Here is a 56,397-nt window from a genome sequence, read left to right as displayed (position 1 = left end):
AGGGCGGCGACCAGGACGAGCGCGGTCGCGGCGGCGTAGCCGGCGCGGTCCAGGAGCGTCGCCAGCGCGCCGATGCGCAGGGCGAGCGCCAGGACCAGGGCCGCCCCGCCATAGGCGCCGATCCGGCTGTCACGCATGATCTCCAGGCGCCGTTCTAGCGTGGCGCCGCCCCCGAAGCCGTCGGCGACGTCGGCCAGGCCATCCTCGTGGAGCGCCCCGGTGGCCAGGACCATGACGGCCACCGCGAGGGTCGCGGCCAGGAACGGCCCGAGCCCGATCCACCAGGCGGCCGCCAGCGTCAGGGCGGCGGGCAGGGCCAGGATCACGCCGGCCAGCGGCAGCATCCGGGGCAGCGCGGTGAAATCGGGGACCCGGTGCGGATCGGGCTCGCCGGGCAGTTGCGGGACGGGCAGGCGGGAGTAGAACCGCAGGCACCCGGCGAGGTCGTAGAGGGCGGCGCGCCCGGGCCAGTCGGCCTCCCCGCCGGTCTGCCTGTCCATCGCGGTCACTCCCCCACCGCCCCCGGCGGGGCGAGCCGATCGCGAACGGTCGGGCGGCGCAGGACCACTATAGTCGCCCCGCCACGTCGCCGTCTCCCCGTTCGCGGGCGCCCACAGGAAATCATCGCCGCCATGACCGACGCCGCCAAGACTGATCCGGGTCCGTTCGACGACATCCGCAACCTGCTCAAGGCGATGCCGGGCCCGGACCGGGACGCGCAGGAGGCGGTGGCCGCCCGGGACGCGAGCCTGACCAAGCCGGCGGGCTCGCTCGGACGGATGGAGAGCCTCGTCTCCTGGCTGGCGGCCTGGCAGGGCAAGGCGCCCCCGAGCCTCGACAGGCCGCTGGTCTGCGTCTTCGCCGGCAGTCACGGGGTGACGCGCAAGGGCGTCTCGGCCTTCCCGGACGCGGTCAACCGCCAGATGCTCGACAACTTCGCGGCCGGCGGGGCGGCGATCAACCAGATCTGCGCGGCCTACGGGCTCGGCTTCAAGGTGTTCGACTTGGCCCTCGACATGCCGACCGGCGACATCACCGAAGGCCCGGCGCTCGATGAGCGCGCCACCGTGGCGACCATGGCGTTCGGCATGGAGGCGGTGGCCGCCGGCACCGATTGCCTCGGCATCGGCGAGATGGGCATCGGCAACACCACGGTGGCTGCCGCCCTCTACGCCGCCCTGTTCGGCGGCGAGCCCGCCCACTGGGTCGGACGCGGCACCGGCGTCGACCGGGATGGGCTCGCCCGGAAGGTGGCAGCCGTCGAGGCCGCGCTGGCTTACCATGCCGGCCATCTCGACGACGCGCTCCAGGTGCTCGCCCGGCTCGGCGGCCGCGAGATCGCCGCCATGGCGGGCGCGATCCTGGCGGCCCGGCTGCAGCGCATCCCGGTGGTGATCGACGGCTACGTCGCCACCGCGGCGGCGGCACTGCTGCACGCCGTGGACCCGACCGCGCTCGACCATTGCCTGGCCGGCCACGTCTCGGCGGAGGGCGTCCACGCGGAGGTGCTGGAGCGGCTCGGCCTGGTGCCGCTCCTGGCCCTGGGGATGCGGCTCGGCGAGGGCTCGGGGAGCGCCATGGCGATCGGCCTGCTCAAGGGCGCGCTCGCCTGCCACACCGGCATGGCGACCTTCGCGCAGGCGGGCGTTTCAGGGAAGAGCAGCGGGTAGGCGTAGGACCGGACCTCGACGCGCTCGCCTCATTGAGGTCCGGTCTCAGGCGATGGATTTCTGCTCGATCACGCCACGCCACCCCATGCCCCGATAGGTCTCGTAACCGGGCGTCTCGTGGAACGCGACCAGGTCGCCGCGCTCGTTCAGATAATAGCCCTGCGCTTGATCCTCGGTGCGAAGTGGGTAGGTCTCGCTCAGCATGCCCTGCCCCCACGAGCAGGCGATCACCCGATGGCGCGCGTCCAGAAGCATCACGCGGGTCCGCTCCTTCTCGCCAGCCCCTAGCCGGACGCCGTCGACGATGGCCTTGGCTTGCGGCTGCCAGTCGAAATGGATCGCCAGAACGCCAAGTGGCGCGCCGTCGCTTCGACCGTCGGCGCGAATGCTCGCGCAGTAGGTGGCGACTTGCGCGCCCCGGAGCCGAGTCTCGGTCCGCACGTCGGCCACAGCGAAGGCGTCGCCGCTCCGCAGTGTCACGGCATCCCTGAACCAAGATTCTCGCCCGACCTCCGAGCCGACGACGTCCGGGTATGTGTCGGGGCGGCCGTTCGCGAGGACGCGGCCGTCCAAATCGCACAGCCACAGGTCCAGGTAGACTGTGTACGCAGAGAGGATGACGCCCAGACGTTGTGTAGCGTAGGCGACCGCCTCCGCGCTCGGGTCGGAGCCGCATGCGACGACCGCCGCGTCCGTTGCCCACCAGCGCACGTCGCAGGTCCGCTCGTAGAGATTACGGTCTATCAACTCGACGGCGTTCAGGGCCAGGTCCACGCTGCGGACGGCGGAAGCCTCGTCGGTCAGGCGGCTCACTGCCTGGGTCAGATCGTCGACGCCGGTACTCAGGTCCAGACGCAGGATCGAGGTCAGTCGATCGACCTGCGTCGACACGGCGCGGACTTCCTGAGCGACGACCGAGAAGCCCAGCCCCTTCTCGCCGGCGTGCGCCGCCTCGATCAGCGCGTTCAGAGCCAGCAGCTTCATGCGGCTGGCAATGGTTTGAATGGATGTCAGATGCGAGGTCGCTTGGCTCTTCAATGTCTGAGCCGATATGATCACAAGATCAGCAACAGCAAAATTGCTCATATCTGCCTCACGCACTTGACATAACGGGAATATTATCGAGTAAAACCGGCGTGAATAAGTAAGCATAATCTATGCCATACGATATGATGTCATGCGACCCCATCAAAAATATGACATTTCTAATATATCCATACGTTGATATATTGAATTGACGTCGTGTGTGATGTAAGAATTTTGAAAAAAAACTAATAACAATCTTGTTATTGTAGCGATAAAATTTCAACAAATATAATACTTTGCATAGATATAGGAAAACAGACGCAGAGAGGAAACGCCCATCGGCACGTCACGCTCATTTACGCCCTGGAGAGGCTGGGGCATCACAGCGGACGCTGGCGATCCGAGGGGAAATGGAGACGCGTCAGCCGGTTGCCTCCGTCGAACCATGTTTTGCATGGAGGCTATCGTCGGCGCTATTCCGGCGCTCCGACCGCCCGGCCTTGCGACCGCGACCCATGAACATCACCCAAGCCTTCACCTTCGAGGCGGCCCACCGGCTGCCGAACGTGCCCGCGACGCATCGCTGCCATCGGATGCACGGGCATTCCTACCGCGTCGAGCTGACCGTCTCCGGGCCCGTGGATCCCCATACCGGCTGGGTGATCGACTTCTACGAGATCGAGAGCATCTTCGGGCCGCTGCTGGCGCGGCTCGACCACCATTGCCTCAACGAAATCGAGGGGCTGGAAAACCCGACCGCCGAGAATATCGCGGCCTGGATCTGGCAACGGCTGCGGCCGGATCTGCCGGGGCTCGCCCGGGTACGGGTCGCGGAGACGCCGATGTCCTGGGCGGAGTACGATGGCGACTGACGACACGATCATCGGCGACCGCTCGGCGCTGGTCCTGTTCTCCGGCGGCCAGGATTCGGCCACGTGCCTCGCCTGGGCGCTCGACCGGTACGACCATGTCGAGACGTTGGGGTTCGATTATGGCCAGCGTCACCGGGTCGAGCTGGATCGCCGGGCCGTGCTGCGGGCCGGCATGGGCCGCATCGACCCCACCTGGGCGGGACGCCTCGGAGACGACCACACGGTCGCGCTCGACGCGCTGGGAAAAATCTCCGAGACGGCGCTGACCCGGGACGCCGAGATCGGGTTCGAGGCGTCGGGCCTGCCCAACACCTTCGTGCCTGGCCGCAACCTCGTGTTCCTGACCTTCGCGGCGGCGCTCGCCTACCGGCGCGGCATCCGGCACGTGGTCGGCGGCATGTGCGAGACCGACTATTCCGGCTATCCCGATTGCCGGGACGACACGATCAAGGCGCTGCAGGTCGCGCTGAACCTCGGCATGGAGCGCCGGTTCGTGCTGCACACGCCGCTGATGTGGCTCGACAAGGCGCAGACCTGGGGCCTCGCCGAGGCTCTGGGCGGGCGGGCGCTCGTCGACCTGATCGTGGAGGACAGCCACACCTGTTATCTCGGCGAGCGCGGGGCACGGCATGCCTGGGGCTACGGTTGCGGCACCTGCCCGGCCTGCCGGCTGCGGGCGGACGGCTTCGCAAGGTTCACCGCGGCCTGAGACCGTCCACCAGCACCGCCAGCGTCCCCGAAAACGCCGCCGGGCTCGCGAACAGCCGCTCCATCAGCAGCGCCCCCTCCAGCGTAGCGATGACGTAGCGGGCGAGCGCGGCCGGTTCCTGGCCACGCTGGACGCTGCCGTCGGCCTGGCCCGCGCGCAGGATCGTCTCCAGCCAGGCGAGATGCGTCTCGAAGAACGCCGCGATGTCGGCGCGCAGGCGCTCGGGCAGGGCCTCGCCCTCGATGGCCAAAGCCGCACACAGGCAGCCGAGCCCCTGCTCGACGCCGCCGAGATAGAGCCGGCCATAGGCCGCGATCCGGCCGGGACCGTCCGGCACCGCGGTGCCGATCGCCGTGAGGGCGTCGTCGTAGCGCGCCGCGTAAGCTGCCACCAGGGCGGCGCCGAGATCGACCTTGGTGGGAAAATGATGGTGGATGCTCGCCTTGCGGATCCCCACCGCCCCGGCAAGGTCGGCGTAGCTGAAACCGGCATAGCCGCGCCCCCGGACCAGAATCTCGGCTTGGCTCAGCAGCTCGGCCCGTGTGTCGCGCATCGCTCAGACATCGTTTCTGGGGCTCGCGCGAACGTGTGACGGTCCGGGGCCCGACCTCCAACATGCCACTTGACCACCGAAAGATCTACCTACTTAATGGTAGGCAAGAAGAATAGGGAGGTTCCGGCATGACGGCGTCCGCCGTCCATCAAGGCGAATCCGTCGCCGTAGGCCGCCCCCTGTCGCGGCGTCACGCCCTGTTCGCCGGCCTCTGCCTGTGCTGCCTGCCGGGTCTCGGGCGCGCCGCCGAGGGCTTCGCGATGGAGGAGGTCGGACCCGGCATCTTCATGCGCCAGGGCCTGACCGCGGACGCTTCGCCCGACAACGCCGACGCCATCGCCAATATCGGTTTCCTCATCGGCCGGGACGGCGTGCTCGTGACCGAGACCGGCGGCAGCTTGGTGGACGGCCAGTGGCTGCGGGCCGAGATCGCCAAGCGAACCCCGAAGCCGATCACCCACGTGGTGCTGACCCATGTCCATCCGGACCACGTGTTCGGGGCAGGGGCCTTCGTGCAGGACAAGCCGGTCTTCATCGGCCACGCCAAGCTCGCCGAGGCCCTGCGTGCGCGGGGCGAATTCTACCGTCAGCGCCTGATCGAGATGCTCGGCGCCGATCGCACCGGGCCGGTGGTCTACCCGACGCTGAGCGTGGCCGACACGGCCGAGATCGACCTCGGCGACCGGCGCCTGACCTTCACGGCGCACGGGCCGGCCCATACCAGCTGCGACCTGTCGATGCGCGATTCCGCCAGCGGCCTTCTGTTCCCCGCCGACCTGCTGTTCGTGAACCGGATCCCGTCCCTCGACGGCAGCCTGCGGGGCTGGCTCAAGGAGATCGAGCGGCTGAAGGCCATGGGGGCGACCCGGGCGGTGCCGGGCCATGGGCCGGTCTCTGTCGATCTCGCCCCGGCACTGGACGACTTGAGCGGCTACCTGACCGCCCTGCGCGACGGCACCCGGGCGGCGATCGCCAAGGATGTCTCGATCGAGAAGGCGGTGGCCAGCGTCGCCCGGGACCAGCGGGACAAGTGGGCCCTGTTCGACACCTATAACGGCCGCAACGTCACCGTGGCCTATCAGGAACTCGAGTGGGAATAGTCGCTCGAACCTCCATATTGAGACCAACCGGGAGAAACGCCATGACGCTCAAGACCGCCCACGCGGCAGCGCTCGCCCTGATCCTCGCAACCACCGCCCTGTCGGGACCCGTCCGGGCCGCCGGCGCCTCCGACACCGAGCAGGAGCGGACCGCGCGCTGGCAGGAGATCGCCAAGTCGATCTTCGGCGACCGCGCCATCGAGACCACCGACAACCTGGTGAAGATCGACGCGCCGGCGCGCGCGCTCGACGCCGCCCTGGTCCCCATCACCCTGACCATGCCGCAGGACGGGCAGATCAAGGCCGTGTCGCTGATCATCGACGACAACCCGGCGCCCTACGCGGCCCGGTTCGAGTTCGGGCCGGCCGCCGACCCGACGGAGCTGAAACTCCGGGTGCGGGTCAACAACTACACCGACATGCATGCCGTGGTGGAGACCCAGGACGGCAAGCTCTACGAGGCCAAGCAGTTCGTGAAGGCGTCCGGCGGCTGCTCGGCCCCGATGGGCATGAGCGACGAGGAGGCCATGAAGGGCATGGGCGACATGCGGATGAAGTTCGCCGAGACGAAGGTAGGCAAGCCCGTGGAGGCGACGCTGATGATCCGCCACCCGAACTTCTCCGGCATGCAGATGAACCAGGTCACCCGCGACTACACGCCGGCCCGCTACATCGACAAGCTCACCGTCTCGGCCGGCGACCGCAAGGTCTTCACCATGACGGGCGACATCTCGATCGCCTCGAATCCGGTGATCAACTTCGCGTTCAAGCCGGACGGCAAGCCGCTCCAGGTCGCGGCGAGCGACAATGCCGGCGGCAGCTGGCAGCACAGCTTCACCCCGCCGAGCCCGACGAATTGACCATGCGGCGCGCATCCCTGATCGGTCGGCTGGCGGCGGCGTTGGCTGCCGTCGGCTGCCTCGCCGCCGCACCGGCCGATTCCCCCGTCAACGTGCCCGAGCCGGAGGGGCTCTACGCCGGCCCGCCCAAGGGCTACACCCCGCAAACCCTGCAGGGCGCCACGGTGGTCGATGCCGACGCGCTCGCCGCCCTGATGGCGGGGCCGGACAAACCGGTGCTAATTGACGTCGCCGCCCCCGATCGCAAGCCGTCGAACTTCCCCGAAGGCCGCCTCTGGCTGCCGGTGCATCCCTCGATCCCCGGCTCGATCTGGCTGCCGCTGGCCGGGGCCGAGCCGATCGCCCCGGAGCGGGAGGCCCTGTTCTACGCCCGGGTCGCGGAGCTGACCGGCGGCGAAATGGGAAAACCTGTTGTGGTGTTCTGCCATGTCGAGTGCTGGGGTAGCTGGAACGCGGCTAAGCGTCTGGTCCGCAAGGGCTATACCGGCGTGCGCTGGTTCCCCGAGGGCGTCGAGGGCTGGCAGGAGAGGCACGAGACCATGACCCTGCGGGAGGATCCGGCCTGGAAGGCTGCCGCCGAGCCCCAGGCGGGACGCTGACCCGCGGGGCGGTGCGGTGTATGAAGGGTACCAGAAGCGCTGGGATGGGCCCGTCCTGTACGGGCTCGTTCAGCACGTGGGTCTCCTTCCCCCTCTGCGGGGGATGGTGGCTCGCGAAGCGGGTCGGGAGAGGGGAGCGCCGTTTCCGAAGGGGTCGCGGCGGAGCTGAGATCCTGCTTCGTCGTGCTGCGCATCTCCCGACCTCTGCTGACGCAGGGGCCATCCTCCCCAACGAACGGGGAGGAAAAACCGTGGTGTTTCGGGCGCCCTCCGCCGACCCCGATGAGCCGAAAGAGGTCTGAACCATGTCGCAGGTCGTGCAGTCGCGCCGGCTCCGAGCCATCGACATCGGAAAGCGCAAAGCCGAGGGGCGCAAGATCATCGCGCTCACCGCCTACCATGCCCACACCGCCGGTATCGTCGATCCCTATTGCGACTTCATCCTGGTGGGCGATTCGCTCGGCATGGTGATGCACGGGATGGAATCGACCATTCCGGTGACCCTGGAGATGATGATCCTGCAGGCGCAGGCGGTGATCCGCGGCACCGCCAAGGCGTTGGTGGTGGTCGACATGCCGTTCGGCTCCTACGAGGCGAGCCGGGAGCAGGCCTTCCTCAACGCCGCCCGGGTGCTCAAGGAGAGCGGGGCGGGGGCGATCAAGATGGAGGGCGGGGCGCATTTCGCCGAGACGGTGGCGTTCCTGGTCCAGCGCGGCGTGCCGGTGATGGGCCATATCGGCCTGACCCCGCAGGCGGTGAACACGATGGGCGGGTTCAAGGTCCAGGGCCGGGCGCCGGACGACGAGCGCCGCCTGCTGGAGGATGCCCGCGCGATCTCAGAGGCCGGGGCCTTCGCGATCGTGCTGGAGGGCATCGTCGAGCCGGTGGCGCGCGCCATCGCGACGTCCCCGCAGGTGACCGCCGCCACCATCGGCATCGGCGCCTCGGCGGTCTGCGACGGGCAGATCCTGGTGCTGGAGGATATGCTGGGCCTGTCCGAGCGCACCCCCAAGTTCGTCCGCCAGTTCGGGTCGCTGCGAGCCCATATCGAGGACGCCGTCAAAGCCTACGCCGACGCCGTGCAGGCCGGGCGGTTCCCGGCGGACGACCACACCTACGGGTAGGGGCGACCACGCGCCCTACGCCGCGCCCCCGGTCTCGGCCGCGTCGGGCAGCAGCATCGTGAGCGCGCGCAGGGCCGCGCTGGCCTCCCCCTTCCAGACCAGGCGGGTCCGGTTGACGCGCAGGTGCGGCGGCAGCGGATGGCGCTCGACCGCCGTGCTCATCACCGCATTGTCGAGCACCGCCGCCGGCACGATGGCGATACCGGTGCCGGCGGCCACGCAGGCCACGATGGCGTGGTACGAGCTCATCTCCAGAACCCGGTCGTAGGACGCCCTATCCTCCGCCAGCCACGCGATCAGGCGCTGGCGATAGGAGCAGCCGTGCGGGAACGCCACCAGGGTCCGCCGGCCGGAGCCGTTGCCGATCCCGGACGCGTTCCGGCCGGTGATCAGCACCAGTTCCTCGTCGAAGGCCGGCACCGACGACAGACTCACGTGATCGAACGGTTCGGAGACGAAGGCCGCCTCGATCTCGAAGCGCTCGAGGTGCCGGAGCATGGCGCGGCTCGTCCCGGTCTGCAGCTCGATCGTGACGTCGGGGAACTGTGCGTGGAAGGCCGACAGGATCGGCGGCAGCCGCGCGCCCGCCGCGCTCTCCAGCGAACCCAGCCGCAGGACGCCGCGGACCACACCGCTGCGCAGCTCCTGCTCGGCCAGATCGGCCATCCGCAGCAGCGTCTCGGCATGGCCCAGGAGAATGCGTCCCGCCTCGGTGAGGTTCAGGTTGCGGCCCTCGCGGCGGAACAGGGCCACGCCCAGCCGCGCCTCGAACTGCTTGATCCGGGTCGTCACGTTGGACGGGACCCGGTGCAGCCGCGTCGCCGCCCGCGTCACCCCGCCCTCCCGGACCACGCAGCGGAAAATATCGAGATCGTCCAGATCCATCGTTCTCATCAAGAGAACCGTACGTCACAAAAATTCATTTTCCAAGAACGTCTGATCGGTATTCAAGAGGTGCCGCCATGAGCACGCACCCGCACGCCCCGACCGATCCGAAGCACCCAGCCTGGCCAATCGTCGCCAGCGGCCTCGTCGCCCTCGCGGTCGCGATGGGGATCGGCCGGTTCGCCTTCACGCCCCTGATGCCGCTGATGATGCGCGACGGCACCCTCACCGCCGCCGCGGGCGCCGAATGGGCGGCGGCGAACTATGTCGGGTACCTGGTCGGTGCGCTGACGGCCCCCTGGTTCGCCCGCGCTCCGCTCCGGGGCCTCCTCCTCAGCCTCGCCGGCGTGGCGCTGACGACGGTGGCGATGGCGGCGGCCGATCACGCCGCGCCCGCCGGCCTCGGGGCGGGATTGCGGGCCCTGGCCGGCGTGTTCAGCGCGTGGGCGCTGATCTGCGCGAGCGGCTGGTGCCTGGCCGAGCTTGCCCGGTGCCACGTCGCGCGGCTCGGCGCGTGGATCTACACCGGCGTCGGCCTCGGCATCGCGCTGGCCGGCGCGCTGGCCTGGCTGGGCGGAACCCAACCGGCGACGCGGCTGTGGCTCGAACTGGGCCTCGTCGCAGGGCTGGGTGCGCTGCTCGTCGGGTTCCTGTCCCGGGGACAGGGCATGGCCCCGGCCCGGATCGAGGAGCGCGAGGGCGGGTCCTTCGCACGTCCTTCCCGGAGCGGGCAGGCGGCCCTGGTCCTGTGCTACGGCATCTTCGGGTTCGGCTACATCGTGCCGGCCACGTTCCTGCCGGCGATGGCCCGCGAGCTGGCCTCGGACCCCCGGGTGTTCGGCCTGACCTGGCCGTTGTTCGGCCTCGCCTCGGCCCTGTCGGTGGCGGCGGTGGCCCGGTGGCTGGCGAGCGTGCCGCGGCGGCTTCTCTGGGCGTCGGCCCAGGGCCTCATGGCGCTGGGCACCGGACTGCCCCTGGTCGCCCACACCCTGTGGGCGGTCGCAGCCTCGGCGGTGCTGGTGGGCGGCACCTTCATGGTTGCCACCATGGCGGGCCTGCAACTGGCCCGCGAGGCGCGGCCCGACAACCCGACGCCGCTCCTCGCCCGCATGACCGCCGCCTTCGCGGCCGGGCAGATCCTCGGGCCGGTGCTGGTGCGCCTGCTGGGTCCCGGCCGCCGCGCCGGCTTGGACGCCCTGGACTGCACCGGCGCCATCGCGACCGTGCTGCTGGTGCTGACCGCCCTGTGGCTGTGGCGCGCCGCGCGCGCATCGCCCGAGAGGCTGGTGCCCGTCTGACACGGCGTCAGATCGCACAACCCGATCTCGTAAGCCCCCTGGCCGGCACCGTTGAGCGACGCTGTGCCGATCACCCCACCCGCCGCGAGGGCAGCCGCAACCCCGGCGCCGGCCGTTCCAAGAGCACCTCCCGGCGGAAGCGCACCAGGCGTGCCGGCCGTCCGGCGGTGCCGCTGGTGAGGGCCTCGGTCTCCTCCACCAGACCCTGCTGGGCGACGAGCCGTCGAAAGTTCTGCTTGTGCAGCTGCGTGCCCGACAGGGCCTCGACGGTGCGCTGGAGCTGGAGCAGCGTGAAGGCCGGCTGCATCAGCTCGAACACCACCGGGCGATACTTGATCTTGCCGCGCAGCCGTCCGATCGCGGTGGCCAGCACCCGGCGGTGGTCGAAGGCCATGGGCACGCCGGTCGGGTCGTTCGGCACCGCCGGGCCGGCATTGCCCTTCGCCTCCGGAATCAGGCCAGCCTCGAACAGCAACTCGTAGCGCTCCAGCACGCGCTCCTCGTTCCAGGTGCCGCCGTTCATCCCGAAGGTGAGGCCGAGCCGGTCGAGGCGCCGGGTGCGGATCGCGCAATCCGCGGGCTCGGCGGCCCAGGCGGCGAGCCGCGTCTCGATCGCGTCGAGCTGGGGCGGCCGGCCTTTGCGGAAATCCTCGTACGGGAGGTAGCGGTACCAGTTCTGCCACGCCGCCTCGGCCAAGCCGGCCGGGCGCTCCTCCCGGACCAGGGCGAGGTAGGCCACCGAGAGCGAATGCGCGTCCGGCATGTCGGCGGTGCCGGAGCGGTCGCGGTCGCCGAAGGTGTAGAGCTGCTCGACATAGCCGAGGCGCTGGTGCGTCTGCCGCTCGACCCAGGCGCGCAGGCCCCGCTCCAGGGTGGCGTGCTCGGGCACGAGCGGCCCGGCCGGGAGGCCGTCGCCGCGGCCCGGGGCCTGATCCGGAACCCGAATGGTCAGGGCGCGCGGCTCCCCCTTGGTCGCCGCGACGATCACCGCGACGAGGCCCACGGAGGAGCGCTCCGGCAGGGCCTGTGCCCCGCGCGCACCCGTCTGCGCCTCGCCGACCGCCATCGTCCCTCTATAAAACCTCTCCCGCCGGGTGCGGGATCTCAGATCGATACGTCTCTATAGGGGCACAGGATCGCCGCGCGTCAACGCGGCCGTGTGACCGGACGTCTTGCAAAGCCGGCGGCCTCTGCCCAAACAGGGCCGCCCGAGATGCGCCGGCGCGGGGCCGGCGAGGGGCCAGTTCCGGCGGGGGCCGGCGACCAGAATGGCAGCGCGCGCGAACTCCGCGACAGCCGGAAGCCGGCCCGTCGACCTGCGGCTCTACGGCCTCCTCGATGTCGGCGTCTGCGGCGCCGACGGCGATCACTTGGCGCGGCTCGCCGCCGACGCGGCGACGGGGGGCGCGACCCTGCTCCAATACCGCGAGAAGGACATCCCGGACACCCGCGCCGCGCTGGCGCGGATCCGGGCGATCCAGGCTGCCGTGGGCGGGCGGGTGCCTGTGCTGGTCAACGACCGGGTCGATCTGGCCCTGGCGGCCGGGGCGGACGGCGTCCATCTCGGACAGAGCGACCTGCACCCGGCCGAGGCGCGCCGTCTCCTCGGGGAGGGGGCGATCATCGGGCTGACCGTGAAGACCGCCGCCCAAGCCGACGAGCTGTACCGGCTCCCGGTCGACTACGCCTGCATCGGCGGCGTGTTCGCCACCACCAGCAAGGACAATCCGGACCCGCCGGTCGGCCTCGACGGGTTTTCGCGCATCGCCTTCCGGGCCCGGCTTGCCCGGGGCTCCGGCTTGCCGCTCGGCGCCATCGCGGGCATCGGCCTGCACAACGCCGCCCCGGTGATCGCCGCCGGTGCGGACGGCGTCGCGGTGATCACCGCCCTGTTCGGGACCGAGCCGGTGCGCCAGCGTGCCCGGGAGCTGCGCGCGGCCATCGACGCCGCCCTGGCGGCGCGGGGAGACGCGAAGTGAGCGGCGCCAGCCCGATCGCGGTCACCATCGCGGGCTCGGATTCCGGCGGCGGCGCCGGCATCCAGGCAGACCTCAAGACCTTCTCGGCCTTGGGCGTCTACGGCGCCAGCGTGATCACGGCGCTCACCGCCCAGAACACCCGAGGCGTCCAGGGCATCCACGACGTGCCGGCCGATTTCGTGGCCCGGCAGATCGACAGCGTCTTCTCCGATCTGGCGGTCGATGCCGTGAAGATCGGCATGCTGTCGCAGATTGCGGTGATCGAGGCGGTCGCCGACGGGCTGTCACGGTGGGCCGGGACCGCCCCGGTCGTCCTCGACCCCGTGATGGTCGCCACCAGCGGCGACCGGCTGATCTCGGAGGACGCCGTGGCGGCGCTTCGCGAGCGGCTGATGGGCCGGGCCGACCTGATCACCCCCAACCTGCCGGAGGCGGCGGTGCTGCTCGGCGAGCCGGTCGCCGAGGACGAGGCGACAATCGTGGCCCAGGCCCGCCGCCTGGTCGGGCTGGGCGCTCGCGCCGTGCTGATCAAGGGCGGGCACGGGACGGGGGCGATGAGCATCGACCACCTCGTGATGCGGGAGGGTCACGCACAGACCTTCGCGGCCCAGCGAATCGCCACACGCAACACCCACGGCACCGGCTGCACGCTCTCCTCCGCAATCGCGGCTGGGCTCGCCCGGGGCCTGACGCTGCCTGAGGCTGTGACGGCCGCCAAGGATTACCTCACGGCCGCGCTCACCGCGGCGGACCGGCTCGCGATCGGCGCCGGCCATGGGCCGGTCCACCACTTCCACGCAATCTGGCGCTAGCTCCCGATCGCCCCTGTCTTGCGTCGGGGCAGCGATTGCGTTTGAAGAAGCGCACGATCGTTCGGATAATGGAACGGCCAGGGTGGACCGGTGACGATGCAGGACCAGGCGGAACGGCCCGACCGGACGCGCGGACGCGACCTGCTGACCGGGGCACAGGTGCTCTCCGGCCAGCTCGGCAAGACGATCCAGCGCCTGCGCAAGGCCTACAACCTCTCACTGTCGGAACTCGCCGAGCAATCGGGCGTGGCAAAGTCGATCATCAGCCAGATCGAGCGCAACGAGACGAACCCGACGCTGGCGACGATCTGGCGGCTGTCCCAGGCGCTCGACGTGTCGATCGACCGGGTCCTGGCGTCGAGCGACGAGGAGCCGTTCATCGAGAAGACCTCCCGGGCGGACACCCCGATCCTGGTCTCGGAGGATGGCAAGGTCCGGCTGGCGATCATCGGCTGGATCAAGACGATCGAGTGGCTGCAATGGTACGAGGTCACGGCCGACCTCGGCGGCGTCCTCGATTCGGACCCGCACCAGCGCGGCTCGGTGGAATCGCTCTCGGTCACCGAGGGCGCGTTCGAGGTCGAGATCGGCGGGATCGTGCAGCGCGCCCGGACCGGCGAGACCCTGCGCTACCGCTGCGACCGGCCCCACCTCGTGCGCTGCACCGAGGGCCCGGCCCGGGCCACCATGGTGGTGATCATGAAGGCCGCGGTGATGGAGTAAGGCGACCGAGGCCTCGGCCCGTCACCGCCCGGTATTCACCCAGCGCACCACGTCGGCCAGCACGGTGGTCAGAGCCTGATCGAGGGCGCGGGCGCCGTTGCCGGCATCGATCTTGGACACCGGCACGCGGGCGGTGAAGATCCGGGCGGCAGTGACCTTGCCGGTACCGTCGGCCACGAGCTTCAGGGACAGGTCGACCACCGCCTCGCCGGTCGTCGCCTGGATGTCGAAGGCGCGGATCTCGCTGATCAGCTGGTAATCCGCCACGACCTTGTCGCCGGGCCGGCTGACCGAACGGAGCCGGCCGGAATTTTCCAGGCTCTGCAGGAGGCGGGTCTGGATCAGCCGCGGCAGCCGGTCGGCCCATTGGCCGCCGCCCAGGAAGGCGAGGGCGCCACCGGATTCACGCACGATGATCCGGTCGGCCTCGAACGGCTGGATCCCCACCGGCTCCGACACCGCGATCGAGCGGCCGGCCGCAACCGGGCGCCCGGCCGGAGGGAGTGCCGCGAGATCGAAGGTCAGGGGCGTCGCACCGCCGCAGCCACCCAGCAGGGCGGCGAGCAGGGTGGCGGCGATGAGGTGGGACGAGCAGCGGGCCATACGCACAACCTGAGGAACCCCGCCGGCGAACGGCAGAGCTGTATAAGCTATGCCGCAGAAACTATCCCTCTCTCGTATAAGTGCCGTGCGCCGGGACACATCGGCCCGGCGCACGATGATTTCACCGGCCGCCGTTGTATTCGGGCAACGACGGCTTGCCGCCGAAGATCACCTGGCTCGGGTCGCGCTCCAGGCTGCGCACGGTGCGGTTCAGGGTGTTGAGGGTGCGCTGTCCGTCTCCCGACAGGGCCTCCACCTCCCGGCGGCCGGTCCCGCTCAGGCGGCCGAAATTCGTCGAGATGCTGGCGGTGCGCTTGTCGAGGTTCTCCGACATGACGCGGAAGGCCTTGCCGGCGTCGCGTACCGAGACCGCGGCCGCGCGGATCTCGGTGAACGTGCTGGAGCCCTCCTGGCCAGCGGCGGAGCCGAGGAAGCTCTGGGCGCCGTTGAGCACCGCGTCGATCTTGTCGGCCGAGGCGTTGAGCTTGGCCGCGAGCGAGCGGGCGTCGTGCACGGCGCCCTCGATGTCGGGGCTGGACTTGGACAGGGCCGCCGAGAACCGGTCGGCGTTGTCGATGACGTGGCCGAGCTTCGCCCCGTCCACCGCCTTGACCAGGGTCGCGATGTTCGGGCCCGCATCGGCGAGCGTCTTCGAGAATGCCTCGACATTGGTGAGCGCGCGATTGATCGCGCCCTCGTTGCCGGCCACGATCCGGTCCAGCCGGGCGAGCATGTCGTCGGCCCGCTGGGCGACCTGGCGGGCCAGCGCCATCATGTCCTGCATATCGGAGGAATCGGCGAAGATCGTCGGCGGCTCCCCGTTGGCCATCGGGGCGAGCACGGGCGCGTCGGCGTTGCCGCCCGACAGGGAGATCACCGAGACGCCGGTCAGCATCGCCGAATCGAGCCGGGCCCGGGTGTCCGCCCGGAGCGGCGTCGAGGGGTCGACCTTGATCTGGGCGAGCACCCGGCGTGGGTCCTGCGGGGCGAGGCGGATATCGGTGACCTCGCCGACCTTGATGCCGTTGAAGTTCACGCTCGACCCGCGGGAGAGCCCGCCGACCGAGCCGGAGAACACGATGCGGACGACTTGGCTCACCTGCCGCGAGGAGCCGCCGGAGAGCCACAGCACGGTGCCGAAGCCCGCCAGGATGACGGCGAGGGTGAAGGCCCCGATGAGGGCGTAGTTCGCGCGGGTTTCCATGCGATCAGCCTGCGGTTCCGCTCGGCGAACACGGTCCGGCCGAGCTGCGTATCCACGATCCCGGATGGGACCGGGACAGGATCAGGGGGAAGAAGCGGTCAGGCATGCGCCGGCACCCCGGGGGTGATGGCCCGAGCCCGCTTGCCGTGGAAGTATGAGCGCAACCAAGGGTGGTCGCTCGCCAGCATCTCCTCGATCGTGCCGGCGGCGATGATCTGCCCGTCGCCCAGCGCCGCGATGCGGTCGCAGGCGGTGTAGAGGCTGTCGAGGTCGTGGGTAACCATGAACACGGTCAGGCCCAGCGTCTCCTTCAGGGTCGAGACGAGGTCGTCGAACTCGCCCGCGCCGATCGGGTCGAGGCCCGAGGTCGGCTCGTCGAGGAACAGGATCTCGGGATCGAGCGCCAGGGAGCGGGCGAGCGCCGCGCGCTTGATCATGCCGCCGGACAGCTCGGACGGCAGCTTGTCGGCCGCATCCGGTTGCAAGCCGACCATCTCGATCTTGAGACGGGCGAACTCGTCGAGCAGGCGTTCGGACAGGTCGAGATGCTCGCGCATCGGCACCTGGATGTTCTGCTTGACGGTCAGCGCCGAGAACAGGGCGCCCTGCTGGAACAGCACGCCCCAGCGCTGCTCCATGCGGCGCCGCTCGGCATAGGTCATGCCGTCGACGTCGCGGCCGAACACCTCGATCGTGCCCGCCCGCTTCGGCGTCAGGCCCAGGATCGTCCGGGTCAGCACCGACTTGCCCTGGCCCGACGGCCCGACGAAGCCCATGATCTCGCCCGCGCGGATGTCGAGGTTCAGCCCCTTGAGGATGGTGCGGTCCCGGAAGCCGACCACGAGGTCGCGCACCCGGATGATGGGCGCGGGGCCGGCGGCGGTCTCGGGCATGACGGGGGCGATCATCACAGCGGGCTCAGAAATCGATCGCGGCGAAGAACACCGCGAACAATCCATCGAGGACGATGACCATGAAGATGGACTTCACGACTGAGGCCGTGACGTGGCGGCCCAGCGATTCGGCCGAGCCCTCCACGGCGAAGCCCTCGATCGTAGCGAGGATCCCGATGATCAGCGCCATGAACGGCGCCTTGATCAGGCCGACCATGACGTGGTGCACGCCCACCGCCGCCTGGAGCCGGACCAGGAACTGATCCAGCGTCAGCCCGCCGTACAGCATGGCGGTGAGGCCGCCGCCGGTGAGCGCGGCGATGTCGCCGATCAGCGTCAGCATCGGCAGGCCGACCATCAAGGCCAGCACCCGCGGCACGATCAGGATCTCGACGGGATCGAGGCCCATGACCCGGAGGGCATCGACCTCCTCGCGCATGCGCATCGAGCCGATCTCGGCGGTGATCGCCGAGCCCGAGCGGCCCGCCACCATGATCGAGGTGAGCAGGACGCCCATCTCGCGCAGGATCAGGAGGCCGATCAGGTTCACCACGAAGGTCTGGGCGCCGAAGCGCTGGAGCTGGAAGATGCCCTGCTGGGCGACGATGCCGCCGACCAGGAACGAGATCAGCACGATGATCGGGGCGCCGTTGAAGGCCACCTGCTGGATCTGGTTGACCAGGGCGGTGCCCCGGAACGTGCCCGGCCGCAGGGCCACGCGCCCGCAGGCGGCGATCACCTCGCCCAGGAAGGCGAGGGCGGTGACGAACTCGCGACCCCCGCGCACGGTCTCGCGGCCGACGGTGTCGAGGAACCCGACGATGCGGCCGTGCCGCAGCGGATCCGCCGACTCGACCTCGCGCAGGCGGACCTCGCCCAGCAGGGTCCGGTGCTCGGACCGCACGCCGACATAGGTCAGCGTGCCTCCCGCCTGCTCGATCTCGGCGCGGGTCCGCTCGAGCACCCAGGCGCCCAGCGTGTCGAGCCGCTCGATCCCGGACAGGTCGACCGTCATGGAACCGGCCCGGCCGGCCGCCAGGATGCGCGCCGCATTCGCCTCGACGGTCGGCGCCTGATCGGCGGTCCAGCGCCCGTCGAGCGCCAACCGGCCATCCGCCGGCCGGTCCCGCAGCGATGCGCCGGGAACCATGCCCTCGCTCAGCAAGCCCTAACTCCTCGATTGGAGGCACCACCCTGCCGTGTGGTTATGTCGACATTACGGTTGACGATCCGTATCCGACGTCACGCGGTCGGAGGCGAGCGCCAGACCCAGGCCACAGGCGGCGAGCGGCGCCATCAGCAGGAAGGCGAGGGGGCCGCCGGTCCGGTAGGCGAGCCCGCTCGCCAGGGTGGCGACCACGGAAATTCCGGCGTTGACCGCGCTGAGCGTGCCCTGCGCGCGGCCCCGCGCGCCCTCGGGGGCGAAGGCCGACACCGCCCCCATCGCGCCGAGCTGCGTCGCCCCGAAGGTCAGGCCGTGCAGGCATTGGAGCGGTACCAGGGCGGCCAGGTGGTCGCCGAGAAGATACATGCCGACCGCGCGCAGGATCGCCGCCGCCGCGCCCAGAGCCAGGAGCCGCCCCGGGCTGCGCCAGGCGGCGGGGAGGGCGGTGATGCCGGCAAACAGCGCGATCTCGGCCAGCACGCCGGTCGCCCAGAGCGAGCCGACCCAGGCCGGTGCGATCCCCTGGCTGGTCCAGTAGATGCTGCCGAACCCGTAGATCGCCCCGTGGCTCGCCTGGATCGCCGCCGCGGCGCCGATGCAGAGCCACAGCCTGAGCGGCAGGCGCGGCCGCACGGTCCCGGACGGGACCTGCGGCAGCGCCACCACCGAGCGGCTGCGCCAGGCCACGAACCCCGCCGCCAGGGCGAGGCCGGTGAGCAGCAGCGGCACCGCGAGCTGGCCGCCGAGCGCCGAAAGCATCAGGCCCCCCACGAGGTTGGCCAGCAGGAACGCGATGGAGCCCGCCATCCGGATCCGGGCGTAGACAAGGCGGGCGTCGCGGCGCACGGCCGCCAGCGTCAGGTAGTCGATGCACGGCACCAGCGGCGCGCCGGCCACGGCGTTGAGGACGATGAGCGACGCGAGCGCGGGCCAGCCGATCCCGGCGGCGCCGGGCATCAGCGCGTAGGTCAGGCTGAGGGCGAGGCTGCCGAGCATGATCAGCCGCCGCGGACCCAGCCCGCGGTCGAGCAGGCTCATCAGCGGCGCCGTCGCGACGATCCGCGTGGCGATCGGCAGGGCGAGCAGCACGCCGATCACCCCGGCATCGAGGCCGAGCCCGTCGAGCCAGAGCGGCATGAACGGCATCGCGATGCCGATCTCGGTGAAGACGACGGCGTAGAGCAGCGACAGGCGCGCCGGGCCGGACGGACGATGCAAGGATGGAAGGTCCCGGAGGAAGGGAGGCGGGTTCGGGGCGTCCCGGGTCCCGGGTCCGAACGCCGTAAGCGCCCGTTAAACCCTCCCTGTCAATTTACCGTCTCCCGGTTCGCACCGCGCGCCGGCCTTCGCCGTGCCGTCCTTTCGGGTTCGGAGGGATTCCATGTCCGGTTCAGCCCCCGCAGGCGCCCTCGCCGAGTACGAGGCGATCGAGGCGACGATCTGCCTCAGCGAGCGCGGGCGCTGGTTCCTGGCCGAGTATGCCCGGCGCAACCGGGCCGCCGAGACCGAGATGCTGCTCGGCGCCATGAGCCGGCTCGAGCACGTGGTGACGGCCGAGCGGGACAACCAGGCCTTCGGTCAAATGCACGGCAACCTCGTCGAGATGGCCGCGGCGATCAGCCAGACCAAGGCCGAGATCGCCGCGATCAGTGCGCGCGACAACGAGCAGACCCGCCTGACGCAGGCCTCCCTGGCGCTGGACGCCATCGTACGCGAGACCGAGCAGGCGACCTCCGACATCCTCGGCTCGGCCGAAGCGATCCAGGAGGCGGCCTGGACCCTGCGCGAGCGGGGCGCCGACGCCCCGACCTGCGACGCGCTGGATCGGCACGCGACCGCGATCTACACGGCCTGCTCGTTCCAGGATCTCACCGCCCAGCGCACCGCCCGGATCGTCTACACATTGCGCTACCTCGAGGACCGGCTCGCGTCGATGATCGCGATCTGGGGCAGCGAGGCTGAGCGGATCCCGCCGATGCCGGTCAACCCGGCGGCCGGGGCCCTGCCAAACGCGCCGCCGCTCGACCTCTGCCAGAGCGACATCGACCGCTACATCGCCATGGAGGTCCCCGCCGTGACGGCGGCGGCGCTCGTCGCTCGCCCGGGAAGCCCGCCGCTGCACGAGGACATCGTGTTCCTGCCGGTCTCGGAGGAGGCGGAGAGCGCGACGGTCGAGGACCTCGCGGCGGCCGACGCGTTCGCAGGCCTGGATGCCGTACACGCCGAGCCCAGCCCCGACGCGGATCGGGCCGAGTTCGCGGCCGCACCCGCCTTGGAACCGGACTTGCCGGCCTTGAGCTTCGCGGCGATCGACGCGCTGCCGCCGGAGCAGCGGCTCGCCCTGTTCGCCTGACGGCGCGGACGCGCCCGGAGCCTGCTATCAGGGGGGCCCGCCCGCCGAGGGCCGTCAGACGAAAACGCTTCCGTGGCCCTGAACCTGATCAAGCTCTGCGTCGGACCCGCCTCGATCGCGGACCTCGAAGCCCGTCAGGACCGGTTCCGGACCGAGGCGCTGCGCGAGGGACGTCCGGCCGACCCGTTCCACGTCACCCGCACCCTACCCAAGCGCCATCGCGAGATCGCCGGCAAGGGCTCGATCTATTGGGTGATCCGCGGGACCCTGTCCTGCCGGCAGGCGATCACCGCGATCGAGAAGCTGACCGGAGAGGACGGCATCCCGCGCTGCCGGCTCGTCTTCGATCCGCGCCTCGTTCCCGTGTCGCCCCGCCCCTGCCGCCCATTCCAGGGCTGGCGCTACCTCACGGCCCGGGACGCGCCGGCCGACCTGGGCGCCGGGCAATCGGGTGATCTCGCCGAGATGCCCGAGGCCCTGCGCCGCGAGCTGGTCGGGCTGGGCCTGCTCTGAGGCCGCGTACCGCCGGCGCGGGTACGTGATGCACCCGCGCCGGCCGTCGTCCTACGCCCCGTCGAAGCGCCCGCTGGCATGGGCCAGCATCGTGTAGACCTTGCCGGTCTCCGAGGTGAGGTAGGCGTCGGTCCGCTTGGCGTCGCTGTCGTTCTTGACCACGTCCCCCAGCAGCCGCTCGAACTCACCCACGTACCGGTCGACGCTGCGGCGGAACTCCGCATCGGCGCGGTAGCGGCGCTGGATCTCCGCGAAGGTGGTCCGGCCCTGCGGCGTGTAAATGCGCGGGTCGAACAGGTTCGGCTCGCCCCGGCGATAGCGCTCCCACAGGTCGACCACGGTCCGGTGCTCGATCATCCGGGCGATGTCGGTGGAGATCGTGTCCAGCGCGATCCGGCCGGTCTCGGCGGGGGCCTGAGATTGCGCCTGAGATTGCGCCTGAGACTGCGCCGGGGATTGGCGGCCCGACGGCGCCGGGGACGCGGCGTTGGTGGCCGCCGGCTCGGCATCGTCGTCCTCGTCCAGCGAGGCGCGGGTCAGCAGGTCCGACAGCCAGCCGCGCTTGGCGCCGCCCGCCGTCATGGCGGCGGGCGGGCGGTCGCGGAGGGCCGCGGCGCCTCGATCCGCCCGGACCGATGGCGGACCGCGCCTGAGCCTGGGGCGCCGGCAGAGCCGGAGTCGAGACCGGCTGAGCCTGCGTCGCAGTCGAAGCGCGCTCACCTGCGCCGCCGAGACGGCGCGGGAGCCGCCCTCGGCCACCCGGCGCTGGGCCTGCGGCTGGGCCACGTCCACCGAGCGGGTGGTGCGGGACACCAGGGCCGACAGCTCGTTCAGCGCCTTGATCTGGTCGGCCACCACCCGGCGCATCTCGCCGGTGGCATCCTGCGTCTCGCGCGGAAGGTCGAGGACGCCCCGGGCGAGTTCGGCGCGGGTCGCGTCGAGTTCGCCGCGGATCGAGCCCGCCATCTCCCGCAGGGACGAGACGGAGGCACCGAACTTGGTCTGCGCCTCGTCGAGGCCGCTGCGCATCTCCCGAGCGGCCTCCTCGATGGCCTGCCGCACGCCCTGGGCTGCCTTCTCGCTCTCCGCCCCTGCGCTGTCCTTGAGGCCCTCGAAGGCGCTGGTAACCGAAGCCCCCGCGCCCTCCGCCGAGCGGGTCAGCGCCTCGCCGACGGCGCGGGCGCGCTCTTCGGCAGTCCGCAGCGTGCGCTCGATCGTCTCGGCCAGGGCACCGCCCTGCTGCTCCAGGGTGCTGGCGCGCGCCTCGAAGCCGGCCAGCGCCTCCGCGAGCGCGGCCTCGCGGCCCGCCAGGGTCGCCCCAAGGCGCTCCTCGATCGCGGCGAGCGACGAGGCCGCCCGGTCGAGCGCCGAGACGTGCACCGAGGTCTGCTCGCCGAGTGCACGGCCGCGGTCGTCGAGGGACTCGGCGAGGCCGGTCGCCTCGCGGAGCGCCGTTTTGGCGACCTCGCGCAGGGCCTCGACCTGGGACGCCACGCCCGCGGTGGCGCGGCCGGTCTCCGAGGCGATGCGCTGCAACGCCGACTGGACCTGCTCGACCCGGCCCGCCAGACCCTGCTCGATCGCGCCGAGATTGGTTCCGGCACCGGACACCAGCTCGCCCAGGGCGGCGTTGGCGCCCTCGATCCGCTGGAGGACGGCACCCAGCTCGCGGCCCAGCCGGTCGTTGGTCTCGAACAGCTCGGTGAGGGCACGGCCCGCGCCATCGTCGATGGCGGCGCGGAGCAGCTCGGCCGAGGCCCGCGACTGCGCGGCCAGTTCCTCGGTCTGTAGCCGCAGAGTCTCGGCCAGCGGCACGCCGGTCTCGATCAGAACGCGCTCGATCGCGTCGGCACGGTCGGCCAGGGCCCGCGACAGGTCGAGCATCGGCCCGTCGATGGCGGCGCGCAGGCGATCGACATGCCCCTCCAGGCTGTCGCCCACCGCGCGGCCGCTGCCGTCGACGCTGGCGATGAGCGCCCCGCCCTTCTCCTCGATGGCGCGGACCAGCACCTCGGCGCTCTCCGCAAGGCGACGGGACAGGGCTTCCCCGCGGGCATCGACCAAGGCGCCGAGCGCGGTGGCGCGGCGCTCGAAGCCGGCCCCCAGCGCCTCGGTGCGGGCGTCGATCAGGCCCGCCAGCGCGGCCTCGCGGCGGCTGAGCGTGTCGGCCAGGGCGGCGTTGTGCGCGTCGACCTGCTCGGCATGCGCCCGCGCCCGCTCGTCGAGCGCCGCCACGAGGCTGGCGGTGCGCTCGTCCATGAGGCCCGCGAAGGCGTCGTGGCGGTCGTCGAAGGCGGTGGCCAGCGTCTCGGCGCGCTGGGCGACCAGCGTCGCGAACAGCCGCATGCGGCTGTCGATGCGCTGGGTGAAGGCGTCGGCGCGGGCATCGACCCCGCGGGCCAGCGCCTCGCTCTGCGCCTCGACCGTGTGGACTAGGGCTGCGGTACGCCCCTCGACGACGCCGTCGAGGTCGCGGATCCGTGCGTCGAACGCCTCGACCAGCGAACCGGTGCGCCCCTGAGCGGCGTCGAGCAGCGACTGGCTGCGCTCGCTGAGCAGCGTCTCGATCGCTGAACGTGCCTCGTCGAAGGTCGTGCGCAGGGTCTCGATCCGAGTGTCCAGGAGGGCGGCCACGCCCGTGGGCGCCGCGTCGAGGAGGGTGCGCAGGTCCTGCGTGCGCGCCTGGACCGCCATGGCGATCTCCCGCCCGCGGCTCTCCACAGAAAGCTCGAGGCTGGATTGCGCCCGCTCGAACAGGGTCCGGAGCTGACCGCTGCGGGCCTCGAAGGTCTCGGCGAACTGGGTCTCGCGGGCCTCGAGCAAGCCGGCGATGGCCGGGTTCGCCTGCTCGATCACGGTCTGCAGCGCCTGGGTGCGATGCTCGATCGTCCCCGCGATCTCGCGGCCGCGGCCATCGACCAGGCGGTCGATCTCCGACTGGGCCTGCGCGAACAGGGCCTGCAGGTCGCCGTTCCGGGTCTCGAAGGCCTGGGCCAGCTGGGTCTCACCCGCCTGCAGCAGGCCGGCGATGGCCGGGCTCGCCTGCTCGATCACGGATTGCAGAGCCTGGGTGCGGTGCTCGATCGCCCCGGCGATCTCGCGGCCGCGGCCATCGACCAGGCGGTCGATCTCCGACTGGGCCTGCGCGAACAGGGCCTGCAGGTCGCCGTTTTGAGCCTCGAAGGCCTGGGCCAGCTGGGTCTCACCCGCCTGCAACAGGCCGGCGATGGCCGGGCTCGCCTGTTCGATCACGGATTGCAGGGCCTGGGTGCGGTGCTCGATGGTCCCGGCGATCTCGCGGCTGCGGCCATCGACCAGGCGGTCGATCTCCGACTGAGCGCGCTCGAACAGGGCACGCAGGTCGGCAAAGCGCGCGTCCAGCAGGTCCGCCATGTCGGTGGGAGCCGCGTCGAGGGTCTGGCGCAGGCCCTCGGTCCGGGTGGTGATCGTGTCGGCGAGTTCCTGGCCGCGCACCTCCACGAGATCGCGCAGGCCTGCCTGAGCCTCCTCGAACAGGGTTTGGAGGCGCTGCGTGCGGCTGTCGAGCGTCGCGGCAAGCTGGCGCTCCCGGGTCTCGACCAGCGCGGTGACGGCGGCGGGCGCCGCCTCCAGCATCGTCCGCAGCGCCTGGATCTTGGTGTCGACCGAGGCGGCGAAGCGTCCGCCCCCGCCTTCCACCACCGCGTCGAGGGCGGTGTGGGCTTCCTCGAACAGGGTCCGCAGGCCCTGGGCGCGGGCGTCCAGGGTCTCGGCGAGACGGTTGCCGCGGCCCTCGACCAGGTTCTCCAAGTGCCCGAGGCGTTCGTCGAACAGGCCACCGAGCGCCTGGGTCCGGGAATCCAAGGCTCCGGCGGCGCTGCCGAAGGCGTCCTCGACGGCGGCGATCAGCGCGCGGCCGCGGGTGTCCAGCGCCTCGTTGAGCGGGCCCATGCGGCCGTCGAGGGTGCTGGCCAGGGTTCCGGCATGGCCATCCAGCATCACGCGAATCTGGTTGGTGCGGTCGTCGAGCAGGCCGTGGACCGAGCGCACGCCCTCGTCGAGCAGGCCGCTGATGTCGGCGGTGCGGCTCGACAGGGTGTGGCCGAGGCGGCCTTCGCCGGCTTCCAGCATCCGCTCGGCATCCGCGATGGTCTGCTGCAGCTTGGACAGGACGCTGTCGCCGCGCTGGTCGATCAGCTCGGCCAGCGAGGTGCCACCGCGATCGAACAGGCGCGCCAACTCGGTGATGCGGCCGCCGATCGCGCCGAACACGGTGCGGCCCTTCTCGTCGAGCTCACTCGACATGACGGTGATGCGCTCGTCGATCAGCTTCGCGAGCAGCTCCGAGCGCTCGGCGAAGGCCGCGCGCACGGCCTCTGTCCGAGCAGAGAGGGCCGCGTCGGCGCTCTGGGCCCGCTCGTCCACCAGCTGGACGATCTCCTGCACCCGGCCCGACAGCGAGGCCTCGAGAACCCGGGTGGATTCCGCGACGGCCCCCGTGAGGCTCCCGATGCTCTCGGCCATCGCCTTGTCGATCCCACCGGTCCGGTCGGTGATCGTCGCGACCAGGTCGCGGGTGCGGCCGGCCAGTTCCTCGTCGACCGCGCGGGTCCGCGCCTCGATCAGGCGGATCGCCTCGAAGGCCTGCACGCCGAAGCTCTCATCCACGAGGCGGGCGCGCTCATCGAGGGCGTTGGCGATTTCCTGCAGGCGGCTGATCACGCCGGCGTCGAAATGCTCGGCGCTGCCCGCGATGCGGCGGGCCATCTCTGCGGTGCGCCGGTCGATGTCCTGCCCGAGCCCCTCGGCCCGTCCGTCGAGCACCGCGACCAGGTTGCGGCTGCCCTCTTCCATGATCCGGGCCATCTCCCCGGTCCGGGCGGCCAGCGCCTCGTTCAGGGCCTTGCCGCGGGCGTCGATCCGGCCGTCGACGTGATCGACCAGGTTCGCCACGACGTCGCCGATCTCGGCGGCGCGCTTGGCGGAACGCGCTTCCAGGTCGCCGAGATGGGTCTCGACCAGGCTGCCGGCCTCGCGGGCGCGGGTCGCGATGGTCTCGGCCACCGCCTGGCCCTTGACGGTGATGAGCCGGTCCATCTCCTCCAGCCGGGCCCCGACAGTCTCGCCCATCGTCGCGGTGTCGCGGCCGATGCGGTCGGCCAGGATGTCGCCGCGGGCGATGGTCTCCTGCAGGGCGGCGAGACGGCTGCCCAGCGTCTCGTCGATGGCGCGAACGCGGCCGTCGGCGGTCTCGGCGAAGCTCGCGCCGGTCTGGCTGAGCGTGTCGGCGATCCGCGCACCCTGGCTCGCCACCGCGAGCACGATGTCGCGGCCGGTGCCGCTGATCCGGGTCTGGGTCTCCTCGGCATGGCTGGCCAGGAGTTCGGCCACGCCCTTGCCGTGCTCGCCGAAGGCGGACTCCATCTCGCCGATGCGGGCGGCGAGGTCGTCCGAGATGGCGCGGGCGGCCTGCGCCAGGCTGCCGGTGGCATCGTCGGTGCGGGCGGACAGCTCGCGGTTGAGGTCGTCGAGGGCGCCGCGCAGGGCGGTCACCGCGGCGGAGCCGCGCTCGCCGAGTTCGATGCCGGCCCGGTCGGCGGCATCGCGGAAATGGGTCAGCAGGTTCGCGGTCTCGGCCTCGACCGCGCTGGTCACCTCGGCCGAGCCGTGGCGCAGGGCCTGCAGGGTGTCGGCCAGGCCGGCGGAGGCCGCGCGGGTATGGGCCTCGAGTTCGCCGGTGACGGTGCTCGCGGAGCCGCGAAGGGACTGGACGGCGGCGGCGGCGCCAGCCTCGAAGCCGTGGCCCAGCGCCGAGAAGGCGGATTCCAGGCTCTGCGTGGCCGCCTGGGTCCGGTCGGTGATGTGGCCGCCGGCCCGCTCGGCCGCCGCCTGGACGCGGCCCTCGAGGTCCGAGGCCTGCACGGTCACGGTGTCGTGCAAGCGCGCCGCGATGCCGTCCATGCGCCCAGCCAGGGCGTTGCCGTGCTCGGAAATCGTCTCGGCGATCCGCTCGGCGGTGCCGATCAGGTCGTCGCGCACGGTGCCGGCCTGGCTGGTCAGCGTCTCGCCGACGCCGCCCATGGCCAGCGCCAGGGCGGCCTGGGCATCGCGTCCGCGGCTCTCGATCGCTTCGGCGACGGAGAGTCCGGCATTCTCGATCTCGGCACGCAGCGCCAGGCCACGGCCGGCGATGTCCTGGGTAAGGGCCGCGCCGGTCTCGGCGAAGCGCGCAGTGATCTGGGTCCCCATCGCGCCGAACCGGTCCGTCAGCTCGGAACTCCGCGACAGGAAGGCGTTCTCCAGGCCGATCACCGAGCGCTCGAAGCTTTCGCGCACGACGCCGCCCTGGCGCTCCAGGGACTCGCTGACGCGCAGGCCGGTCTCGGCGAGGCTCTGGGCGACGGAGGCGGTGCTCTCGGCGATCCGCCCGGTGAGGGCGTCCCCGGTCGACTGGAACGCGCCGGTCACGTCTTGGGCGCGGGTCTCGAAGGCGCGCGTCAGGCTCTCGCCGACGTCCAGCAGGCTGCCGCGCACACCCTCGCTCGTGGCCGCGAGGTTCTCGATCAGCTCGTCGCCGCGGCCGGTCATGAGGCTGACGACCCGGTCGCCGGCCTCGCCCAGGGATGCGGTGATGGCCGCACCGCGGGCGTCGAGCGCCCCGGTCACGCGCTCGCCCGCGCCGTTGAGGGCCAGGACGATCCGCTCGGACGCGCCCTCCAGTTCCTGGCTCAGGCTCTGGTGGGAGCCGGTGATCGCGCCGCGCACCCGCTCGGCGTTGGTGACGATGGATTCCCGCTGCGCCACCAGCTCCTCGACGAGGGAGCGGATGCGGATCTCGTTGTCGGAATAGGCCCGCTCCAAGGTGGCGATCTCGCCGCGCACCAGGGTCTCGAGCTCGCCGGCCCGGGCGAGCGCACGCTCGACGCCGTCGCCGACCGCGGCGACTTCCCGGCGCACCGTCTGCGACATGGTCAGGACCGCGTCCGTGGAGAAGCTCTCGGGCTCGGCCAGGCGCACCGCGACTTCGCCGACTGCGCGGGCGACGAGGCGCATCTCTTGCGCCCGTGCGGCCAGCATGGCGGCGATCACGAACAGGACGACCGGTCCGAGCAGGGCCGCGGCGCCCACCGTCGCCTGGAGCGGGGTGAGGCCCGAGACGACGCCGCGCAGGTCGCCGCCGGATTGCAGCCAGGCGACCAGCACCAAGCCGGCGACCCAGGCGAGGCCGGCCAGCAACGCGTACAGGTAAGGCTTGGGCGAGGACCGCACCCGCAGGGTCTGCTGCAGGATCCCGATGTTGCGCCGGTCGTCGTTCGCCACCAGCGAGCGGTCGGGCGGCAGCAGGCCGCCCTCGCGGCGCGGGCGCTCCCGGCCGGGCGGGGGCAGGTCGGAGGCGAGGGGCGGGTCGAGGTCGAGGCGCGGCGGCGTCTGGCGGCCGGCCGGATCGAGGGCACCGTCGAGCAGGGGATCGGCATCCCCGACATCGGGCAGGCGCGGCTCGGCGCGGCTCTCGGTGCCGGTCGGCGTCAGGGCGTCGAGGTTCAGCGCCTGCTCGATCGCAGAGAGCGCGGCCTCGGCCGGATCCTTCAGCTTCTTCTCGGTCGCCATTCAACGCCTCGTCACACGGGTTTCACCGGCACCTGGGGAGGCTGATGCCAGAGACGCAACGTCCCGTTTACCATTACAGGATTAGACGCGGACACCGATTGCCGATACCCGAGCCGCCGTCCGACCCCAGAAACCGTTACGAGAATGGTTACCGGGTCCGCCGCCTTCCGGCTCCACCATCTTGGCGCAGATGAGGGTCCCTGCGCGATCCCCGTCCGGCGAATCGGGGGGTGAATCATGGGGAGAGGTTCGGCAACCCCCAGAAGATTGCGGATTCCGGGAGTTCGAGCATGCTGGCCATCGATCGTGCGGAGCTCGATGCGCAGACCTTCGGCGACGCCGAGCTGGCCGACGAGGTGCTGGCGCTGTTTGCCGGGCAATGCCGGTCGATCCTGCCTCGTCTGACCGATCCGTCCCTGCCGGCGGCCCAGCGCGCCGACCTCGCCCACACCCTGAAGGGCTCGGCCTCCGGAGTCGGCGCCACCCGGGTCCGCGCCTGCGCGGACGCCGCCGAGGCACGATTGCGGGCCGGCGCCGAGGCGGTCGCCCTCGACGACCTCGTTCAGGCCGTTGCGGCGGCACTGGCCGAGATCGCGCCGGATGCCGAGTCTTAAGAGCGGCCGTTCGCTGAACATGCGCCGATGCGGCGATCGATCCGGAACGGACAGCCGCCACCGCGCTTGCATTCCATGGCCTCAGCCGCCAAGCAGTCACCCCGCCCGTCGAAGCGAGGCCGCTCGACGCGAGCCCGGAGCCGAGCATGCCCAAGATCACATACGTCGACCACGCCGGGACGGAGAGGACCGTCGAAGGCAGCGTCGGCGCGACCGTGATGGAGACGGCGCTGCGCAACAACGTCCCGGGCATCGATGCTGAGTGCGGCGGCGCCTGCGCCTGCGCCACCTGCCACGTCTACGTCGCCGACGCGTGGATCGACGTCGTGGGCAAGGCCCAGGACATGGAGCAGGACATGCTCGATTTCGCCTCCGACGTGCGCGAGAATTCCCGTCTGTCCTGCCAGATCAAGATCGCCCCGAACCTGGACGGGCTCGTGGTCTCGACCCCGTCCCAGCAGGGGTAGCGGCTCTCACCGCACCAGCGCCCGGGCCGCCGCGTCGAGACCATCGAGGGTGAGGGGGAACATGCGGCCGCCGACGAGCCGCTGCACCATCCCGATCGACTGGGTGTAGCCCCAGTGGGTCTCCGGCACCGGGTTCAGCCACGCCGCCTTCGGGAAATGGGCGAGGAGCCGCTGCAGCCACACGGCGCCCGGCTCCGCGTTCCAGTGCTCCACCGACCCGCCCGGCGTGGCGATCTCGTAGGGGCTCATCGAGGCGTCGCCGACGAACACCACCCGATAGTCGCTGCCGTAAGTGCGGATCACCTCCGGCAGCGGGGTCCTGGCGTCGTGGCGTCGCCGGTTCTCGGTCCAGACCGCCTCGTAGGGGCAGTTGTGGAAGTAGTAATGCGCGAGGTGCTTGAACTCCGAGCGCGCCGCCGAGAACAGCGCCTCCGCCTGCTCGATGTGCCAGTCCATCGAGCCGCCGACGTCTAGGAACAGCAGCACCTTCACGGCATTGCGCCGCTCAGGCCGCAGCCGCACATCGATGTAGCCCTGGCGGGCGCTCTCGCGGATCGTGCCGTCGAGGTCCAGTTCCTCGGCCGCTCCCGTCCGGGCGAAGCGGCGCAGCCGCCGAAGAGCGAGGCGCATGGTGCGCGCGCCGATCTCGCGGTCGTCGTCGAGATCCTTGAACTCGCGCTTGTCCCAGACCTTCACCGCGCGGAAGTTGCGGTTGCCGTCCTGGCCGATGCGGATGCCCTCGGGATTGTAGCCGTAGGCGCCGAACGGCGAGGTCCCGCCGGTACCGATCCATTTCGAGCCGCCTTGGTGACGCTCCTTCTGCTCGGCCAACCGCTGCCTCAGGGTCTCGAACAGCTTGTCCCAGCCGAGCGCCTGCAGCTCGGCCTTCTCGGCATCGGTCAGATACGTCTCTGCGAGCTTGCGCAGCCATTCCTCGGGGATGGCAGCAGCCTCCACCGCCTCCCCGAGCGTCTCCAGCCCCTTGAAGACGGTGCCGAACACCCGGTCGAACCGGTCGAGATGCGCCTCGTCCTTCACCAGGGCCGTGCGCGCCAGGAAGTAGAACGCCTCGACGTCCCGCTTGGCCAAGCCCCGGTCGAGGGCGCCGAGCAGGGTCAGGTACTCCGTGAGGGAGACGGGAACCTTGGCATCTCGGAGGGCCGTGAAGAAGTGCAGCAGCATCCCCGAAGAACGCGCCAGCAAAGCGCGCGGGTCAAGCCCGGGCGAATCAGCCAAGTTCTGGATCCGGCAGCCGGCACGTCCGGCGCTGATCTCCGAGTCTTTTCAAGTGGTCGACAAGATTCATCGGCAGGCGAAGCGCTAATCCGGAGTCTCCTGGCGAGTCTCCAGAAGCCTCGGAGAGTCATAAGCTGGGCATAACTCACCGAATCTGTTGATATGTGCGGGTCCAAGCCTCGCGCAGACACTGAAACGGTCACGGGAATCGCTCAACTCGGCATCTCAGGTGTGTTCAGCCGCGAGGACGCGTGCCGCACCAACCGAAGCGAGGAGACCAGCAATGGCGGTCATCCTGCGGAATCTGACGGATTTCAAACGGTTTCTCGGGAAGCCGGGTGCGACGATTCAACTGGTGCGCAACACCTTCATGGATCGCCAGCCCGAGACGACCCGGGAGGCCTATCACGCCAAGGGCATGTACGCGCCGCGCGCCGTACAAGCCCTGTCGCGCAAGGCCGCGGTGTTCACCCTGCGGGGGTTCCCCGGGACCGTGTGGCTGTACTGGGACAAGGGCGCGCGCGGCTGGCGCTTCTCGGGGGACACCGTGACGGTCCCGCTGGTCACCGGCCTCGGGCCGGCGGACGAGATCGTGTACCGGTGCAGCTTCGCCGACGGGTTCGAGCCGGCGCCGCGCAACCGCGTCACGCGTCAGCCCAAGCACGCCGAGGCGCATCTCGTCCCGGCGTGAGCCGGCACCCGGCTCACGCCGGCGGCAGGCCGGCTCAGGCTTCCTGGCGCCCGGCCTCCTGACGCGGCGGCGCCTCCTTCTTGGCCGGCGGCTTGCCGAGGGCCTTCCCGACGGTGCGCCGGGCGCGGAAGATCGGCTTGGCCTCGTTCTCGCGCTTCTTGAGCAGCGCGCGGTACTCGTCCCGCCGCTCGTGGATCGACGCGATGACAAGCCCCATCGGCACGCCGACATCGACCAGCACGGCCTCCGACAATTGTAGGGACGCCTCGATCGTCTCCGGCACGGCGTCGTCGACGCCCAGTTCGTAGAGCGCCGAGGCATGCCGGGCGTCGCGGGCACGGGCGACGATCGTCAGGTCCGGCCGCTCAGCCCGGGCCGCGGCCACCGCCTGCTCGACCGCCCGCGGGTTGTCGAGGGTGACCACCAGGGCGCGCGCCGTGGCGATGTCGCAGCGGCGCAAGATCTCGGTGTTGCCCGAATCCCCAAAGTAGACGGGCGCGCCGGCCCGGCGCTGCTCGGCGACCCGGGCCGCGTCGGAATCGAGGGCGAGGTAGGGAATCCCGTGCCGGTCCAGCATCTCGGCGACCTGGCGGCCGACGCGGCCAAAGCCCGCGATCACCACCCGGTTCTCCACCCGCTCCGGAAGCGGCTCCGTCTTCATGGCGGCTTGGGCGGCGCTGGCCGCGCCACGGCTCAGCCTGCGGCCCAGGGCCGCCAGGGCCGGGATCATGATCATGGTGACCGTGGTCACGATGAGCGCGGCGGCGCCGACATCCTCCGGCACCAGCCCGGTGGCGACTGCGCCCCCGATCAGCACGAAGGCGAACTCGCCGCCCGGCCCGAGCAGCAACGCCGCCTCCAGGGCCACCGGGCGCGAGATCTTGAGGGCGGGCGCGGCCATCATCACCACGGCGGCCTTGATCAGCACCAGCGCCAGCGACAGGCCTAGGATCGCCCCGGGCGCCGCCATGAGCTGGGCGGGGTCCAGGTTCATGCCGACCGAAACGAAGAACACGCCGAGCAGCAGGCCCTTGAACGGGTCGATGGTCGCCTCGATCGCCCGGCGGTACTCGGTCTCGGCCAGCAGCAACCCGGCCACGAAGGCACCCAGCGTCATCGACAGGCCGCTCGCCGCCGCCGTCAGCGCGGTGCCGACGATGACCAGGAGGCAGGCCGCCATGAACAGCTCGGTCGAGCGCGTCCGCGCAACCAGCTGGAACAGCGGGCGCAGGGCGAGGCGGCCGGCCACGACGATCAGCACCAGCGCGATCGCGGCCTGGCCCAGCGCCATGGCCAACGCCCAGCCCTTGTCGCCCTCGTCGCCGCGGCCGAGGACGGCGATCGCGAACAGCACCGGGGCGACCGCGAGGTCCTGGAACAGCAGGACCGCGAAGCTGGCGCGGCCGGAGGGCGCGTTGAGCCGCTTCTGCTCGGCCAGGACCGGCAGCACCACCGCGGTGGACGACAGGGCTAGTCCGATGCCGACGATCACGGCGCCCGCGAGCGGGACCTGCAGCCCGTACAGGATCGCCCCGAGGATCAGCGTCGAGCAGCCGACCTGCAGCGAGCCGAGGCCGAACACGAGCCGCCGCAGGGTCCGCAGCCGCTCCCACGACAGCTCGACCCCGATCATGAACATCAGGAAGATCACCCCGAACTCGGCCAGGTGCGAGATCTCGGTGCGGTTGCCGATGGTGAAGAGGTGGACGTAGGGATGGGTGTCGGCGAGCCGACCGAGGCCGAACGGTCCGAGCAGGGCGCCGGCGCCGATGAAGCCGAGCACCGGGGAGATCCGCAGGCGGTGGAACAACGGCACCACAATCCCCGCGGTGACGAGGAACAGGATCGCTTCCTTGTAGGAGCCGGCGTGGACCTCTGGCATCGGCGGCGGATCGAACCTCCTGTTTCCGACCGGCGCGGAGACCAATCACGGATGCGCGATCATGGGTCGGCCCCGCGCAGCGGGCAACCGCTTTCGGCCAAGGCAAGGCCGGCGAGGTGCGCTCGGACACAAGCCGGATACACGGCTCGGGTGAGACATTTGAGCCACCCGGATGCGGCTTGCCGGCGATCCACCGGCGAATTGCGTGCAGGGCGGCCCAAAATCGGCACAATGCCCGCATACACGCGGCGGTTAACTGGGCGTTAAGTTCGGCCAGGACCGCGCCCGTGCTGTAACACGGCGCCTGCGACTGGACCCGATGGATGTGACGAGGCCGATGATCTCCATCAAGTCGATATTCTCCGGTCCGACGGCCCCCCCGAGTCGCGATCTGCAGCGCGAGCGCCGCGAATGGCGGCTCGAGTCGGATCGGTGGGTGCACCAGCGCCACGTCGACCGCGGCTACCGCATCAAGTGGGGCTACGTGGCGATCGCGTATCTCGTCGAGTTCATGGTGATCGGCGCCTCGCTCTGGGGCGCATGGCTGTTCGCGGGCGTCTACAGCGACGGCGACTGGCACGCCTTCTACTTCATGTTGCTGGCGCCCCTGGTCTACGCCGCCGTGGAGCTGTGCCGGGTGCCGCTCGGCATCCTGGCCCGCACCCAGCGCTCGCATTTCGTGCGCGGGCTCGCGGTGCTCGGCATCATCTTCGCGGCCGGCGTCACCACCAAGTCGGTGTCGCAGCTCGGCGAGATGATGTTCCATCCCCGCCTGATGGAAGCCGCCCGGACCAAGACCGCCCTGAAGGACGCCCAGGCCGACCGCGCCACGATCGGCGACCGCATCAAGGCGGCGGACGAGCGCGTGGCGCAGTACACGACCGAGCTCGACCAGATCGAGAAGCGGTCCTCCGACAACGCCCAGCAGCTTGCCGGCCTGCCGGCCCAGCGCTGCGAGCGGGTGTTCGGCACCAACAGCAAGGGCCGCAAGTACCAGAACCTGAAATGCGTGGCCGACCCGCGCGTGGCCGCCCTGTCGGCGGGCGTGACCAAGGCGTCGGCCGACCGCGCCGTGCTGATCAAGGAGCTGGAGGAGGCCCGCAAGGCGCGCGCGACCCTCGACCCCGGCGCCGCCGACCGGCGCGTGGCCGATGCCGAGCAGGGCTACCGCAATGCGGTCAACCGCTCGCAGCTGCACTCCTTCACCGCGATGGTCTACGGCGTCGATCCGATCGACGTGACCGAGCAACAAGTCCACGCCTTCCTGCGGATCTTCGTGTTCCTGCCCGCCGTCTGCGCCGCCTTCGCGTCGACCATCCTGGCGCTCTGCGCGGTCTCGACCCGCCGGACCTTCATGGATGAGGACGACCTGGGGGCCGCCGTGAACCCGGAGGCCGCGCCCTACATGCTGGACGCGATCGCCGACGCGCTGCGCTCGAACCCCGAGCCGATCCTGCCCCGCGCGGCCAACGCCACGGGTGCGGTGATCCCGATGAACCGCCCCGCCCAGACCCAGCAGAGCCTGCCCGGCCAGAGCCATCCGGGTCAGGCCCTTCCGGGTCAGACCCTCCCTGCCGCGGGAGCCGGCGCATGAACTACGTCGCCGGCGGCACCCCTGAGAACGTCGCCCTCGCCCAGCAGGTGAACTCCCGCCTGCGGGCGGATTCGAGCTACGTGGCGGCGCGGGCCTTCCTGTTCCGCGCGCTGGGCTTCGGCGCCTTCGCGTGCCTGGCCGGCATCGGGATCGGGGCGGCGGCCTATGGCTGGGCCACCCTCAACCAGTTCGACACGGCGGCCGAGAAGATCGCCGCGGCCATGCAGACCGCGCTCTCGGACGTGACCCTGAAGACCAAGGGCGAGGTCACGCTGACCGACAACACGCTCAAGCTCGAAGGTCTTCCCAAGATGGGTGGCGGCGGCACGCCGACGCCCACGAAGGCGCAGCTCGGCAGCGACGCCGCCCCGGCCTCGAAGGCGGCGGTGAACACCACCTTCACGGTGTTCAAGCAGGTCCCCTATCTCGACGGCCAGATCGTCACCGGCTGGAACTTCAAGGACAACGCCGACCAGCCCTATCAGCAGTACTGCTACTTCTCCCGACGCTCCAACGAGTCGAAGGGCCAAGTCGAGATCAAGATCGACCTCGCGATGGACACCAAGACCCTGCCGCAGCCGCAGAAATCCGACGTGAACCTGGAGATCCTGGCCCGGAACTGCGTCTGGCACGAGAAGGGTTAGCCGGTCTCGCTTGCGGGGCGGCGTCGGCACGCGCTACCGGTTGCCTCCAGGCCAGCTTCTCCGAGAGCGCGATGCGATTTTCCGGAACCGAGACCTACGTCGCGACACCCGACCTGACCGCCGCGGTCAACGCCGCCGTGGTCCTGGAGCGCCCGCTCCTGGTCAAGGGCGAGCCCGGCACCGGCAAGACCGTGCTGGCCGAGGAGATCGCCCGGGGCCTGGGCGCGCCGCTCATCGTCTGGAACATCAAGTCGACCACCAAGGCCCAGCAGGGCCTCTACGAGTACGACGCCGTCTCGCGGCTGCGGGACTCGCAGCTCGGCGACCCGCGGGTCTCGGACATCGGCAACTACATCCGCCGGGGCAAGCTCTGGGAAGCGTTCACCGCGCCCGAGCGGCCGGTGCTTCTGATCGACGAGATCGACAAGGCCGACATCGAGTTTCCCAACGACCTCCTGACCGAACTCGACCGGATGGAGTTCCATGTCTACGAGACCGGCGAGACCGTGAAGGCCGTGCGCCGGCCGATCATGATCATCACGTCGAACAACGAGAAGGAACTGCCGGACGCGTTCCTGCGCCGCTGCTTCTTCCACTACATCAAGTTCCCGGACGCCGAGACGCTGATGCGCATCGTCGACGTGCACTATCCGGGCATCAAGCACCGCTTGGTCGAGGAGGCCCTGCGGGTCTTTCTCGAGACCCGCGAGGTCCCGGGCCTCAAGAAGAAGCCCTCGACCTCCGAACTGCTGGACTGGCTCAAGCTCCTCGTCTCCGAGGATATTTCGCCCGAGACCCTGCGCGAGCGTGAGGGCCGCAAGCTGATCCCGCCGCTGCACGGCGCGCTGCTCAAGAACGAGCAGGATGTCAGCCTGTTCGAGAAGCTGGCCTTCATGATGCGCCGGGAGCAGCGCGGCGGCTGAGCGTCAAACTGCCTTGCCGGCATAGATGTCGGTGATCCGCCCCAGCAGCGTCAGGGCATCCGCCTTCGCGCGCTGGAAGGCGTTGCGGCCGACGATGGAGCCGAAGCCGCCGCCCGCCTGGATGGCCCGGATCTCGTCGAGGAACGTGTCGTCCTCGGCATGGGCACCGCCCGAAAAGATCACGATCCGCCGCCCGTTGAAGGCGCATTGCACCACGTGGCGGACGCGCTCCGCCGCGGTGCCGATCGGGATGCCGGTGGATTCGTAGATCCTCTTGGCCGCCGGCTGCTCGATATGGGCGGTGGGCAGCTTGACCTTGATGATGTGGGCTCCGAGCTGCGCGGCGATCTGAGCCGCGTAGCCGATCACGTCGATGGCGGTCTCGCCGTCCTTCGACAGCGCCGAGCCCCTCGCATAGGACCAGATCACCACGGCGAGCCCGGATCTCTTGGCCTCCTCGGCGATCGCGCGGATCTGGCCATACATGGCGTTGCGGTGCGCGGAGCCCGGATAGATCGTGAAGCCGATGGCGCAAGCGCCGAGCCGCAGCGCGTCCGCCACCGAGCCGGTGATCGCCTGCTCGGGATCCTCCTCGTCGGCCAGGAGGTCGTGGTCGTTGAGCTTGAGGATCAGCGGGATCCGCCCGGCATAGTCCCGGGCGCCCGCCTCGAGGAAGCCGAGCGGCGCCGCGTAGGCGTTGCAGCCCGCCGCCAGGGCCAATTCGAAATGGTAATGCGGATCGTAGGCCGGCGGGTTCGGGCCGAAGCTGCGGGCCGGGCCATGCTCGAAGCCCTGATCCACCGGCAGGATCAGCATCTTGCCGGTGCCGCCGAGCCGGCCGTGCTCCAGCATCCGGGCGAGGTTGGTCAGCGTGCCGGGGCTGTCGGCCCCGTACCAGGACAGGATCTCCGAAACGCGGGGCGAGCGATCCATGGCGCGACCTCCTCCGACAGAGACCGCCACCCTATGCGCGTCCCGCATCGGCGGCCCAGCTTTTCGAACCGGGCAGGATCGCCGAGGTTCCCGGGCGCCGCGCTTTGCGCTAACCGGGCCCCCGCGCCTGTTCGGCGCGCGTCGGTCACCCCATCCCGAGAAGGGCCCGCTCCATGCGCAGGCTGATCCTGTTGCGGCACGCCAAGTCGGATCGTCCGGCCGGCGTCGCCGACCACGAACGGCCGCTCAACGACCGCGGCCGCCGGGCCGCGCCCGCTGTCGGCGGCCACATCGGCCAAGAGGGTCCCCGACCGGACTTGGCCCTGGTCTCCACCGCCACCCGCACCCGCGAGACCTGGGATGCGGTCTCGGCCGCCCTCGGCGCACCCGAGGCGCGGTATCACCACGACATCTACGAGGCGCCGGCCGAGCGGATCCTCGGGCTGATCCGGGGGGCGCCGGACAGCGCGGAAACCGTGATCGTCGTCGGCCACAATCCCGGCCTGGGCGACCTCGCCGCGACCCTGGCCGGGGAGGGGCCGCGCAAGGAACGCACGCGCCTCGCCACGGAATTCCCCACCGCCGCCTACGCGGTGATCGCGTTCGACGCCGCGGCCTGGTCGGCGATCGCCCCGGGGCAGGGGCGGCTGGAGCGGTTCGTGCGGCCGCGAGACATCGACCCGGATCTGGGGGGCTGACGGCTCAGGCCACCGGCACCGCCTGATGTGCCTCAACCTCCGTGTGGGAGGGCAGGGGCGAGCCCGGCACGAAGGCGACGAAGGCCGCCCAGAAATCCTGCCGGATGGCGTCGCGTTCGCTCAGGATCTCGTGCCGGGAATCCGGCAGGACCAGGATGTGGCCGGCCTTCAGCCGGGCCGCGAACCGCTCGGTGTCCAGGGTCCCGCAGACCGGGTCCGCGCCGGCCGCGACGATCAGGGTGGGCAGCGTGATGCGCGGGGCGGCGCGCGGGTCGCGCAGGCGCGCCATCGCACGGAACGCCTCCGCGAGCCACGCGATCGTCGGGTCGCCGACCGCGCCGGCGCCGACCTGCCGGGCCGCCGCCGCGTTGCGGGCGTAGCGCGCGGGATCCCGCGACAGCCGGTTGCCGGCATAGGGCTTGGTGGCGATCGAGACTGGCTTGCCCAGCGGGATGTAGCGGTCGCCCAGCCCGATCCGGTGCAGGAACCGCGACAGGAACGCCGCCCCGGCGGGCCAGCGCACCATCCGGATCGACAGCATCGGCGCCACCGTCACCAGGCGCCGGAACGGCAGCCAGCCGTCGAGCGCCCCGATCAGCGCGACGCAGCCCCCCATCGAATGCGCCAGGCCGACATGCGGCTCAGGCATCAGCGGCACCAGCACCGTCTCGGCCACCGCCCGCAGGTCGAGGCGGTAATCGTCGAACCGGCCGACATGGCCCTTGTGCGGGTCGTCGGCCCGCCGGTCCGACTCGCCCTGGCCGCGCCAGTCGAACGCCACCACGGCGAAGCCCCGCGCACGCAGGTCGTGGATGGTCTCGTAGTACTTCTCGATGAATTCGGCCCGTCCCTGGAGCAGGCAGACCGTGCCCCGGCAGGTCCGCGTCGTGGCCTGCCAGTAGGCGGCCCGCAGCGTGCAGTCGTCGCGGGTGCCGACCGCGATCAGGGTGCCGCCCGGCGGCACCGGATTGTCCGGCGTGCCGCGCAGGGTCAGGAGCGGCGGCTCCCGTCCGATATCGCCGTCCAACCGTCTCACGGGCCAACCTCAGTCCGTCCGCATGCCGGGTCCGCATGCAAGCGTCACCGTAGCGGAAAAATCTCGCACTCGGGTCCTTCCGGAGGTCTTGAACCCGGTTTTTTGCCCCCCGATATCCCGTCTGTGCCGGCCGTCAGGCGGCACGAACGACGGGTCCGGCCCATCGGGCGGACCGCTTCTGCATGTTGCTCATACGAGGATATGTCATGCGTCAGTTCGATCTCGCTCCCCTGTATCGTTCCACCGTCGGCTTCGACCGACTGTTCTCCGCCCTCGACCAGTTCGCCACCGCCGAGGCGGCGCCGACCTACCCGCCCTACAACATCGAGCGGACCGGCGAGAACGCCTACCGCATCACCGTCGCGGTCGCCGGCTTCACCGAGTCCGACCTGTCGATCGAAGTGCGGGAGAATGCGCTGACCCTGAAGGGCGAGCGCAAGGCCGAGCCCAAGGCGGAGTTCCTGCACCAGGGCATCGCGGCCCGTGCCTTCGAGCGCCGCTTCCAGCTCGCCGACCACGTCCAGGTGACCGGCGCGGCCCTGGAGAACGGCCTCCTCCACATCGACCTCGTCCGCGAGGTCCCGGAGGCGAAGAAGCCGCGCCGCATCCAGATCGCCACGGCCGGGACCCCGTCCGCCCCAGTGATCGAGGGTGACGTGCGCAAGGACCCGGTCCCGCAGGCGGCCTGATCCGGTCGCGGCTCGGAACCCGCTACGCTGTTGGAGCGCCCCGGCCCTGGCCGGGGCGCTTTCGTGTCGGGGCTGTCATAATGGCGTGTGCGGTTCGTGCTCTCTGTCCTTCCCGACGGTGCACGATCGTGCGCCCGGAGTGAACCCGTCCATGGTCGCCAATCTCGCCCGCGGAGCCTACAGCGCGCTCGGAGCCGGCTGGCACAAGGGCGTTCAATGGGGGGTCGGCGCGCCGATCGCGAAACTGCGGCGGCGCCACGCGCTCGTCCAGGCGGAACCGGCGGCCATCGCCGACATCCTGTCGGGCGAGCGGGCGATTCGTCTGCCGGAGCCGTTCGAGGGGCGCAGCCTGGGCCGGATCGGCAACCTCGAGGTCCGGTTAGCTTCGAAGAAATCCGAAATCCGGCGCGCGCAGCGCCTTCGGTTCAAGGTGTTCTACGAAGAAATGGCGGCGATCCCGACGGGTCTTGCGGCTTTGTCACGACGCGACGCCGACGCCTACGACGCGCTCTGCGACCATCTCCTCGTCCTCGACCATGACGCGCCCCGGCGGAAGAAGCCGTTCGTCGAGCATCGGCCCAAGGTGGTCGGCACCTACAGGTTGCTGCGCGGCGAGGTCGCCGAGCGCCATGCCGGCTTCTACTCCGAGGGCGAATACGACCTGGAGCCGATCCTGGCGGCGCAGGGGCACCGGCGCCTGCTGGAACTCGGCCGCTCCTGCGTGCTCAAGCCCTACCGCAGCAAGCGCACCGTCGAGCTGCTCTGGCAGGGGATCTACGCCTACGTGCTGCATCACCGGATCGATGCGCTGATCGGCTGCGCCAGCCTGGAGGGCACCGATCCGGACCGGCTGGCCCTGCCGCTGTCGTTCCTGCACCACCATGCCCGCGCACCCGAGGCGTGGCGGGCCCGAGCCCTGCCGGAGCGTGCGGTGTCCATGGATCGGATGCCCCGCGAGGCGGTCGATCCCAAGGCGGCTCTGCAGGCGCTGCCGCCCCTGATCAAGGGCTATCTGCGGCTCGGCGCGACCTTCGGGGAAGGCGCGGTGATCGACCGCCAGTTCGGCACCACCGATGTGTTCGTGGCGCTTCCGGTCGAGGCGATCGGCGCGCGCTACCGCGGGCATTTCGCGCCAGCGAACTGAGCCCCGGTCGCCGACCCATAAAATCCCGGTTTCAAAAGGTCCGTGACCTCTTGCGGGTCCAGGTCAGAGCCCCGGGATAGGGATCTCTAGGCTGCGCGCCCCGAACTCCGCCGAAGGGCTGCAAGCCCTTTGGGATCCCCTCCTGTCGCTCCTACAGATCGCCCAAAGCCAGTTGGCCCTGGTTGCGTGCCTTGGCGGGCACCTTCGTGGCGGCCGCCTTGCGCTCCTTCGGCCGGGCGGTAGCCAGCGGCGGCTTCTTCGGCTTGGGGTCGCCGCGCATGCGGGCCAACGCCTTGTCGCGGGCCACCGCCTCGGGGGCCTGGGGGTCGTCCGACAGCCACTTGCCGCGCTTGATCACCTCGTTGACCCGGCCCTGGTTGACCCCGACCTTGAACGCGATCTCCTGCTGGGTCATGCCCGTGGAGGCGTGCAGGTCGAGAATCGCCCGGGCGAGTTCGGGCGTCATCTTCTGGCCCGTGAGACGGCGGGCCGGCTTGACCGTGCGGGTGGCGCGGTCGCGCTCGCGCAGGCGCTCCAGCAACGCCAGCGCCATGTTCATGCCATGCTCGCGCAGGGCTTCCTCGAATTCCTTCAGGGTCGCCATCGGCGCCATCCTCCGCCGGGCTCGTGGGCCGGTATGCGGAGGGGAACGTGCCGGGAACGCGGCGGTTGCGCAAGCACCCGGGGCGGCGCCCCCGGCCGGTGCCAGTGGACGAGCGATGTCATCCACCGGAAATGCGGGCCCTGGCCTCCCGCGGGCGGCTCGGCTACAGGATTGCGCCCCGTCTAGCCCCTCTTCGGCCCGGCAGATCCAGCCCGAACACGATGATCAGCCCGATCCGCACAGTCGTCCCCGGTGAGAATGTTGGCTCCCTGGCCCGGGAGCTGGAAGCCGGGGCGGTGCTGCTGTTCCCGGACCTGCCGTTCCCATTCAGCGCGTACGAGCACCGGTTTACCGAGCGCCCCTTCGCGGACGGAAAGGCCAAGAACGTCAACATCCGGGGCGAGGCCGCGGAGCTGCGCGGCGCCGCCGGCACCCCGGAGGAACAGGAGGCCCTGCGCCAGCTCCTGATCCGCTACCGCGCCTTCGCCCGTGACCTGATCGGCACCTACCTGCCGGATTACGCCGACCGGGTGGCGCTCGCCGGCACCTCCTACCGACCGTTCGACGTGGACCGGCGCAAGCTCAGCTGGCGGCGCGACGACACCCGGCTGCATGTCGACGCCTTCCCGTCGAACCCGATCGGCGAGAAGCGGATCCTGCGGGTGTTCCGCAACATCAACCCGTCCGGCGAGCCCCGCCGCTGGCGGGTCGGCGAGGATTTCGGGTCGATGGCGGAGACGTTCCTGCCCCGGCTGCCGCGCTACGCGCCGCTCACGGCGCGGCTGCTCGCGGCCCTGCGGATCACCAAGGCCCGGCGCTCCGAATACGACCACCTGATGCTGCACCTGCACGACGCCCTGAAGCAGGACGAGACCTATCAGGCCAGCGCCCCCCAGGCCGACGTCGCGTTCCGGCCCGGCGAGACCTGGGTGACCTTCTCCGACCTCGTGATGCACGGGGCGATGGGCGGCCGCTACATGTTGGAGCAGACCGCCTACCTGCCGGTCGCCGCCCAAGCCGATCCCGGCTTGAGCCCGCAGCGTATCCTGGCGGCCAAGCTCGGCCGCCCCCTCCACGCGTAAGGAAAAGGATTCGACGCCATGATCCTCGAAATTGCACAGATCGAGATCAAGCCCGGCATGGAGGCGGCGTTCGAGGCCGGCATCACCGAGGCCTCGGCGATCTTCAATGCCGCCAAGGGCTGCCGCGCCTTCGAGGTCCGCCGCTCGATCGAGCATCCGCAGCGCTACCGGCTGATGATCCACTGGGACACGCTGGAGGCCCACACCAAGGACTTCACCGGCTCGCAGCCCTGGCAGGATTACCGCGCCCTGGTCTCGCACTGCTTCGCCGGCCCGGTCTCGGTCGAGCACACCGAGCAGGTGCTCAAGGCGTTCTGAATTTTTGGGATCGCGCGCCGCGCTCGCGGTAGGGGCGGGACGATCGACCACCGGTGACCCGGGACACGCGCGGGTTGCCTGTCCCGTGCAGGCTCGGTCGTTCGCACATCGCAGCTGGAATGTTCATCGTTTCAGCGCGTGGAAGTTTCAGCGCGCGGAAAGCTCCGTCTCGTTCTTCAAGCGGTGGCTGGATCGATGCCGCCACGGGCGGTCGTCCCGGGACCGCGCAGCGGAGCCCGGGATCCAGAACCATCGCTGTGTCGAGCTCCTGCACGGACAGCGTTTCTGGGTTGCCGCCCCCGCGGCCCCTTCGGGTCCGGGCTCGCCTGCGGCGCCCCGGAATGACGGCGCGGGTCAACAGGTATGGGGCATTGATCCTCAGGAGGTGAATTGTCCAACCTGTGCAACCCGTAGCCCGCTAAGGGGGGCGGAAGAGTGCGGGCCTGCCTCGCGCAGACCTCTCTTGCGGCCGAGGACCGTCCGGAGGGCACTCTGTGCATCCGCCCGCCCATACGGGCGCGAGGGTGCGTTGCAGCCTGCAAAAGCCCATCGCGCCTCGATCCTGTCGCGGCCATAGCTCCGCGGAAAGGGGCCGCGGAGCGGCTCTCAACACGCATCCGAAGCGTTGCGGCGGGATCGATCGGTGCTAGGTTCCCGGCCGGCCGATCCCGGGACGAATCGTCCTGGATCCGGGGCCGACGAGGGCAGGCGTATGGCGTGGCGGATCCGGCTGGCGGGTGCTCTGGCGCTTCTGGCAGGTCTCGCCTGCGGGCCTGCCCTCGCCCAGACGGCGCCGGCCTCGCGCACCGCGCCCCGTCAGGCTGCAGCCTTCGAAAGGACCTTCGTCCGGGCCGATCTCGCCAGCGCCGCCGTGCGGCTCGAGGCGGCGCTGAAGGCCGAGGCCGGCGGACCGCTCAGGCCGGCCGGCCAGTCCCGGGCCGCGGGACTGGCGCTGCTCGCCGCCGGCAAGCCGGACGAGGCGCTGGTCCCGCTCACCGCCGCGGTCGCGGCCGACCCGGCCGACATCCGGAGCTGGCAGGCGTTCTCCCGCGCCGCCGCGGCAGCGGCCGATGCCCTGGAGGAGAACGATTACCAGGGCCGGGCCCGCCTGCGGGACCGGGCCGCCGCAGCGGCCTACCGGGCCTACGAGCGCGCCGGCTCGCCCGCCGACGCGGCGGCCCTCCCCTGGCGCAGCTCGGCGCCCTGGAGGCCGGGCAATCCAACTGGCGGCCGGCCCTGAACGCCTACGCGGCCAGCCTGGCCCTCGACGACCTGCCCGCGACGCACCGGACCTACGAGGCCCTGCGGGCCGAGCACGGCTTCCGCATCCTCGACTACAAGGTCGATTCGGATGCGGCCGCGCCGCGCTTGTGCTTCACCCTCTCGGAGCCGGTGGTCCCCAAGACCGACTACGCCCCCTACGTGGCGGTCTCGGGCAGCAGCAGCGCCGCCGTGACCGCCGAGAACGCGCAGGTCTGCGTCGACGGGCTGAAGCACGGCGGCCGCTACGCAGTGGTCCTGCGCCAGGGGCTGCCGTCCGCGGTGGGCGAGAGCCTGCTCAAGTCCGCCGATTACGAGATCTACGTCCGCGACCGCGCCCCGCAGGTCCGGTTCACCGGGCGCAACTACGTCCTGCCCCGCACCGGGCAGGCGGGCGTGCCCCTGGTCTCGGTGAATGCCGCCAAGCTCGACGTCGAGGTCCTGCGCATCGGCGACCGCGGCCTGCTGCCAACCCTGCGCTCCGAGGATTTCCTGGGCCAGCTCAGCGGCACGAATGCCGCGACGCTGGCGGCCGAGAAGGGCCAGCGCGTCTGGAAGGGCACGCTCGACACCGCCAAGGCCGAGCTGAACCAGGAGGCGGTGACCGCCTTCCCGGTCCTGCAGGCCGTGGGCAAGCTGGAACCCGGGATCTACGTGATGGTGGCCCGGCCCTCCGGCACGGTCGCCGGGGACGAGGACGGATACGAGACGCAGGCGACCCAGTGGTTCGTGGTCTCGGATCTCGGCCTCACCGCCACCAAGGGGCGGGACGGGGTCAACGTGGTCCTGCGCTCGCTCGCCTCCGCGCAGGTCCTGCCGGGGGCCGAGATCCGGCTGGTCGCCCGCAACAACGAGGTGCTGGGCACCGCCAGGACCGACGCCCAGGGCCGGGCCGTGTTCGGTCCGGGCCTCGCCCGCGGGGAGGGTGGCACCGCGCCGAGCCTCGTGGTCGCCCAGGCCGGGGACGATTACGGCTTCCTCGACCTCAACCTCGGCGCCTTCGACCTGACCGACCGGGGCGTGAAGGGCCGGCCCGAGAGCGGCGGCCTCGACGCCTACCTGTTCACCGAGCGGGGGGTCTACCGCTCGGGCGAGACCGTGCAGATCACCGCCCTGCTGCGCGACCCACGGGGCGCGGCGGTGCCGAACCTGCCGCTGACCGTGGTGGTGAAGCGCCCGGACGGGGTCGAGTATCGCCGGGTTTCGGTGCCGGACCAGGGGCTCGGCGGCCGGGCGCTACCGCTGCCGCTGCTGTCGGGCGCCATGCGGGGCACCTGGCGGATCGCCGCCTACAGCGACCCGAAGGCGCCGGCCCTGGGCGAGACCAGCTTCCTCCTGGAGGATTACGTCCCCGAGCGTCTGGAGGTGACCCTCAAGCCGGCGCAGGCCGGCCTGCGCCGGGGCGAGGCCGCGCAGGTCGCCGTCGCGGCACGCTACCTCTACGGCGCCCCGGGCGCCGGGCTCGACGTCTCGGGCAGCGTCGTCGTGCAGCAGGCCGCCTCCGGCTCCGGCATCAAGGGCCTGGAGGGCTACGCCGTCGGCCTCGACGACGAGGCGGTGGAGCCGGTCACCCAGGAGATCTCCGGCGGGGCGACCACGGACGCGCGGGGCCTGGCCACGATCCTGGTGCCAATCCCGGACCTCGCGGCGCCGCGGCCCCTGGAGGCGAAGATCACCCTCGCGGTCGGCGAGCCCGGCGGGCGGGCGCTGTCGCGCAGCCTCACCCTACCGATCCTTCCGGCCGCCCCGGTGCTGGCGATCCGGAAGGGTTTCTCGGACCTGAAGGACGGCGGACGCGCGACCTTCACGGTGGTCTTCGCGGCCCCGGACGGTACGCTGCTGGCCCGGCCGGGCGTGACCTGGACGCTCTCGCAGATCGACCAGAGCTACCAATGGTACCGCGCCGGCGGCCGCTGGTCGTTCGAGCCGGTCAAGACAAGCCGCCGCGTCGCCGAGGGCGGCCTCGACCTCGGGGCCGGCGGGTCGGGCCTGATCGAGGCGCCGGTCGGCCTCGGGCGCTACCGGCTCGAGGTCTCGGCCGCGGGCGCCCCGGACGCCACCGCGAGCCTCGGCTTCACGGTCGGCTGGGGCGGCTCGGAGACCGCCGAGGCGCCGGACCTGCTCGACCTCACCCTCGACAAGGCCGCCTATGCGGCGGGCGACACGCTGCGGGCCAAGATCAGCCCGACGTTCAAGGGGCAGGCCAGCCTCATGGTGGTGGGCGACCGGGTGCACGAGACCGTCGAGGTCAGCGTCCCGGCGGGCGGCACCACCGTCAGCCTTCCGGTCAAGGCCGAGTGGGGCGCGGGCGCCTACCTGGTCGCCACAGCCTACCGGCCCCTCGACCAGGCGGCCAAGCGGCTGCCGGGGCGGGCGCTCGGGCTCGCTTGGTTCTCGGTGGACCGCGAGCGGCGCAGCCTCGGCGTCGCCGTGAAGGCCCCGGAGCGCACCCGTCCGCGCCAGGACCTGACGATCCCGGTGCAGCTCACCGGGCTGAAGTCCGGCGAGCCGGCACGGATCACCGTGGCGCTGGTCGATGTCGGCATCCTCAACCTGACCCGCTACGAGGCGCCGAATCCGACCCAGTACTTCCTCGGCCAGAAGGCGCTGGGTCCGGAGTTCCGCGACCTCTACGGCTACCTGATCGACGGCATGCAGGGCTCGGCCGGGGCGATCCGATCCGGGGGCGACGCGGGGGGCGGCGAGCTCGCCGACGCGCCGCCGACCCAGGCGCCGCTCGCGCTGTTCTCGGGCGTCGTGACGGTGGGGCCGGACGGGGCGGCCAGCGTCACCTTTCCGCTGCCGGCCTTCATCGGCACCGGCCGCGTGATGGTCACCGCCTGGAGCGGCGACCGGGTCGGACAGGCGCAGGCGGACGTGATCATCCGCGACCCCGTGGTGCTCGCCGCCACGCTGCCGCGCTTCCTCGACACCGGCGACCGCTCGCGCCTGTTCATGGCGCTCGACAACGTCGAAGGCGCGGCGGGCGACTACACGGTCGACATCGCCCCGTCCGGCCCGATCCTGATCGGCGCCGGGGCCCTGCGCCAGACGATCCGGCTGGAGGCCGGGGGCAGGGGCCAGGTCGCGGTCCCGATCACCGCCGCGGGGCCGGGCACGGCACGGCTCGACCTCGCCCTGTCGGGGCCCGGCCTCGACGGCACTCTCGGCCAGAGCTTCGCGCTCGGCGTGCTGCCGGGGACCGGGGCGCTGCTGCGCCGGTCGGTGCGCAGCCTGGCGCCCGGGGCCGGCCTGACGGTGAGCGCCGACCTGCTGGCCGATTTGCTGCCCGGAACCGGCAGCGTCTCGCTCTCGGCCTCGGCGCTGCCGGGCCTCGACGTTCCGGCGCTGCTCCAGGCCCTCGACCGCTATCCTTACGGCTGTTCCGAGCAGATCGTCAGCCGGGCGATGCCGCTGCTCTACGTCAACCGGCTGGCTGGGCTCGACAAGCTGGCCCTCGACGTGAACGTCGACGACCGCGTACGCGAATCGATCGAGCGGCTGCTCGCCCGCCAGGATGCGAGCGGCGATTTCGGCCTGTGGTCGGCGCAAGGATCGGGCGACGTCTGGCTCGATGCCTACGTCACCGACTTCCTCACCCGCGCCCGGGAGCGCGGCTTCGCGGTACCGCAGCCGGCCTTCACCCAGGCGCTGGACCGCCTGCGCAACACCGTCGCCAACGCCACGGAGGTGCGCGACGGGGGCGCCGACCTCGCCTACGCCGCCTACGTGCTGGCCCGCAACGGCCGGCCGGTGATGGGCGACCTGCGCTACCTCGTCGACACCAAGCTCGACGCCTTCGCGACCGGGCTCGGCCGGGCGCAGCTCGCCGCCTCCCTGGCGCTCCTGGGCGACCGGGGTCGCGCCGCCAAGGCGATGGACGCGGCGCTGGCCACGCTGCGATCCCAGCGGGATACGGGCGTGTACCGGGCCGATTACGGCTCCCGCCTGCGCGATGGAGCCGGCCTGATCGCGCTGGCGGCCGAGAGCGGGCTGACCCAGGTCGCGCTGGCCCCGGTGGCCGCGGTGATCGGCGAGGAATCCCAGGACACGCGGACCACCAGCACGCAGGAGAATGCCTGGCTGGTGCTCGCGGCCGAGAGCCTGTCCAAGGAGGCCGACGCCCTGTCGTTCAGCCTCGACGGCGCGGCGCAGGCCGGGCCGCTCGCCCGGATCTACCGGGGGCCTTCCCTGGATGGGCGCAGCGTCGCGCTGGTCAACACCGGCCGGGCGCCGGTGCAGGTGGTGCTGGGCGTGAACGGCAGTCCGCTGGTGCCCGAGCCCGCCGCCGCCCAGGGCTACAGGATCGAGCGCAGCATCCACCGGCTCGACGGCTGCGTGATCGATCCGGCCCACGGTCTGCGCCAGAACGACCGGCTCGTGGTGGTGCTCAAGGTGACCGAGGACAAGGCTCAGGCCGGGCGGATCCTGCTGGTCGATCCGCTGCCGGCGGGGCTGGAGATCGACAACCCGAAGCTGCTCGACGCCGACGCCCTCCAGGGCCTCGCCTTCGCCAAATCGGAGGTGCAGCCGGTCCACACCGAGTTCCGCGACGACCGCTTCGTGGCCGCCTACGACCGCGACCCGAGCCAGTCGGCGTTCTTCACCGTGGCCTACACGGTCCGGGCGGTCTCGCCCGGGACCTACGTGCACCCGGGCGCTTCGGTGGAGGACATGTACCGGCCGGCGCGGTTCGGCCGGACGGCCACCGGCAGCGTGGAGATCGGCGCGGCGCGCTAGGGCGGTCCGGGATCGGTCCGCCGATCGGGGCGAGTCGCCGACAAGCACGCGCGGCTGCCCGGCCGGGCGCCGAAACGCAACCGTCCCGCCGCGTTCTGACCATGCCGCTGCGTTGCAGCGCTGGCATGGTGCGTTGCGGAACCCCGACGGGTGCCGCCCATTCCTCCAGGTCCCGTTCGGAACCCGTGGAGGTCATGCCCGATGCCGGACCTTGATGCCCTGACCGGCCGCGCCGCCTCCGTGCTGGCCTATCTGCCGTGGTGGGCCGAGAGCCTGATCCTGATCGTCACCTGCTGTGCCGTGGTGATGCCGCTGCACGGGGTCGCGTACCGGGCGATGAAGCGGGCGGTGGCGAGCAAGAGCCTGTTCTGGCGCTCCCTGGTCTCACGCACCCGCGGACCGACCCGCCTGGGCCTGATCGTCGTGGCGATCAGCCTCGCCTCGACCACGGTGCGCCTGTCCTGGGAGGTGCGGATCGCCCTCAACCAGCTCCTGCTCGTCGCCTTCGTGACGCTCACCGGCTGGTGCTGCGCCACCGCGCTCCACATCGCCACGGTGATCTACCTGCGCCGCTTCAAGCTCGACGCCGAGGACAACCTGCTGGCGCGCAAGCACTTCACCCAGATGCGCATCCTGGAGCGCGCCGCCGTCACCCTGGTCGGCCTGATCACCGTCTCGGTGGCGCTCATGACCTTCGAGCCGGTGCGCCAGTACGGGGTAAGCCTGCTGGCCTCGGCGGGAGCCGCCGGCCTGATCCTGGGGCTGGCCATGCAGCCGGTCCTGTCGAACCTCGTTGCCGGCATCCAGATCGCCATTACCCAGCCGATCCGGATCGAGGACGCGATCATCGTCGAGAACGAGTGGGGCTGGGTCGAGGAGATCACCGCGACCTACGTGGTGGTGCGCCTGTGGGACTGGCGGCGCCTGGTGCTGCCGCTGACCTACTTCATCCAGAAGCCGTTCCAGAACTGGACCCGGGACGGCGCCTCGCTGATCGGCAGCGTGTTCCTGTATGTCGACCATCGCGCCCCGGTGGCCCGGATGCGCGAGAAGCTGTCGGAGATCGCCGCCGCCACACCCCTGTGGGACGGCAAGGTGGTCAACCTCCAGGTCTCGGACGCCCGGGAAACCGCCATCGAGATCCGGATGCTGGTGAGCGCCCGCAACGCGCCCCAGGCCTGGGACCTGCGCTGCGTGATCCGGGAGGGGATGATCACCTGGCTCCAGGCGGAGCACCCCGAGGCCCTGCCGCGGCACCGCACCGAATGGGTCGGCGCCGAGGAGCCCCCCTTGCGCCGGGCCGATGGGCACCGGATCGCGGCGTGATCGCCAGGATCGCAAAGGGCCATGCCCTTTGGCGGAACGTCACGGGGAAGCCCGACAGCGGGCGAAGCCCGGCAGTAGCGAGGCTTCTCTCTGCCCCACGAAAGGTCTCAGACCTTTCGAAACCCTGACCGGGTCAGTCGTCGGCGCCGGCGTAAAAACTCTCCACGCCGATGCCCTCTTCCTGCATCAGCCGGGCCCGGGCGCGCAGCTTCTCGGTCTCGCTCTTGAGCTGGCCGCAGGCGGCCAGGATGTCCCGGCCCCGGGGGGTGCGCACCGGCGAGGCGTAGCCGGCGTTGAACACGATCTCGGAGAAGCGCTCGATCCGGTCCCAGTCCGAGCACTCGTAGCGGCTGCCGGGCCAGGGATTGAACGGGATCAGGTTGATCTTGGCCGGGATGCCCTTGAGCAGGCGGACCAGCTCGCGCGCATCCGCGTCCGAATCGTTCACGCCCTTCAGCATCACGTACTCGAAGGTGATACGGCGCGCGTTGCTCACGCCCGGATAGGTCCGGCAGGCTTCGAGCAGCTGGGCGATCGGGTATTTGCGGTTGAGCGGCACCAGCTCGTTGCGGAGATCGTCGCGCACCGCGTGGAGCGAGATCGCCAGCATGGAATTGGCCGCCTCGCCCAGCCGGGGGATCTGCGGCACGACCCCGGAGGTGGAGACCGTGATGCGCCGCCGCGACAGGGCGAGCCCCTCCTGGTCGGACATCACCCCCACGGCGTCGATCACCGCATCGAGGTTGTACAGGGGCTCGCCCATGCCCATGAACACGATGTTGGTCACCAGGCGTCCCGCGTCGCCGCCCCCGGAGGCGTCGCGGCTCGGCATCTGGCCGGGCCAGTCGCCGAGCTCGTCCCGGGCGGTCACCAGCTGCTGCACGATCTCAGCGGCCGAGAGGTTGCGCACGAGGCGCTGCGTGCCGGTGTGGCAGAACGAGCAGGTGAGGGTGCAGCCGACCTGCGAGGAGACGCAGAGCGTGCCCCGGTCCGGACCCGGAATGTAGACGCACTCGATCTCGGCGCCGCGGTTGTGCTCCTGCGGGTTGGTCGGAGCCATGCGCAGCAGCCACTTGCGGGTGCCGTCGCGGGAGACCTGGCGGCTGGCGACCTCGGGACGCTCCAGGGTGAAATGCTGCGCCAGCTCGGCCTTCAGGGCCTTGCCGACATTGGTCATCTGGGCAAAGTCGTGGGCGCCCCGGAAGTTGACCCAGTGCCAGAGCTGGCCGGCCCGCATCCGGCTCTCGCGCTCGGGCACGCCCATCGCCACGAGCTGCGCCTTGAGCGCGTCGCGGGTCAGCCCGACCAGAGAGGGGCGCCGGCCGGGGAGCGGCATGGGCTGGAAATCGGGCGCCTTCTCGATCGCGGCATCGGCCGCGCGGGCGCTGTCGAGCGACGGCGTCGCCATAGCGTTCAAACGATCCATTCGATTGGAAAGGGTCTGATATAGGCGATTGCGCCGGCGAATGCGAATGCGCGCCGCCCACATGGGGCCTGACGGAGAGCCATGGCGAGCGATACCCGAGCCGGGCAGGCGATCTACAACAACCGGACGTTACGGCTGTACGACCTCGTCGTGCTGCGCCTGTCGAACCCGCTGGTCTGGCGCTGCCCGACCGCGCGGATCCTCGCCCTCTACCACCGGCACGTGGGCACCGCCCATCTCGATGTCGGCGTCGGGACCGGCTGGTACCTCGACCGTTGCCGTTTCCCGTCTCCGACGCCTCGGGTCGGGTTGATGGATCTCAACGCCGACAGCCTCGCCTTCGCGGCCCACCGGATCGCGCGTTATCGGCCCGAGACCTATCGCGTCGACGTGCTCGGCGCTCCGGCCGGCGGCCTCGCGCCGTTCGACTCGATCGGCCTGACCTACCTGCTGCATTGCCTGCCGGGGGACATCGCCGAGAAAGCGAAAGCCTTCGACACGGTGCGCCCGTGCCTGCGCGACGACGGTGTGGTGTTCGGCGCCACGATCCTCTCTGGCGGCGTCCCGGTCACGGCTGCGGCGCGGACCCTCATGCGGATCTACAACCGCAAGGGCGTGTTCTCGAACGTCGACGACACCCTGCCAGCCCTGCGCGCAGCCCTCGATCAGCGCTTCCGGTTCGTGGAGATCACGGTCGTCGGCTGCGTTGCCCTGTTCGTCGCGCGGGGGCCGCGCTGATCCGGCCACGGTCTTTGCGGGCGCAGCGAAGCGATCCCGCGGCGCCACGTCCACCGACCTCGCGCCGTCCCGGGTTGCTTCGCCGGACTCGCAATGACGGGCCTGAAAAAGGGCGCCCGCAGGCGCCCTCATCCAGTGTGCAAAGTCCCGACAGAATCAGGCGGCGGCGGACTTCACCGGGATGCCCTTCTCGGCCAGGAAGGTCTGCAGCTCGCCCGACTGGAACATCTCGCGGGTGATGTCGCAACCGCCGACGAACTCGCCCTTCACGTAGATCTGCGGGATGGTCGGCCAGTTCGAGAAGGCCTTGATGCCCTCGCGGATGCCCTGGTCGGCCAGCACGTTCACGCCCTTGAACGGCACTTCGAGGTAATTGAGGATCTGCACCACCTGGCCCGAGAAGCCGCATTGCGGCATCTGCGGGGTGCCCTTCATGAACACCACCACGTCCTGGGAGGCGATCTCGTTCTGGATGGTTGCGTTGGCGTCGGTCATTAGGTCAGTCCTCGTGCGATAGCGTGATTTAGGTGTGACCAGGGTCGGAATTCAACACCGTGGCGAGACGCTCCAGCGCTTCGTCCATGTCGAAGCCGGGCGCCGTTATCGCTTCGGGCGTGAACGGCATGCGGTCCGGCAACCCGCCGAGCAGTGCGTCGCCGAACATCCCGAGCGAGGAATCAGCAATCTTTCTGGCTGACGACCAAAGTGCGTCCCAGTCGATGCGCTGCCGCATCGACCGCCGATAATTCCGACGCGCGGATGCCTGAAAAACAAGGACCTCCTTGCGCCAGGATTTCGTAGATTGGGCACCAGGCGCCGACGCATATTTGAGGACGTGGATCAACAGCTGGAGGATAGCACTCTCGACCCGCTCAAGATCGGCCCGTCCCACGCTCTCGATCTCCTCGATCACGTTCGCCCAATCGACGACATTCGACAGGTCGCCGCGCATGGCGAGGGCGCGCAAGGCCGTGACCTGCTCCTCAGCCCAGGTCACGATGTCGTCGTCGTAGAGGCTCGGTCCGTTGTCCATGGCCGCGAATCCCGCGTGAGGCGTCAATCCTGCGGGACGCCCGTGGTCAGCGCAAGGGCGTGCAGCACGCCGCCCATCCGGCCCTGGAGGGCGCCGTAGACCATCTGGTGCTGGGCCACCCGGGTCTTGCCCTTGAAGGCCGCGGACAGGACGGTGGCCGCGTAATGGTCGCCATCGCCCGCGAGGTCGCGGATCTCGACCTGCGCGTCGGGCAGGGCCTCGCGGATCATGCGCTCGATCTCGCCCGCATCCATCGGCATCGAAAAACTCCCAGGGCGTTGAGGGGTCAGGCGGCAGGCGCGGCCGGCTGGCTCGCCATGTAGGTGGGTAGCCAGCCTTCATGGGCCGCGATCAGCTCGGACAGCGATATGGTCTCGCCACCCGGCAGGGTCAAACGGTCGGAGCCGGTCACCCCGACGACGGCCGCGTCGATGCCCTGGGCCGAGGCGCTGTAGAGGAGGTCGGTGGCGACCTCCGGATCGACCGCCAGCAGGTAGCGGGCCTGGTCCTCGCCGAACAGGTAGGCGTGGGGGGCCAGGTCCACCGGCACCTCCGGCAGCGCCGCGCCGATGCCGCCGGCCATCGCCATCTCGGCGAGCGCCACCGCGAGTCCGCCGTCGGACAGGTCGTGGACGGTGTCGACCGTGCCGGACACGATCAGCCCGCGCACGAAGTCGCCGTTGCGGCGCTCGAGCGAGAGGTCAACCGGGGGCGGCGCGCCTTCTTCCCGGCCCTCGATCACCGCGAGGTAGGACGACTGGCCGAGCCAGCCCTCGCCGGCGCCGACCAGGACCAGCACGTCGCCCTCGCGCTTGAGCGCGATGGTGGCGTGCCGCTCCACGTCGTCGAGCACGCCGACGCCGCCGATGGTCGGGGTCGGCAGGATGCCGACGCCGTTGGTCTCGTTGTAGAGGGAGACGTTGCCGGACACGACCGGGAAGTCGAGGGCCCGGCAGGCCTCGCCGATGCCCTGGAGGCAGCCGACCAGCTGGCCCATCACCTCGGGCTTCTCCGGGTTGCCGAAGTTCAGGTTGTCGGTGATGGCGAGCGGCTTGGCCCCCACCGCGGTGATGTTGCGCCAGGCCTCGGCCACGGCCTGCCGGCCGCCCTCGACCGGGTCGGCCTCGCAGTAGCGCGGGGTGACGTCGCAGGTCAGCGCCAGGCCCTTCGGGCCGTCCTCGACCCGCACGATCGCGGCGTCGCCGCCGGGCTTCTGCACGGTGTTGCCGAGGATGAAGTGGTCGTACTGCTCGTAGACCCAGCGCTTCGAGGCGAGGTCGGGCGAGCCGACCAGGCGCTTGAGCGCCTCGGTGAGCGAGGCCGGCGCCGGCACCGTGGATGCGGCGATCACCGGCTGATGGGTGTTGGCCAGGTGCGGCCGGTCGTAGAGCGGCGCCTCGTCGCCCAGCTCCTTGATCGGCAGGTCGGCGACGGTCTCGCCGTGCCACTTGACCACGAAGCGCAGCGTGTCGGTGGTCCGGCCGATCACCGCGAAGTCGAGGCCCCACTTCACGAAGATGCCTTCCGCCTCGGCCTCCATGCCGGGCTTGAGCACCATGAGCATGCGCTCCTGGCTCTCGGACAGCATCATCTCGTAGGGGGTCATGCCGGCCTCGCGGGCCGGCACCTTCTCGATGTCGAGCTCGACGCCGAGATCGCCCTTGGCGCCCATCTCGACCGCCGAGCAGGTCAGCCCCGCCGCGCCCATGTCCTGGATGGCGATGACCGCGCCCGAGGCCATCAGCTCGAGGCAGGCCTCGAGCAGCAGTTTCTCGGCGAAGGGGTCGCCGACCTGCACGGTCGGACGCTTCGATTCCGTGGCCTCGTCGAACTCCGCGGACGCCATGGTGGCGCCGTGGATGCCGTCGCGGCCGGTCTTGGAGCCGAGATAGACGATCGGGTTCCCGACTCCGGTGGCGGCGGCGTAGAAGATCGCATCGGTGCGGGCGAGCCCCACCGCCATGGCGTTGACCAGGATGTTGCCGTCGTAGCGCCCATGGAAGCCGGTGAGCCCGCCCACCGTCGGCACCCCGAAGGAATTGCCGTACCCGCCCACGCCCGCCACCACGCCGGAGACGAGGGCGCGGGTGCGCGGATGGTCGGGGGAGCCGAACCGCAGGGCGTTGAGCGCCGCGATCGGCCGCGCGCCCATGGTGAACACGTCCCGCAGGATGCCGCCGACGCCGGTCGCCGCGCCCTGGTAGGGCTCGATGTAGCTCGGGTGGTTGTGGCTCTCCATCTTGAAGACGCAGGCGAGCCCGTCGCCGATGTCGATGACGCCGGCATTCTCGCCCGGACCCTGGATCACGTGCGGACCCGAGGTCGGCAGGCCCCGCAGGTGCTTGCGCGACGATTTGTACGAGCAGTGCTCGTTCCACATCGCCGAGACGATGCCGAGTTCGGTCAGCGTCGGATCGCGCCCGATCAGGCCGCGGAAGCGCTCGTACTCCTCCGGCGTGAGGCCGTGCTGGGCCACGAGCTCGGGGGTGATCGGAACGTCGTTGCGGAACATGCGAAGGTCTCGGCAGAGAGCGGCCCGTCCCGGAGGACGCGTACCGCGGCGAACCCGAACCGGGCTGAGATCTCAAGCTGACCCGGCTCTAAAGCGGAAGCGCCCGCGCTGGCAACATCCGTGGGCGCGGGGCGGGGGTCAGATCCCGGCTTCGCCGACGCGCTCCGGGGGCGGTCCATCCTCCTGGCAGCGGGACACGAGCGCGTGCACCGGCTCCGGCCCGGTGACCACGTCGAGATAGTCGAAGCCGCTGTCGCGCTGGCTCGCCATGAGCAGCTG

General features: G+C 70.9%; 47 protein-coding genes and 2 pseudogenes (2 of these 49 cut by a window edge). 27 read left to right on the top strand and 22 right to left on the bottom strand.

Features of this window, described 5'->3' with window-relative positions:
• A pseudogene (gene cobS, locus FVA80_RS32180) lies at positions 1-500 on the bottom strand (adenosylcobinamide-GDP ribazoletransferase) (it extends 323 nt beyond the left edge of the window).
• Between the two features lie 132 nt (positions 501-632).
• Here cobS and cobT point away from each other — a divergent pair.
• Positions 633-1,670 carry a nicotinate-nucleotide--dimethylbenzimidazole phosphoribosyltransferase gene (cobT, locus tag FVA80_RS10200; protein WP_147909055.1) on the top strand — a complete coding sequence of 346 codons (1,038 nt, stop codon included), beginning with the start codon at positions 633-635 and terminating at the stop codon, positions 1,668-1,670.
• 45 nt (positions 1,671-1,715) lie between these two features.
• Here cobT and FVA80_RS31890 read toward each other — a convergent pair whose 3' ends face one another.
• Positions 1,716-2,756: a methyl-accepting chemotaxis protein gene (locus tag FVA80_RS31890; RefSeq protein WP_147909054.1), complete on the bottom strand. Its 1,041-nt coding sequence runs from the start codon at positions 2,754-2,756 to the stop codon at positions 1,716-1,718.
• A 455-nt stretch (positions 2,757-3,211) separates the two neighbouring features.
• Between FVA80_RS31890 and queD the strand changes: the two genes are divergently transcribed.
• Entirely contained in the window at positions 3,212-3,568 is a 357-nt protein-coding gene (gene queD, locus FVA80_RS10190; RefSeq protein WP_147909053.1) for a 6-carboxytetrahydropterin synthase QueD, read from the top strand.
• Complete coding sequence (gene queC, locus FVA80_RS10185) at positions 3,558-4,277, top strand: 7-cyano-7-deazaguanine synthase QueC (RefSeq protein WP_147909052.1); 720 nt, start codon at positions 3,558-3,560, stop codon at positions 4,275-4,277. The genes queD and queC overlap by 11 nt, the downstream gene beginning before the upstream one ends.
• Here the strand turns inward: queC and FVA80_RS10180 are convergent.
• Complete coding sequence (locus FVA80_RS10180; RefSeq protein ID WP_147909051.1) at positions 4,264-4,830, bottom strand: TetR family transcriptional regulator C-terminal domain-containing protein; 567 nt, start codon at positions 4,828-4,830, stop codon at positions 4,264-4,266. The two genes, queC and FVA80_RS10180, sit on opposite strands and share 14 nt — an antisense overlap.
• A gap of 128 nt (positions 4,831-4,958) precedes the next feature.
• On the opposite strand from FVA80_RS10180, the gene FVA80_RS10175 reads away from it, so the two are divergent.
• The 4 genes from FVA80_RS10175 to panB all read left to right on the top strand — a co-directional run bounded on the left by FVA80_RS10175 (position 4,959) and on the right by panB (position 8,513).
• On the top strand, positions 4,959-5,930 hold the full coding sequence (locus FVA80_RS10175; protein WP_147909050.1) for a quinoprotein relay system zinc metallohydrolase 2: 972 nt from the start codon (positions 4,959-4,961) through the stop codon (positions 5,928-5,930).
• 41 nt (positions 5,931-5,971) lie between these two features.
• Positions 5,972-6,790: a quinoprotein dehydrogenase-associated SoxYZ-like carrier gene (locus FVA80_RS10170; protein ID WP_147909049.1), complete on the top strand. Its 819-nt coding sequence runs from the start codon at positions 5,972-5,974 to the stop codon at positions 6,788-6,790.
• Between the two features lie 2 nt (positions 6,791-6,792).
• Positions 6,793-7,389, top strand: a complete 597-nt coding sequence (locus FVA80_RS10165; protein WP_147909048.1) for a rhodanese-like domain-containing protein — start codon at positions 6,793-6,795, stop codon at positions 7,387-7,389.
• A 305-nt stretch (positions 7,390-7,694) separates the two neighbouring features.
• Positions 7,695-8,513, top strand: a complete 819-nt coding sequence (panB, locus tag FVA80_RS10160) for a 3-methyl-2-oxobutanoate hydroxymethyltransferase (protein ID WP_147909047.1) — start codon at positions 7,695-7,697, stop codon at positions 8,511-8,513.
• Between the two features lie 15 nt (positions 8,514-8,528).
• Here panB and FVA80_RS10155 read toward each other — a convergent pair whose 3' ends face one another.
• A complete protein-coding gene (locus tag FVA80_RS10155) occupies positions 8,529-9,398 on the bottom strand; it encodes a LysR family transcriptional regulator (RefSeq protein WP_187193641.1) in 870 nt (289 codons plus the stop codon).
• A 77-nt stretch (positions 9,399-9,475) separates the two neighbouring features.
• Between FVA80_RS10155 and FVA80_RS10150 the strand changes: the two genes are divergently transcribed.
• On the top strand, positions 9,476-10,696 hold the full coding sequence (locus FVA80_RS10150) for a YbfB/YjiJ family MFS transporter (protein WP_147909045.1): 1,221 nt from the start codon (positions 9,476-9,478) through the stop codon (positions 10,694-10,696).
• Between the two features lie 70 nt (positions 10,697-10,766).
• Here the strand turns inward: FVA80_RS10150 and FVA80_RS10145 are convergent, their stop codons facing one another.
• A complete protein-coding gene (locus FVA80_RS10145) occupies positions 10,767-11,762 on the bottom strand; it encodes a hypothetical protein (protein ID WP_147909044.1) in 996 nt (331 codons plus the stop codon).
• A gap of 202 nt (positions 11,763-11,964) precedes the next feature.
• On the opposite strand from FVA80_RS10145, the gene thiE reads away from it, so the two are divergent.
• The 3 genes from thiE (at position 11,965) to FVA80_RS10130 (ending at position 14,210) form a co-directional block, all read left to right on the top strand.
• Positions 11,965-12,675, top strand: coding sequence for a thiamine phosphate synthase (gene thiE / locus FVA80_RS10140; RefSeq protein ID WP_147909043.1), 711 nt, complete (start codon positions 11,965-11,967; stop codon positions 12,673-12,675).
• Positions 12,672-13,487 carry a bifunctional hydroxymethylpyrimidine kinase/phosphomethylpyrimidine kinase gene (gene thiD / locus FVA80_RS10135; protein WP_147909042.1) on the top strand — a complete coding sequence of 272 codons (816 nt, stop codon included), beginning with the start codon at positions 12,672-12,674 and terminating at the stop codon, positions 13,485-13,487. The genes thiE and thiD overlap by 4 nt, the downstream gene beginning before the upstream one ends.
• A gap of 96 nt (positions 13,488-13,583) precedes the next feature.
• A complete protein-coding gene (locus FVA80_RS10130; protein WP_147909041.1) occupies positions 13,584-14,210 on the top strand; it encodes an XRE family transcriptional regulator in 627 nt (208 codons plus the stop codon).
• Between the two features lie 21 nt (positions 14,211-14,231).
• On the opposite strand, the gene FVA80_RS10125 is transcribed toward FVA80_RS10130, so the two are convergent.
• The 5 genes from FVA80_RS10125 to FVA80_RS10105 all read right to left on the bottom strand — a co-directional run bounded on the left by FVA80_RS10125 (position 14,232) and on the right by FVA80_RS10105 (position 19,293).
• Positions 14,232-14,813 carry an ABC-type transport auxiliary lipoprotein family protein gene (locus FVA80_RS10125; protein WP_147909040.1) on the bottom strand — a complete coding sequence of 194 codons (582 nt, stop codon included), beginning with the start codon at positions 14,811-14,813 and terminating at the stop codon, positions 14,232-14,234.
• 121 nt (positions 14,814-14,934) lie between these two features.
• Positions 14,935-16,017, bottom strand: coding sequence for an MlaD family protein (locus FVA80_RS10120; protein WP_147909039.1), 1,083 nt, complete (start codon positions 16,015-16,017; stop codon positions 14,935-14,937).
• 98 nt (positions 16,018-16,115) lie between these two features.
• A complete protein-coding gene (locus tag FVA80_RS10115; protein ID WP_187193640.1) occupies positions 16,116-16,925 on the bottom strand; it encodes an ABC transporter ATP-binding protein in 810 nt (269 codons plus the stop codon).
• 10 nt (positions 16,926-16,935) lie between these two features.
• Positions 16,936-18,060 (bottom strand): MlaE family lipid ABC transporter permease subunit, encoded by a 1,125-nt coding sequence (locus FVA80_RS10110; RefSeq protein WP_147909066.1) that lies wholly within the window; start codon positions 18,058-18,060, stop codon positions 16,936-16,938.
• A 66-nt stretch (positions 18,061-18,126) separates the two neighbouring features.
• Positions 18,127-19,293 (bottom strand): MFS transporter, encoded by a 1,167-nt coding sequence (locus FVA80_RS10105; RefSeq protein WP_147909038.1) that lies wholly within the window; start codon positions 19,291-19,293, stop codon positions 18,127-18,129.
• A 163-nt stretch (positions 19,294-19,456) separates the two neighbouring features.
• Between FVA80_RS10105 and FVA80_RS10100 the strand changes: the two genes are divergently transcribed.
• Positions 19,457-20,428 (top strand): hypothetical protein, encoded by a 972-nt coding sequence (locus FVA80_RS10100; RefSeq protein ID WP_147909037.1) that lies wholly within the window; start codon positions 19,457-19,459, stop codon positions 20,426-20,428.
• A gap of 72 nt (positions 20,429-20,500) precedes the next feature.
• Positions 20,501-20,941 (top strand): DUF1489 domain-containing protein, encoded by a 441-nt coding sequence (locus tag FVA80_RS10095; RefSeq protein ID WP_147909036.1) that lies wholly within the window; start codon positions 20,501-20,503, stop codon positions 20,939-20,941.
• A gap of 51 nt (positions 20,942-20,992) precedes the next feature.
• Here the strand turns inward: FVA80_RS10095 and FVA80_RS10090 are convergent, their stop codons facing one another.
• Positions 20,993-28,528, bottom strand: a complete 7,536-nt coding sequence (locus FVA80_RS10090; RefSeq protein ID WP_147957827.1) for a hypothetical protein — start codon at positions 28,526-28,528, stop codon at positions 20,993-20,995.
• Positions 28,529-28,818: 290 nt separating this feature from the next.
• Here FVA80_RS10090 and FVA80_RS10085 point away from each other — a divergent pair, with 290 nt between their 5' ends.
• Both FVA80_RS10085 and FVA80_RS10080 read left to right on the top strand, forming a co-directional pair.
• Positions 28,819-29,142, top strand: a complete 324-nt coding sequence (locus FVA80_RS10085; RefSeq protein ID WP_147908601.1) for an Hpt domain-containing protein — start codon at positions 28,819-28,821, stop codon at positions 29,140-29,142.
• A 146-nt stretch (positions 29,143-29,288) separates the two neighbouring features.
• Positions 29,289-29,609: a 2Fe-2S iron-sulfur cluster-binding protein gene (locus tag FVA80_RS10080; protein ID WP_147908602.1), complete on the top strand. Its 321-nt coding sequence runs from the start codon at positions 29,289-29,291 to the stop codon at positions 29,607-29,609.
• Between the two features lie 6 nt (positions 29,610-29,615).
• On the opposite strand, the gene FVA80_RS10075 is transcribed toward FVA80_RS10080, so the two are convergent.
• Positions 29,616-30,791: a VWA domain-containing protein gene (locus FVA80_RS10075; protein ID WP_147908633.1), complete on the bottom strand. Its 1,176-nt coding sequence runs from the start codon at positions 30,789-30,791 to the stop codon at positions 29,616-29,618.
• A 337-nt stretch (positions 30,792-31,128) separates the two neighbouring features.
• Between FVA80_RS10075 and FVA80_RS10070 the strand changes: the two genes are divergently transcribed.
• Complete coding sequence (locus tag FVA80_RS10070) at positions 31,129-31,536, top strand: hypothetical protein (RefSeq protein ID WP_147908603.1); 408 nt, start codon at positions 31,129-31,131, stop codon at positions 31,534-31,536.
• Between the two features lie 34 nt (positions 31,537-31,570).
• Here FVA80_RS10070 and FVA80_RS10065 read toward each other — a convergent pair whose 3' ends face one another.
• Positions 31,571-33,418: a cation:proton antiporter gene (locus FVA80_RS10065; protein WP_147908604.1), complete on the bottom strand. Its 1,848-nt coding sequence runs from the start codon at positions 33,416-33,418 to the stop codon at positions 31,571-31,573.
• Positions 33,419-33,737: 319 nt separating this feature from the next.
• On the opposite strand from FVA80_RS10065, the gene FVA80_RS10060 reads away from it, so the two are divergent.
• The 3 genes from FVA80_RS10060 (at position 33,738) to FVA80_RS10050 (ending at position 36,579) form a co-directional block, all read left to right on the top strand.
• Entirely contained in the window at positions 33,738-35,012 is a 1,275-nt protein-coding gene (locus tag FVA80_RS10060) for an ATPase (RefSeq protein WP_147908605.1), read from the top strand.
• On the top strand, positions 35,009-35,656 hold the full coding sequence (locus FVA80_RS10055) for a hypothetical protein (protein ID WP_147908606.1): 648 nt from the start codon (positions 35,009-35,011) through the stop codon (positions 35,654-35,656). Before FVA80_RS10060 ends, FVA80_RS10055 begins: the two co-directional genes overlap by 4 nt.
• 71 nt (positions 35,657-35,727) lie before the next feature.
• Positions 35,728-36,579, top strand: coding sequence for a MoxR family ATPase (locus FVA80_RS10050; RefSeq protein ID WP_147908607.1), 852 nt, complete (start codon positions 35,728-35,730; stop codon positions 36,577-36,579).
• Positions 36,580-36,582: 3 nt separating this feature from the next.
• Here the strand turns inward: FVA80_RS10050 and FVA80_RS10045 are convergent, their stop codons facing one another.
• On the bottom strand, positions 36,583-37,512 hold the full coding sequence (locus FVA80_RS10045) for a class I fructose-bisphosphate aldolase (protein WP_147908608.1): 930 nt from the start codon (positions 37,510-37,512) through the stop codon (positions 36,583-36,585).
• Positions 37,513-37,685: 173 nt separating this feature from the next.
• On the opposite strand from FVA80_RS10045, the gene FVA80_RS10040 reads away from it, so the two are divergent.
• A complete protein-coding gene (locus FVA80_RS10040) occupies positions 37,686-38,210 on the top strand; it encodes a histidine phosphatase family protein (protein ID WP_147908609.1) in 525 nt (174 codons plus the stop codon).
• Positions 38,211-38,214: 4 nt separating this feature from the next.
• Here FVA80_RS10040 and FVA80_RS10035 read toward each other — a convergent pair whose 3' ends face one another.
• The gene (locus tag FVA80_RS10035) at positions 38,215-39,246 is read right to left on the bottom strand and encodes an alpha/beta hydrolase (protein ID WP_147908610.1); all 1,032 of its coding nucleotides are present in this window, start codon (positions 39,244-39,246) and stop codon (positions 38,215-38,217) included.
• A gap of 206 nt (positions 39,247-39,452) precedes the next feature.
• Between FVA80_RS10035 and FVA80_RS10030 the strand changes: the two genes are divergently transcribed.
• Positions 39,453-39,935, top strand: coding sequence for an Hsp20 family protein (locus tag FVA80_RS10030; protein WP_147908611.1), 483 nt, complete (start codon positions 39,453-39,455; stop codon positions 39,933-39,935).
• Between the two features lie 151 nt (positions 39,936-40,086).
• Entirely contained in the window at positions 40,087-41,079 is a 993-nt protein-coding gene (locus FVA80_RS10025; protein ID WP_147908612.1) for a GNAT family N-acyltransferase, read from the top strand.
• A 151-nt stretch (positions 41,080-41,230) separates the two neighbouring features.
• On the opposite strand, the gene FVA80_RS10020 is transcribed toward FVA80_RS10025, so the two are convergent.
• Positions 41,231-41,683, bottom strand: coding sequence for an RNA polymerase subunit sigma-70 (locus tag FVA80_RS10020; protein WP_147908613.1), 453 nt, complete (start codon positions 41,681-41,683; stop codon positions 41,231-41,233).
• Positions 41,684-41,904: 221 nt separating this feature from the next.
• Between FVA80_RS10020 and FVA80_RS10015 the strand changes: the two genes are divergently transcribed.
• The 4 genes and pseudogenes from FVA80_RS10015 (at position 41,905) to FVA80_RS10000 (ending at position 50,409) form a co-directional block, all read left to right on the top strand.
• Complete coding sequence (locus FVA80_RS10015; RefSeq protein WP_147908614.1) at positions 41,905-42,765, top strand: Kdo hydroxylase family protein; 861 nt, start codon at positions 41,905-41,907, stop codon at positions 42,763-42,765.
• A gap of 18 nt (positions 42,766-42,783) precedes the next feature.
• The gene (locus FVA80_RS10010; protein WP_147908615.1) at positions 42,784-43,083 is read left to right on the top strand and encodes an antibiotic biosynthesis monooxygenase family protein; all 300 of its coding nucleotides are present in this window, start codon (positions 42,784-42,786) and stop codon (positions 43,081-43,083) included.
• Positions 43,084-43,795: 712 nt separating this feature from the next.
• A pseudogene (locus FVA80_RS10005) lies at positions 43,796-49,083 on the top strand (alpha-2-macroglobulin).
• Between the two features lie 201 nt (positions 49,084-49,284).
• On the top strand, positions 49,285-50,409 hold the full coding sequence (locus tag FVA80_RS10000; protein WP_147908617.1) for a mechanosensitive ion channel family protein: 1,125 nt from the start codon (positions 49,285-49,287) through the stop codon (positions 50,407-50,409).
• 133 nt (positions 50,410-50,542) lie between these two features.
• On the opposite strand, the gene rlmN is transcribed toward FVA80_RS10000, so the two are convergent.
• Positions 50,543-51,817 (bottom strand): 23S rRNA (adenine(2503)-C(2))-methyltransferase RlmN, encoded by a 1,275-nt coding sequence (gene rlmN / locus FVA80_RS09995; RefSeq protein WP_147908618.1) that lies wholly within the window; start codon positions 51,815-51,817, stop codon positions 50,543-50,545.
• 99 nt (positions 51,818-51,916) lie between these two features.
• Here rlmN and FVA80_RS09990 point away from each other — a divergent pair, with 99 nt between their 5' ends.
• Positions 51,917-52,573, top strand: a complete 657-nt coding sequence (locus tag FVA80_RS09990) for a class I SAM-dependent methyltransferase (RefSeq protein WP_147908619.1) — start codon at positions 51,917-51,919, stop codon at positions 52,571-52,573.
• A gap of 156 nt (positions 52,574-52,729) precedes the next feature.
• Here FVA80_RS09990 and grxD read toward each other — a convergent pair whose 3' ends face one another.
• From grxD to FVA80_RS09965, 5 genes are all read right to left on the bottom strand, one after another.
• Complete coding sequence (gene grxD / locus FVA80_RS09985) at positions 52,730-53,068, bottom strand: Grx4 family monothiol glutaredoxin (protein ID WP_147855269.1); 339 nt, start codon at positions 53,066-53,068, stop codon at positions 52,730-52,732.
• A gap of 28 nt (positions 53,069-53,096) precedes the next feature.
• Entirely contained in the window at positions 53,097-53,606 is a 510-nt protein-coding gene (locus tag FVA80_RS09980; RefSeq protein ID WP_147908620.1) for a DUF29 domain-containing protein, read from the bottom strand.
• A gap of 23 nt (positions 53,607-53,629) precedes the next feature.
• On the bottom strand, positions 53,630-53,866 hold the full coding sequence (locus tag FVA80_RS09975) for a BolA family transcriptional regulator (protein ID WP_007568343.1): 237 nt from the start codon (positions 53,864-53,866) through the stop codon (positions 53,630-53,632).
• Positions 53,867-53,892: 26 nt separating this feature from the next.
• Positions 53,893-56,118, bottom strand: coding sequence for a phosphoribosylformylglycinamidine synthase subunit PurL (gene purL / locus FVA80_RS09970; RefSeq protein WP_147908621.1), 2,226 nt, complete (start codon positions 56,116-56,118; stop codon positions 53,893-53,895).
• A 138-nt stretch (positions 56,119-56,256) separates the two neighbouring features.
• On the bottom strand, positions 56,257-56,397 hold the final stretch of the coding sequence (locus FVA80_RS09965; protein ID WP_147908634.1) for a hydrolase. 1,014 nt of this gene lie beyond the right edge of the window; only the last 141 of its 1,155 coding nucleotides appear in the window; its start codon lies off the right edge, out of view; it ends in the stop codon at positions 56,257-56,259.

It is taken from the genome of Methylobacterium sp. WL1 (genome assembly GCF_008000895.1).
Classification (GTDB): domain Bacteria; phylum Pseudomonadota; class Alphaproteobacteria; order Rhizobiales; family Beijerinckiaceae; genus Methylobacterium.
Note: the sequence above shows the minus strand (reverse complement) of the source record. Positions and strands in the feature narration are given on the sequence as shown.

Coding starts and splice junctions, on each gene's coding strand:
- cobT (WP_147909055.1), top strand. CDS start 633: ATGACCGACGCCGCCAAGACTGATCCGGGTCCGTTCGACGACATCCGC.
- FVA80_RS31890 (WP_147909054.1), bottom strand. CDS start 2,756: ATGAGCAATTTTGCTGTTGCTGATCTTGTGATCATATCGGCTCAGACA.
- queD (WP_147909053.1), top strand. CDS start 3,212: ATGAACATCACCCAAGCCTTCACCTTCGAGGCGGCCCACCGGCTGCCG.
- queC (WP_147909052.1), top strand. CDS start 3,558: ATGGCGACTGACGACACGATCATCGGCGACCGCTCGGCGCTGGTCCTG.
- FVA80_RS10180 (WP_147909051.1), bottom strand. CDS start 4,830: ATGCGCGACACACGGGCCGAGCTGCTGAGCCAAGCCGAGATTCTGGTC.
- FVA80_RS10175 (WP_147909050.1), top strand. CDS start 4,959: ATGACGGCGTCCGCCGTCCATCAAGGCGAATCCGTCGCCGTAGGCCGC.
- FVA80_RS10170 (WP_147909049.1), top strand. CDS start 5,972: ATGACGCTCAAGACCGCCCACGCGGCAGCGCTCGCCCTGATCCTCGCA.
- FVA80_RS10165 (WP_147909048.1), top strand. CDS start 6,793: ATGCGGCGCGCATCCCTGATCGGTCGGCTGGCGGCGGCGTTGGCTGCC.
- panB (WP_147909047.1), top strand. CDS start 7,695: ATGTCGCAGGTCGTGCAGTCGCGCCGGCTCCGAGCCATCGACATCGGA.
- FVA80_RS10155 (WP_187193641.1), bottom strand. CDS start 9,398: ATGGATCTGGACGATCTCGATATTTTCCGCTGCGTGGTCCGGGAGGGC.
- FVA80_RS10150 (WP_147909045.1), top strand. CDS start 9,476: ATGAGCACGCACCCGCACGCCCCGACCGATCCGAAGCACCCAGCCTGG.
- FVA80_RS10145 (WP_147909044.1), bottom strand. CDS start 11,762: ATGGCGGTCGGCGAGGCGCAGACGGGTGCGCGCGGGGCACAGGCCCTG.
- thiE (WP_147909043.1), top strand. CDS start 11,965: ATGGCAGCGCGCGCGAACTCCGCGACAGCCGGAAGCCGGCCCGTCGAC.
- FVA80_RS10130 (WP_147909041.1), top strand. CDS start 13,584: ATGCAGGACCAGGCGGAACGGCCCGACCGGACGCGCGGACGCGACCTG.
- FVA80_RS10125 (WP_147909040.1), bottom strand. CDS start 14,813: ATGGCCCGCTGCTCGTCCCACCTCATCGCCGCCACCCTGCTCGCCGCC.
- FVA80_RS10120 (WP_147909039.1), bottom strand. CDS start 16,017: ATGGAAACCCGCGCGAACTACGCCCTCATCGGGGCCTTCACCCTCGCC.
- FVA80_RS10115 (WP_187193640.1), bottom strand. CDS start 16,925: ATGATCGCCCCCGTCATGCCCGAGACCGCCGCCGGCCCCGCGCCCATC.
- FVA80_RS10110 (WP_147909066.1), bottom strand. CDS start 18,060: ATGGTTCCCGGCGCATCGCTGCGGGACCGGCCGGCGGATGGCCGGTTG.
- FVA80_RS10100 (WP_147909037.1), top strand. CDS start 19,457: ATGTCCGGTTCAGCCCCCGCAGGCGCCCTCGCCGAGTACGAGGCGATC.
- FVA80_RS10090 (WP_147957827.1), bottom strand. CDS start 28,528: ATGGCGACCGAGAAGAAGCTGAAGGATCCGGCCGAGGCCGCGCTCTCT.
- FVA80_RS10085 (WP_147908601.1), top strand. CDS start 28,819: ATGCTGGCCATCGATCGTGCGGAGCTCGATGCGCAGACCTTCGGCGAC.
- FVA80_RS10080 (WP_147908602.1), top strand. CDS start 29,289: ATGCCCAAGATCACATACGTCGACCACGCCGGGACGGAGAGGACCGTC.
- FVA80_RS10075 (WP_147908633.1), bottom strand. CDS start 30,791: ATGCTGCTGCACTTCTTCACGGCCCTCCGAGATGCCAAGGTTCCCGTC.
- FVA80_RS10070 (WP_147908603.1), top strand. CDS start 31,129: ATGGCGGTCATCCTGCGGAATCTGACGGATTTCAAACGGTTTCTCGGG.
- FVA80_RS10065 (WP_147908604.1), bottom strand. CDS start 33,418: ATGCCAGAGGTCCACGCCGGCTCCTACAAGGAAGCGATCCTGTTCCTC.
- FVA80_RS10060 (WP_147908605.1), top strand. CDS start 33,738: ATGGATGTGACGAGGCCGATGATCTCCATCAAGTCGATATTCTCCGGT.
- FVA80_RS10055 (WP_147908606.1), top strand. CDS start 35,009: ATGAACTACGTCGCCGGCGGCACCCCTGAGAACGTCGCCCTCGCCCAG.
- FVA80_RS10050 (WP_147908607.1), top strand. CDS start 35,728: ATGCGATTTTCCGGAACCGAGACCTACGTCGCGACACCCGACCTGACC.
- FVA80_RS10045 (WP_147908608.1), bottom strand. CDS start 37,512: ATGGATCGCTCGCCCCGCGTTTCGGAGATCCTGTCCTGGTACGGGGCC.
- FVA80_RS10040 (WP_147908609.1), top strand. CDS start 37,686: ATGCGCAGGCTGATCCTGTTGCGGCACGCCAAGTCGGATCGTCCGGCC.
- FVA80_RS10030 (WP_147908611.1), top strand. CDS start 39,453: ATGCGTCAGTTCGATCTCGCTCCCCTGTATCGTTCCACCGTCGGCTTC.
- FVA80_RS10025 (WP_147908612.1), top strand. CDS start 40,087: ATGGTCGCCAATCTCGCCCGCGGAGCCTACAGCGCGCTCGGAGCCGGC.
- FVA80_RS10020 (WP_147908613.1), bottom strand. CDS start 41,683: ATGGCGACCCTGAAGGAATTCGAGGAAGCCCTGCGCGAGCATGGCATG.
- FVA80_RS10015 (WP_147908614.1), top strand. CDS start 41,905: ATGATCAGCCCGATCCGCACAGTCGTCCCCGGTGAGAATGTTGGCTCC.
- FVA80_RS10010 (WP_147908615.1), top strand. CDS start 42,784: ATGATCCTCGAAATTGCACAGATCGAGATCAAGCCCGGCATGGAGGCG.
- FVA80_RS10000 (WP_147908617.1), top strand. CDS start 49,285: ATGCCGGACCTTGATGCCCTGACCGGCCGCGCCGCCTCCGTGCTGGCC.
- rlmN (WP_147908618.1), bottom strand. CDS start 51,817: ATGGCGACGCCGTCGCTCGACAGCGCCCGCGCGGCCGATGCCGCGATC.
- FVA80_RS09990 (WP_147908619.1), top strand. CDS start 51,917: ATGGCGAGCGATACCCGAGCCGGGCAGGCGATCTACAACAACCGGACG.
- grxD (WP_147855269.1), bottom strand. CDS start 53,068: ATGACCGACGCCAACGCAACCATCCAGAACGAGATCGCCTCCCAGGAC.
- FVA80_RS09980 (WP_147908620.1), bottom strand. CDS start 53,606: ATGGACAACGGACCGAGCCTCTACGACGACGACATCGTGACCTGGGCT.
- FVA80_RS09975 (WP_007568343.1), bottom strand. CDS start 53,866: ATGCCGATGGATGCGGGCGAGATCGAGCGCATGATCCGCGAGGCCCTG.
- purL (WP_147908621.1), bottom strand. CDS start 56,118: ATGTTCCGCAACGACGTTCCGATCACCCCCGAGCTCGTGGCCCAGCAC.